This is a genomic window from Pseudomonas sp. F-14 TE3482 (assembly GCF_053629455.1).
In genome coordinates, this window is record NZ_JBRJII010000001.1 from 5,916,741 (window position 1) to 5,973,415 (window position 56,675).

At 59.9% G+C, this 56,675-nt stretch carries 60 protein-coding genes and 1 pseudogene (2 of these 61 cut by a window edge); 13 read left to right on the plus strand and 48 right to left on the minus strand.

What is annotated here, in order from left to right; genetic code table 11:
• The 9 genes and pseudogenes from gcl to AB7M26_RS26865 all read left to right on the plus strand — a co-directional run.
• Positions 1-898 carry the 3' portion of a glyoxylate carboligase gene (gene gcl / locus AB7M26_RS26825; RefSeq protein ID WP_429377459.1) on the plus strand. Its footprint begins 878 nt before the window's first position, so 898 of the gene's 1,776 nt are visible here — the last part of the coding sequence; its start codon lies beyond the left edge, outside the window; the stop codon is at positions 896-898.
• 148 nt (positions 899-1,046) lie between these two features.
• A complete protein-coding gene (hyi, locus tag AB7M26_RS26830; RefSeq protein WP_123496103.1) occupies positions 1,047-1,829 on the plus strand; it encodes a hydroxypyruvate isomerase in 783 nt (260 codons plus the stop codon).
• Positions 1,830-2,038: 209 nt separating this feature from the next.
• Positions 2,039-2,929, plus strand: a complete 891-nt coding sequence (locus AB7M26_RS26835) for a 2-hydroxy-3-oxopropionate reductase (RefSeq protein ID WP_429386934.1) — start codon at positions 2,039-2,041, stop codon at positions 2,927-2,929.
• Positions 2,930-3,103: 174 nt separating this feature from the next.
• Complete coding sequence (locus tag AB7M26_RS26840; protein WP_123496101.1) at positions 3,104-4,384, plus strand: glycerate kinase type-2 family protein; 1,281 nt, start codon at positions 3,104-3,106, stop codon at positions 4,382-4,384.
• On the plus strand, positions 4,374-5,789 hold the full coding sequence (gene pyk / locus AB7M26_RS26845) for a pyruvate kinase (protein WP_429386938.1): 1,416 nt from the start codon (positions 4,374-4,376) through the stop codon (positions 5,787-5,789). Before AB7M26_RS26840 ends, pyk begins: the two co-directional genes overlap by 11 nt.
• 196 nt (positions 5,790-5,985) lie before the next feature.
• A complete protein-coding gene (locus AB7M26_RS26850) occupies positions 5,986-6,900 on the plus strand; it encodes an urea transporter (protein WP_123496097.1) in 915 nt (304 codons plus the stop codon).
• 21 nt (positions 6,901-6,921) lie between these two features.
• Positions 6,922-7,746 (plus strand): annotated as a pseudogene (locus AB7M26_RS26855) (ion transporter).
• A 106-nt stretch (positions 7,747-7,852) separates the two neighbouring features.
• Positions 7,853-8,851 carry a sulfate ABC transporter substrate-binding protein gene (locus tag AB7M26_RS26860; protein ID WP_123496093.1) on the plus strand — a complete coding sequence of 333 codons (999 nt, stop codon included), beginning with the start codon at positions 7,853-7,855 and terminating at the stop codon, positions 8,849-8,851.
• 185 nt (positions 8,852-9,036) lie between these two features.
• Positions 9,037-10,242, plus strand: a complete 1,206-nt coding sequence (locus AB7M26_RS26865) for an MFS transporter (RefSeq protein WP_429386942.1) — start codon at positions 9,037-9,039, stop codon at positions 10,240-10,242.
• A gap of 95 nt (positions 10,243-10,337) precedes the next feature.
• Here the strand turns inward: AB7M26_RS26865 and AB7M26_RS26870 are convergent, their stop codons facing one another.
• Positions 10,338-10,742, minus strand: a complete 405-nt coding sequence (locus AB7M26_RS26870) for a type II toxin-antitoxin system HicB family antitoxin (protein WP_007894254.1) — start codon at positions 10,740-10,742, stop codon at positions 10,338-10,340.
• A complete protein-coding gene (locus AB7M26_RS26875; protein ID WP_429377468.1) occupies positions 10,742-10,954 on the minus strand; it encodes a type II toxin-antitoxin system HicA family toxin in 213 nt (70 codons plus the stop codon). Before AB7M26_RS26875 ends, AB7M26_RS26870 begins: the two co-directional genes overlap by 1 nt.
• Positions 10,955-11,212: 258 nt before the next feature.
• Between AB7M26_RS26875 and AB7M26_RS26880 the strand changes: the two genes are divergently transcribed.
• Both AB7M26_RS26880 and AB7M26_RS26885 read left to right on the plus strand, forming a co-directional pair.
• Positions 11,213-11,680, plus strand: a complete 468-nt coding sequence (locus AB7M26_RS26880; protein WP_123496085.1) for a helix-turn-helix domain-containing protein — start codon at positions 11,213-11,215, stop codon at positions 11,678-11,680.
• Positions 11,677-12,252: a PIN domain-containing protein gene (locus AB7M26_RS26885; protein ID WP_123496083.1), complete on the plus strand. Its 576-nt coding sequence runs from the start codon at positions 11,677-11,679 to the stop codon at positions 12,250-12,252. The genes AB7M26_RS26880 and AB7M26_RS26885 overlap by 4 nt, the downstream gene beginning before the upstream one ends.
• A 56-nt stretch (positions 12,253-12,308) precedes the next feature.
• Here AB7M26_RS26885 and AB7M26_RS26890 read toward each other — a convergent pair whose 3' ends face one another.
• The 10 genes from AB7M26_RS26890 to ccmA all read right to left on the minus strand — a co-directional run bounded on the left by AB7M26_RS26890 (position 12,309) and on the right by ccmA (position 19,674).
• On the minus strand, positions 12,309-12,713 hold the full coding sequence (locus AB7M26_RS26890; RefSeq protein ID WP_123496081.1) for a hypothetical protein: 405 nt from the start codon (positions 12,711-12,713) through the stop codon (positions 12,309-12,311).
• Between the two features lie 14 nt (positions 12,714-12,727).
• The gene (gene ccmI, locus AB7M26_RS26895) at positions 12,728-13,930 is read right to left on the minus strand and encodes a c-type cytochrome biogenesis protein CcmI (RefSeq protein WP_123496079.1); all 1,203 of its coding nucleotides are present in this window, start codon (positions 13,928-13,930) and stop codon (positions 12,728-12,730) included.
• Positions 13,923-14,396, minus strand: a complete 474-nt coding sequence (locus AB7M26_RS26900; protein ID WP_007894247.1) for a cytochrome c-type biogenesis protein — start codon at positions 14,394-14,396, stop codon at positions 13,923-13,925. Before AB7M26_RS26900 ends, ccmI begins: the two co-directional genes overlap by 8 nt.
• Positions 14,393-14,929 carry a DsbE family thiol:disulfide interchange protein gene (locus tag AB7M26_RS26905; RefSeq protein WP_063342928.1) on the minus strand — a complete coding sequence of 179 codons (537 nt, stop codon included), beginning with the start codon at positions 14,927-14,929 and terminating at the stop codon, positions 14,393-14,395. The genes AB7M26_RS26900 and AB7M26_RS26905 overlap by 4 nt, the downstream gene beginning before the upstream one ends.
• A complete protein-coding gene (locus AB7M26_RS26910; RefSeq protein WP_123496077.1) occupies positions 14,926-16,914 on the minus strand; it encodes a heme lyase CcmF/NrfE family subunit in 1,989 nt (662 codons plus the stop codon). Before AB7M26_RS26910 ends, AB7M26_RS26905 begins: the two co-directional genes overlap by 4 nt.
• Positions 16,915-16,917: 3 nt before the next feature.
• The gene (ccmE, locus tag AB7M26_RS26915; RefSeq protein WP_429386950.1) at positions 16,918-17,373 is read right to left on the minus strand and encodes a cytochrome c maturation protein CcmE; all 456 of its coding nucleotides are present in this window, start codon (positions 17,371-17,373) and stop codon (positions 16,918-16,920) included.
• On the minus strand, positions 17,370-17,546 hold the full coding sequence (gene ccmD, locus AB7M26_RS26920; protein WP_007894243.1) for a heme exporter protein CcmD: 177 nt from the start codon (positions 17,544-17,546) through the stop codon (positions 17,370-17,372). Before ccmD ends, ccmE begins: the two co-directional genes overlap by 4 nt.
• Entirely contained in the window at positions 17,543-18,298 is a 756-nt protein-coding gene (locus AB7M26_RS26925; RefSeq protein ID WP_123496073.1) for a heme ABC transporter permease, read from the minus strand. Before AB7M26_RS26925 ends, ccmD begins: the two co-directional genes overlap by 4 nt.
• Before the next feature lie 75 nt (positions 18,299-18,373).
• Entirely contained in the window at positions 18,374-19,042 is a 669-nt protein-coding gene (ccmB, locus tag AB7M26_RS26930) for a heme exporter protein CcmB (protein ID WP_429386955.1), read from the minus strand.
• Positions 19,039-19,674, minus strand: coding sequence for a cytochrome c biogenesis heme-transporting ATPase CcmA (gene ccmA / locus AB7M26_RS26935; protein WP_123496069.1), 636 nt, complete (start codon positions 19,672-19,674; stop codon positions 19,039-19,041). Before ccmA ends, ccmB begins: the two co-directional genes overlap by 4 nt.
• 196 nt (positions 19,675-19,870) lie before the next feature.
• On the opposite strand from ccmA, the gene fliK reads away from it, so the two are divergent.
• Entirely contained in the window at positions 19,871-21,445 is a 1,575-nt protein-coding gene (gene fliK, locus AB7M26_RS26940) for a flagellar hook-length control protein FliK (protein ID WP_429386958.1), read from the plus strand.
• Positions 21,442-21,771 carry an EscU/YscU/HrcU family type III secretion system export apparatus switch protein gene (locus AB7M26_RS26945; protein WP_429386961.1) on the plus strand — a complete coding sequence of 110 codons (330 nt, stop codon included), beginning with the start codon at positions 21,442-21,444 and terminating at the stop codon, positions 21,769-21,771. The genes fliK and AB7M26_RS26945 overlap by 4 nt, the downstream gene beginning before the upstream one ends.
• A gap of 132 nt (positions 21,772-21,903) precedes the next feature.
• Here AB7M26_RS26945 and AB7M26_RS26950 read toward each other — a convergent pair whose 3' ends face one another.
• The 36 genes from AB7M26_RS26950 to AB7M26_RS27125 form a co-directional block, all read right to left on the minus strand.
• Positions 21,904-22,296 carry a DUF2802 domain-containing protein gene (locus AB7M26_RS26950; protein WP_218394194.1) on the minus strand — a complete coding sequence of 131 codons (393 nt, stop codon included), beginning with the start codon at positions 22,294-22,296 and terminating at the stop codon, positions 21,904-21,906.
• The gene (locus tag AB7M26_RS26955) at positions 22,297-22,782 is read right to left on the minus strand and encodes a chemotaxis protein CheW (RefSeq protein WP_008072653.1); all 486 of its coding nucleotides are present in this window, start codon (positions 22,780-22,782) and stop codon (positions 22,297-22,299) included.
• 88 nt (positions 22,783-22,870) lie between these two features.
• Positions 22,871-23,746, minus strand: a complete 876-nt coding sequence (locus AB7M26_RS26960) for a CheW domain-containing protein (protein ID WP_429386964.1) — start codon at positions 23,744-23,746, stop codon at positions 22,871-22,873.
• Positions 23,747-23,863: 117 nt separating this feature from the next.
• Positions 23,864-24,652 (minus strand): ParA family protein, encoded by a 789-nt coding sequence (locus tag AB7M26_RS26965; protein ID WP_007894220.1) that lies wholly within the window; start codon positions 24,650-24,652, stop codon positions 23,864-23,866.
• Between the two features lie 43 nt (positions 24,653-24,695).
• On the minus strand, positions 24,696-25,589 hold the full coding sequence (gene motD / locus AB7M26_RS26970; protein WP_008072648.1) for a flagellar motor protein MotD: 894 nt from the start codon (positions 25,587-25,589) through the stop codon (positions 24,696-24,698).
• A 15-nt stretch (positions 25,590-25,604) separates the two neighbouring features.
• Positions 25,605-26,345 carry a flagellar motor protein gene (locus AB7M26_RS26975; RefSeq protein WP_008072647.1) on the minus strand — a complete coding sequence of 247 codons (741 nt, stop codon included), beginning with the start codon at positions 26,343-26,345 and terminating at the stop codon, positions 25,605-25,607.
• The gene (locus tag AB7M26_RS26980) at positions 26,345-27,478 is read right to left on the minus strand and encodes a protein-glutamate methylesterase/protein-glutamine glutaminase (RefSeq protein ID WP_192345723.1); all 1,134 of its coding nucleotides are present in this window, start codon (positions 27,476-27,478) and stop codon (positions 26,345-26,347) included. Before AB7M26_RS26980 ends, AB7M26_RS26975 begins: the two co-directional genes overlap by 1 nt.
• A gap of 49 nt (positions 27,479-27,527) precedes the next feature.
• Positions 27,528-29,768, minus strand: a complete 2,241-nt coding sequence (locus tag AB7M26_RS26985; protein WP_429386970.1) for a chemotaxis protein CheA — start codon at positions 29,766-29,768, stop codon at positions 27,528-27,530.
• A 55-nt stretch (positions 29,769-29,823) separates the two neighbouring features.
• Positions 29,824-30,612 carry a protein phosphatase CheZ gene (locus tag AB7M26_RS26990; protein ID WP_008072644.1) on the minus strand — a complete coding sequence of 263 codons (789 nt, stop codon included), beginning with the start codon at positions 30,610-30,612 and terminating at the stop codon, positions 29,824-29,826.
• Positions 30,613-30,642: 30 nt separating this feature from the next.
• Positions 30,643-31,014: a chemotaxis response regulator CheY gene (locus AB7M26_RS26995; protein ID WP_008072643.1), complete on the minus strand. Its 372-nt coding sequence runs from the start codon at positions 31,012-31,014 to the stop codon at positions 30,643-30,645.
• A 168-nt stretch (positions 31,015-31,182) separates the two neighbouring features.
• Positions 31,183-31,923 carry an RNA polymerase sigma factor FliA gene (gene fliA / locus AB7M26_RS27000; RefSeq protein ID WP_007894214.1) on the minus strand — a complete coding sequence of 247 codons (741 nt, stop codon included), beginning with the start codon at positions 31,921-31,923 and terminating at the stop codon, positions 31,183-31,185.
• Positions 31,920-32,750 carry a flagellar synthesis regulator FleN gene (gene fleN / locus AB7M26_RS27005; protein ID WP_003222917.1) on the minus strand — a complete coding sequence of 277 codons (831 nt, stop codon included), beginning with the start codon at positions 32,748-32,750 and terminating at the stop codon, positions 31,920-31,922. The genes fliA and fleN overlap by 4 nt, the downstream gene beginning before the upstream one ends.
• Positions 32,751-32,866: 116 nt before the next feature.
• On the minus strand, positions 32,867-34,195 hold the full coding sequence (gene flhF / locus AB7M26_RS27010) for a flagellar biosynthesis protein FlhF (RefSeq protein WP_123496053.1): 1,329 nt from the start codon (positions 34,193-34,195) through the stop codon (positions 32,867-32,869).
• 11 nt (positions 34,196-34,206) lie between these two features.
• Positions 34,207-36,336: a flagellar biosynthesis protein FlhA gene (gene flhA, locus AB7M26_RS27015; RefSeq protein WP_429386976.1), complete on the minus strand. Its 2,130-nt coding sequence runs from the start codon at positions 36,334-36,336 to the stop codon at positions 34,207-34,209.
• Between the two features lie 253 nt (positions 36,337-36,589).
• Positions 36,590-37,729, minus strand: a complete 1,140-nt coding sequence (flhB, locus tag AB7M26_RS27020; RefSeq protein WP_123496051.1) for a flagellar biosynthesis protein FlhB — start codon at positions 37,727-37,729, stop codon at positions 36,590-36,592.
• Positions 37,730-37,732: 3 nt separating this feature from the next.
• Positions 37,733-38,515 (minus strand): flagellar biosynthetic protein FliR, encoded by a 783-nt coding sequence (fliR, locus tag AB7M26_RS27025; RefSeq protein WP_123496049.1) that lies wholly within the window; start codon positions 38,513-38,515, stop codon positions 37,733-37,735.
• 3 nt (positions 38,516-38,518) lie between these two features.
• A complete protein-coding gene (gene fliQ / locus AB7M26_RS27030; protein ID WP_007938648.1) occupies positions 38,519-38,788 on the minus strand; it encodes a flagellar biosynthesis protein FliQ in 270 nt (89 codons plus the stop codon).
• Entirely contained in the window at positions 38,785-39,543 is a 759-nt protein-coding gene (gene fliP / locus AB7M26_RS27035; protein ID WP_030130550.1) for a flagellar type III secretion system pore protein FliP, read from the minus strand. The genes fliQ and fliP overlap by 4 nt, the downstream gene beginning before the upstream one ends.
• The gene (gene fliO / locus AB7M26_RS27040; protein ID WP_123496047.1) at positions 39,543-40,004 is read right to left on the minus strand and encodes a flagellar biosynthetic protein FliO; all 462 of its coding nucleotides are present in this window, start codon (positions 40,002-40,004) and stop codon (positions 39,543-39,545) included. The genes fliP and fliO overlap by 1 nt, the downstream gene beginning before the upstream one ends.
• Positions 40,005-40,463 (minus strand): flagellar motor switch protein FliN, encoded by a 459-nt coding sequence (fliN, locus tag AB7M26_RS27045; protein ID WP_095052254.1) that lies wholly within the window; start codon positions 40,461-40,463, stop codon positions 40,005-40,007.
• Positions 40,464-40,529: 66 nt separating this feature from the next.
• Positions 40,530-41,498, minus strand: a complete 969-nt coding sequence (gene fliM / locus AB7M26_RS27050; RefSeq protein WP_008072629.1) for a flagellar motor switch protein FliM — start codon at positions 41,496-41,498, stop codon at positions 40,530-40,532.
• A gap of 9 nt (positions 41,499-41,507) precedes the next feature.
• Positions 41,508-42,011 carry a flagellar basal body-associated protein FliL gene (gene fliL / locus AB7M26_RS27055; protein ID WP_429386982.1) on the minus strand — a complete coding sequence of 168 codons (504 nt, stop codon included), beginning with the start codon at positions 42,009-42,011 and terminating at the stop codon, positions 41,508-41,510.
• Positions 42,012-42,236: 225 nt separating this feature from the next.
• Entirely contained in the window at positions 42,237-43,598 is a 1,362-nt protein-coding gene (locus AB7M26_RS27060; RefSeq protein ID WP_429386985.1) for a flagellar hook-length control protein FliK, read from the minus strand.
• A gap of 83 nt (positions 43,599-43,681) precedes the next feature.
• A complete protein-coding gene (locus AB7M26_RS27065) occupies positions 43,682-44,050 on the minus strand; it encodes an Hpt domain-containing protein (RefSeq protein ID WP_007894201.1) in 369 nt (122 codons plus the stop codon).
• Positions 44,051-44,081: 31 nt separating this feature from the next.
• Positions 44,082-45,785: an ATP-binding SpoIIE family protein phosphatase gene (locus AB7M26_RS27070; protein WP_192345714.1), complete on the minus strand. Its 1,704-nt coding sequence runs from the start codon at positions 45,783-45,785 to the stop codon at positions 44,082-44,084.
• A gap of 5 nt (positions 45,786-45,790) precedes the next feature.
• Positions 45,791-46,096, minus strand: coding sequence for an STAS domain-containing protein (locus tag AB7M26_RS27075; RefSeq protein WP_123496038.1), 306 nt, complete (start codon positions 46,094-46,096; stop codon positions 45,791-45,793).
• 183 nt (positions 46,097-46,279) lie between these two features.
• A complete protein-coding gene (fliJ, locus tag AB7M26_RS27080) occupies positions 46,280-46,729 on the minus strand; it encodes a flagellar export protein FliJ (protein WP_063342911.1) in 450 nt (149 codons plus the stop codon).
• 6 nt (positions 46,730-46,735) lie between these two features.
• Positions 46,736-48,094, minus strand: a complete 1,359-nt coding sequence (gene fliI, locus AB7M26_RS27085) for a flagellar protein export ATPase FliI (RefSeq protein ID WP_123496036.1) — start codon at positions 48,092-48,094, stop codon at positions 46,736-46,738.
• A complete protein-coding gene (gene fliH / locus AB7M26_RS27090; RefSeq protein WP_123496034.1) occupies positions 48,084-48,893 on the minus strand; it encodes a flagellar assembly protein FliH in 810 nt (269 codons plus the stop codon). The genes fliI and fliH overlap by 11 nt, the downstream gene beginning before the upstream one ends.
• Before the next feature lie 7 nt (positions 48,894-48,900).
• A complete protein-coding gene (gene fliG, locus AB7M26_RS27095; RefSeq protein ID WP_007894195.1) occupies positions 48,901-49,920 on the minus strand; it encodes a flagellar motor switch protein FliG in 1,020 nt (339 codons plus the stop codon).
• Positions 49,913-51,700, minus strand: a complete 1,788-nt coding sequence (gene fliF, locus AB7M26_RS27100) for a flagellar basal-body MS-ring/collar protein FliF (protein WP_123496032.1) — start codon at positions 51,698-51,700, stop codon at positions 49,913-49,915. The genes fliG and fliF overlap by 8 nt, the downstream gene beginning before the upstream one ends.
• Positions 51,701-51,715: 15 nt before the next feature.
• On the minus strand, positions 51,716-52,045 hold the full coding sequence (fliE, locus tag AB7M26_RS27105; RefSeq protein WP_008072611.1) for a flagellar hook-basal body complex protein FliE: 330 nt from the start codon (positions 52,043-52,045) through the stop codon (positions 51,716-51,718).
• A 188-nt stretch (positions 52,046-52,233) separates the two neighbouring features.
• Complete coding sequence (gene fleR / locus AB7M26_RS27110) at positions 52,234-53,619, minus strand: sigma-54-dependent response regulator transcription factor FleR (protein WP_123496657.1); 1,386 nt, start codon at positions 53,617-53,619, stop codon at positions 52,234-52,236.
• 5 nt (positions 53,620-53,624) lie between these two features.
• Positions 53,625-54,830, minus strand: a complete 1,206-nt coding sequence (locus AB7M26_RS27115; RefSeq protein ID WP_429388958.1) for a sensor histidine kinase — start codon at positions 54,828-54,830, stop codon at positions 53,625-53,627.
• A gap of 128 nt (positions 54,831-54,958) precedes the next feature.
• Positions 54,959-56,434 (minus strand): sigma-54 dependent transcriptional regulator, encoded by a 1,476-nt coding sequence (locus AB7M26_RS27120; protein WP_007894189.1) that lies wholly within the window; start codon positions 56,432-56,434, stop codon positions 54,959-54,961.
• 172 nt (positions 56,435-56,606) lie between these two features.
• Positions 56,607-56,675, minus strand: partial view of a flagellar protein FliT gene (locus tag AB7M26_RS27125; RefSeq protein WP_123496028.1) — the final stretch only. It continues 228 nt past the right edge of the window; the window shows 69 of its 297 coding nt (coding positions 229-297); its start codon lies off the right edge, out of view; its stop codon occupies positions 56,607-56,609.

Genomic DNA, 56,675 nt, shown 5'->3' on the forward strand with positions numbered 1-56,675 from the left:
CGAAGGTCGCAAGTTCATTCATGTCGACATCGAACCGACCCAGATCGGCCGCGTGTTCACCCCGAACCTGGGCATCGTGTCCGACGCCGCTGCCGCGTTGACCGTGTTCATCGAAGTCGCTCGCGAATGGCAAGCCGCCGGCAAGCTGAAAAACCGCAGCGCCTGGCTGCAAGACTGCCAGCAACGCAAAGCCAGCCTGCAGCGCAAGACTCACTTCGACAACGTGCCGGTCAAGCCGCAACGGGTGTACGAAGAGATGAACCAGGTCTTCGGCAAGGACACCTGCTACGTCAGCACCATCGGTCTGTCGCAGATTGCCGGCGCGCAGTTCCTGCACGTCTACAAGCCGCGTCACTGGATCAACTGCGGCCAGGCCGGCCCGTTGGGCTGGACTATTCCGGCCGCACTCGGCGTGGTCAAGGCTGATCCGACCCGTAAGGTTGTGGCGCTCTCGGGCGACTATGACTTCCAGTTCATGATCGAAGAACTGGCCGTAGGCGCGCAGTTCAAGCTGCCGTACATCCACGTTGTCGTGAACAACTCGTACCTGGGTTTGATCCGTCAGGCCCAGCGCGGTTTCGACATGGACTACTGCGTGCAGTTGTCTTTCGACAACCTCAACGCTCCGGAACTCAACGGTTACGGTGTCGACCACGTCGCTGTCGCCGAAGGCCTGGGTTGCAAGGCGTTGCGGGTGTTCGAACCGGCTCAGATCCAGCCTGCCCTGCGCAAGGCTCAGGAACTGATCGAGGAGTTCAAAGTGCCGGTGATCGTCGAAATCATTCTGGAGCGCGTGACCAACATTTCCATGGGCACCGAGATCAACGCCGTCAACGAATTCGAAGACCTGGCGCTGGTCGGCAACGATGCGCCAACGGCGATTTCGCTGCTCGATTAACTGCTGATCGTTCCCACTGTGGGAGCGGGCTTGCTCGCGAAGGCGGCGGCACAGTCAACATTGATGTCGCCTGACACACCGCTTTCGCGAGCAAGCCCGCTCCCACAGGGATCTGGGAACGACGACCACACCTATACGGGAGACCACCATGCCGCGTTTCGCAGCCAACCTGTCCATGCTGTTCACCGAGCAGGATTTTCTTGCCCGTTTCGACGCTGCCGCCAAGGCCGGCTTCAGTGGTGTCGAATACCTGTTTCCCTACGATTTCAGCTCCGCCGAAATCAAGGCCAGGCTCGATGCCAATGGCTTGACCCAGGTGCTGTTCAACCTGCCGGCCGGGGACTGGGCCAAGGGCGAGCGCGGTATCGCGTGCCTGCCGGATCGGGTCGAAGAATTCCGCGCCGGTGTCGATCTGGCCATCGCTTACGCCAACGTGCTGGGCAACACCCAGATCAACTGCCTGGCCGGTATTCGTCCGCAAGGTGTCGACGATGCCACCGTGGAAAAGACCTTTGTCGCCAACCTCAAGTACGCGGCCGACAAGCTGCAAGCGGTGGGCATCAAACTGGTGATGGAAGCGATCAACACCCGTGACATCCCGGGTTTCTACCTGAACAACACGGCGCAAGCCCTGTCGATTCGCGAGCAGGTCGGCAGCGCCAACCTGTTCCTGCAATACGACATCTATCACATGCAAATCATGGAGGGCGACCTGGCCCGGACCATGGCTGCGCACCTGGGCGAGATCAACCATATCCAGTTGGCCGACAACCCAGGGCGCAACGAACCGGGCACCGGTGAAATCAATTACCGCTTCCTGTTCGAACACCTGGACCGCATCGGTTATCAGGGTTGGGTTGGCTGCGAATACAAGCCGCTGACCACCACCGAAGCGGGTCTGGGCTGGTTGAAAACCCACAACGCGATTTGAAGTTGAAACAGAACCATTGTGGCGAGGGAGCTTGCTCCCGCTCGGCTGCGAAGCAGTCGTAAACCCGCGAGCAGTTCTACCTGACACACCGCAGTGGCTGTTTTGGGGTCGCTTCGCAACCCAGCGGGAGCAAGCTCCCTCGCCACAGGATGTGTCTACCTCAGCCACGCGCACATTATTTGGCTACACAAAAACAAGAGGATTTTCTCATGGCTAAAATCGGATTTATCGGCACCGGCATCATGGGCCACCCAATGGCGTTGAACCTGCAGAAAGCCGGTCACAGCCTGTTCCTGTCGGCGCACCACGACCCTGCCCCTGCCGATCTGGTCGCTGCTGGCGCCATCGCCCTGGCGAACCCGAAAGAAGTGGCCCAGGAAGCCGAATTCATCATCGTCATGGTCCCGGATACCCCGCAGGTCGATGACGTGCTGTTCCGCGCCGATGGCGTTGCGGCAGGCGTGAGCAAGGGCAAAGTCGTGATCGACATGAGCTCGATCTCGCCGACTGCCACCAAAGTCTTCGCTGCCAAGATCAACGAGAAAGGCGCGCAGTACCTCGACGCACCCGTGTCCGGCGGTGAAGTCGGCGCCAAAGCCGCGACCCTGAGCATCATGGTCGGCGGCGATGCCGACGCCTTCGAACGCGCCCTGCCGCTGTTCCAGGCCATGGGCAAAAACATCACCCTGGTCGGTGGCAACGGCGACGGTCAAACCGCGAAAGTGGCGAACCAGATCATCGTCGCGCTGAACATCCAGGCCGTGGCCGAAGCGCTGCTGTTTGCCTCGAAAAACGGTGCCGATCCGGCCAAGGTGCGTGAAGCGCTGATGGGTGGTTTCGCATCGTCGAAGATTCTTGAAGTGCACGGCGAACGCATGATCAAGGGCACCTTCGACCCGGGCTTCCGCATCAGCCTGCACCAGAAGGACCTGAACCTGGCCCTGGCCGGCGCTCGCGAACTGGGCATCAACCTGCCGAACACCGCCAATACCCAGCAAGTGTTCAGCACCTGCGCGGCCATTGGCGGCAGCAACTGGGACCACTCGGCGCTGATCAAAGGCCTGGAACACATGGCGAATTTCTCGATTCGCGATAAATAACACCGATCTGAAACTGGCTAGGTTCCTGTGGGAGCTGGCTTGCCTGCGATGGCATCGACTCGATCTATCTTAGAGACCGCGTCGCCTGAATCGCAGGCAAGCCAGCTCCCACAGGACCGCGTCGCAACACCTGCTGTCGTCTTATCCCAATAACAAGAATTCCGGGAGCCCGCCATGTCGGTCGATCCGCAACAACTGCTGCGTGAGCTGTTTGCCACAGCCATCGACGCGGCCCATCCGCAGCACGTCCTCGAAGCCCATTTGCCCAAAGATCGCAGCGGTCGGGTGATCGTCATCGGTGCCGGTAAAGCCGCAGCGGCCATGGCTCAGGTGGTCGAGCGCTGCTGGCAGGGCGAAGTGTCCGGCCTGGTGGTGACCCGTTACGGTCACGGCGCCCCGTGCGAAAAAATCGAAGTGGTCGAAGCCGCGCACCCGGTGCCGGATGCGGCGGGTTTGGCTGTCGCAAAGCGGGTGCTGGAACTGGTCAGCGACTTGAGCGAAGAAGACCGCGTGATCTTCCTGCTGTCTGGCGGTGGATCGGCATTGTTGGCACTACCCGCCGCCGGCATCACCCTCGCCGACAAACAGTCGATCAACAAAGCCCTGCTCAGATCCGGCGCGACCATCGGCGAGATGAATTGCGTGCGCAAGCACCTCTCGGCGATCAAGGGCGGTCGTCTGGGCAAAGCCTGCTGGCCGGCCACGGTTTATACCTATGCGATTTCCGATGTACCGGGCGACCTGGCCACGGTCATCGCGTCCGGCCCCACCGTGGCCGACCCAAGCACCTCGGCCGAAGCACTGGCGATCCTCAAGCGTTATGGCATCGAAGTCCCGGCCTCGGTGCGTAACTGGCTGCAAAGCGCGGAATCGGAGACGGTCAACCCCGGCGATCCGAGCCTGGCCCGCAGTCATTTCCAGTTGATCGCCCGCCCACAGCAATCGCTCGAAGCGGCAGCGGTGAAAGCCCGTCAGGCTGGCTTCAGTCCGTTGATTCTCGGCGACCTGGAAGGTGAATCCCGGGACGTGGCGAAGGTCCATGCCGGCATTGCGCGACAGATCGTCCAGCACGGCCAGCCGCTGGCGGCGCCGTGCGTGATTCTGTCCGGCGGCGAAACCACCGTCACCGTGCGCGGCAATGGCCGTGGCGGGCGCAACGCCGAATTCCTGCTGAGCCTGACCGACAGCCTCAAAGGCCTGCCCGGCGTCTACGCGCTGGCCGGTGACACCGACGGTATCGACGGCTCCGAAGACAACGCCGGCGCCATCATGACCCCGGGCAGTTACGCCCGCGCTGCCGCCCTCGGCCTCGCTGCCTGCGATGAACTGGACAACAACAATGGCTATGGCTATTTCGCGGCGCTGGATGCGCTGATCGTCACCGAGCCGACCCGCACCAACGTCAACGACTTCCGCGCCATCCTGATTCTCGAGAGCACTAAACATGACGCCTGACAAGAAGGTCAAAATCCTCGCCACCCTTGGCCCGGCCACCAATGGGATCGACGACATTCGTGAGCTGGTGCAGGCCGGGGTCAATATCTTTCGCCTGAACTTCAGCCACGGCGATCACGCCGACCACGCCCTGCGCTATCAATGGATTCGTGAAGTCGAGCGCCAGCTGAATTACCCGCTGGGGATACTGATGGACCTGCAAGGCCCGAAACTGCGGGTCGGCAAATTCGCCCAAGGCAAAGTGCAGTTGCATCGCGGTCAGGCCTTGCGTCTGGACCTGGACCCGACGCCGGGCGATGAGCGCCGGGTCAACCTGCCCCACCCGGAAATCATCGCCGCGCTTACGCCTGGCATGGACCTGCTGCTGGACGACGGCAAGCTGCGCCTGCGGGTGGTGACCAAGTACGCCGACGCCATCGACACCACGGTGCTCAATGGCGGCGAGCTGTCGGATCGCAAAGGCGTCAACGTGCCGCAAGCGGTGCTCGACCTGAGCCCGTTGACCGCCAAGGATCGTCGCGACTTGAGCTTTGGTCTGGAGTTGGGGGTGGATTGGGTCGCGCTGTCGTTCGTGCAACGCCCGGAAGACATCCGCGAAGCCCGCGCACTGATCGGCGACAAGGCGTTTTTGATGGCGAAAATCGAGAAGCCATCGGCCGTGACTCAATTGCGGGAAATCGCCGAATTGAGCGATGCGATCATGGTCGCTCGCGGTGACCTGGACGTGGAAGTGCCGGCCGAGAGCGTGCCGCAGATTCAGAAAAACATCATCAGCACTTGCCGCCAACTCGGTAAACCAGTGGTGGTGGCGACGCAGATGCTGGAGTCGATGCGTTTCTCTCCCGCCCCGACCCGCGCCGAAGTCACTGACGTCGCCAATGCGGTGGCCGAAGGCGCGGACGCGGTGATGCTGTCGGCGGAAACCGCGTCCGGTGAATACCCGCTTGAAGCGGTGCAGATGATGAGCAAGATCATCCGTCAGGTGGAAAACGGCCCGGACTATCAGGCCCAACTGGACGTGAGCCGACCGAAAGCCGAGGCCACGGTGTCGGACGCGATCAGCTGCGCGATCCGCCGCATCAGCAACGTGCTGCCGGTGGCGGTGCTGGTGAATTACAGCGAGTCCGGCACCTCGAGCCTGCGGGCTGCGCGGGAACGGCCAACGGTGCCGATCCTCAACCTGACGCCGAATTCGCAAACCGCGCGACGGTTGACGGTGGCGTGGGGCGTGCACTCGGTGGTCAACGATCGGCTGCGCCAGGTGGACGAAGTGTGCTCGACGGCGTTGGAGATTGCTCAGGCACAGGGGATGGCTCAACGCGGCGATACGTTGTTGATCACGGCGGGAGTGCCGTTTGGGCAGCCGGGGTCGACCAATTCTTTGCGCATTGAGACGTTGATTTAAAGAACTACTCCTGTACCCCTGTGGCGAGGGAGCTTGCTCCCGCTCGGCTGCGAAGCAGTCGTCGCTTTGGCATGACGGTTTCAACAGAAAGACCGCATTGCTGATTTCAGGGCTGCTCCGCAGCCCAGCGGGAGCAAGCTCCCTCGCCACAGTTTTTGTGCAAGATCCTGGATTTTCTCTGCCCTAGACCCCACCCATGCCTGCCCACCACTTCAACACCCAATGCCCCGACTGGGCCACTGCCCTGCTCAATGGCTTCAGCCAGATCTTTCTCCAGCGCCATCCGCTGTGCGGTCTGCTGTGTCTGTTGGCGATTCTGTTCAGCGCTCCGGCCTTGCTCGGCGGTGCGTTGCTGGGAGGGGTCGCCGGTTTGCTCACCGCGCAACGTCGCGGTTACACCAAGGCTGATCGTCAGGCCGGGCTGTTCAGTTACAACGGTATTCTGCTCGGTCTGCTGCTGAGCCTTTATTTCCCGTGGTCAGCGTTATTGCCGCCGCTGATCATTGCCGCTGGCGGCCTGAGTGCGATGCTCACCCAGCAATGGCTCAAGCATTCGCGCGATCATGATTGCCTTCCCGCCTACACCGCGCCCTTTGTCGGGATAAGTTGGTTGCTACTGTCGTTTGCCGCTCCCCAGCAACCCGCGCCGCTGATCGAAATGACCACACTCAATTTGCTCGCCGCGTCATTGAAAGGGCTCGGTCAGGTGCTGTTTCTCGGTCATCCGCTGGCCGGTGCTCTGATTGCCATGGGTTTGCTGATCGCTGACCGTCGTGCCTTCCTGTGGGCGCTGCTCGGCTCCGCTGCCGGCCTCGGTTTCGCCCTTCTGCATCACGAAACATCAACCGCGCTGCTGGGTTTGAGCGGCTACAACGCCGTGCTTGCCGCCCTCGCTTTCAGCCAAAATCGTCGCCAGCCTTGGCTGCCATTGTTGGGAATCCTGCTGGCGGTGTTGCTCACGCCGGGGTTCGTCGCACTGGGGCTGGCAACGCTGACGGCACCCTTCATCCTCGCCTGCTGGCTGATTCGCGCAGGCATTCGGGTGTTGCGTCAGGCCGCCATGGACAGCGTGCCTTGCGCTACCGGGGAGAATCGACCTAGGCTTCGCTGATTCTTGGTTCAGGCGTTTTCCATGGACAGCAATAAAAACTGGCGTGAAGACCTTTACGTCATCATTTTCCAATCCGATACCCCGGCCGGTCGCCGCTTCGACAGCATTCTGCTGTTGATCATCCTGGCGAGCCTGGTGATCGTGATTCTGGACAGTATCGACAGCGTTCATCAGAACTACGCCGACATACTGGCGTACATCGAATGGGGCTTCACCATCGTTTTCGCCATCGAATACGGTCTGCGCCTGTACTGCTCGCCCAAGCCGCTGCGCTAAGCGTTCAGCTTCTATGGGCTGGTGGATTTGCTGGCGATCGTACCCGGCATTCTTGCGTTGTATTACAGCGATGCGCAGTACCTGCTGATTATCCGGATCATTCGGATGCTGCGGATTTTCCGCGTGCTCAAGCTCAGCCCGTATCTGAAGCAAGCCAACTACTTGATGACGGCGTTGCGCGGCAGCAAGCAGAAGATCGTGGTGTTTCTGCTCAGCGTCAGCACCCTGGTGACGGTGTTCGGCACGCTGATGTACGTGATCGAAGGCCCGGAACACGGCTTCACCAGCATCCCCAAAGGCATCTATTGGGCCATCGTCACACTGACTACCGTGGGATTTGGCGATATCGTGCCCAGGACGCCATTGGGTCAGGTGGTTTCGTCGCTGGTGATGATCACCGGTTACTCGATCATCGCCGTGCCCACAGGGATCTTTACCGCGGAACTGGCCAACGCGATGCGCGGCGAACAATTGCAACACGATTGCCCGACCTGCGAGAAAAACAGTCACGAACACGGCGCAGCATTTTGCTCCCGTTGTGGCAACGCGCTGTTCAAGAAACTGGAATAAGCAAAGTGCTTTTTAATCTTTAAAGGACTATGCGAGCCCGGCTATAGTCGCTGGCAAATTGCCAACACTTTCCATAGAACATGTTTGATAAAACAAGGAATGCGCAGTGAAAAAACTCTTTGGCGCCTCACTTCTGGCTGCTGGCCTGGCCTTGGGCAGCATGGCTCAGGCTGCACCGACCCTGCTTAACGTTTCCTACGACGTGATGCGTGATTTCTACAAGGACTACAACGCTGCCTTCCAGAAACACTGGCAAGCCGAGCACAACGAAAACATCACCCTGCAAATGTCCTTCGGCGGTTCCAGCAAGCAGGCACGCTCAGTGATCGATGGCCTGCCGGCGGACGTCATCACCATGAACATGGCCACCGACATCAACGCCTTGGCGGACAACGGCAAACTGGTCCCGGACAACTGGGTTACGCGCCTGCCAAACAACAGCGCGCCATTCACCTCGGCCACGGTGTTTATCGTGCGCAAAGGCAACCCGAAAGCATTGAAAGACTGGCCCGACCTGCTCAAGGACGGTGTGCAAGTGATCGTCCCCAACCCGAAAACCTCGGGCAACGGCCGCTATACCTACCTTTCGGCCTGGGGTTATGTGCTGAAAAACGGCGGCGACGAGAACAAGGCCAAAGCCTTCGTCGGCAAACTGTTCAAGCAAGCGCCAGTGCTGGATACCGGTGGCCGTGCAGCGACTACCACATTCATGACCAACCAGATCGGCGACGTGCTGGTGACCTTCGAAAACGAAGCGGAAATGATTGCGCGTGAGTTTGGCCGCGACCAGTTCGAAGTGATCTACCCAAGCGTTTCCGCCGAAGCAGAGCCGCCAGTGTCTGTGGTCGACAAAGTGGTCGAGAAAAAAGGCACTCGCGCTGCTGCCGAGGAATACCTGAAGTACCTGTGGTCGCCGGAAGGTCAAGAGATTGCGGCGGCCAACTACCTGCGTCCGCGTGATCCGGCGATACTGGCCAAGTACACCGATCGCTTCCCGAAGGTTGATTTCCTTTCGGTGGAGAAGACCTTTGGTGACTGGCGCACTGTGCAGAAGACCCACTTCAATGATGGTGGGGTTTTTGATCAGATCTACAGCGGTCAGTAATTCCTGAGGCCAATGAAAAGGCGACCTTCATAGGTCGCCTTTTTTTGTGGGAGCTTGAAGACCCAATGAAAGGCCTCTCTCAATCATTCTTCAGAGGCATGATTACTATCACCCTGTTCCCTCTTCCGCCGCTCTAGCCAGCCGATTAGCCTCTGCGCATTCCTTCTTGTTCAACGAGCCCCGTTATGAATCCAACGACTCAGGTGCCCCTCGGTACCGCGACAATGACCCGAGGCATGGTGCTGCTCTTCGCCTTCTGCTGCGGCGCCATCGTGGCCAACATCTACTACGCGCAGCCGATCATCGGCCTGATCGCGCCGGACATCGGCCTGACCGACACCATGGCCAGCCTGATCGTTTCGCTGACGCAGATTGGTTATGCACTGGGTCTGTTCTTCCTGGTGCCGTTGGGTGATCTGCTGGAAAACCGCCGCTTGATGATCATCACCACCGTGGTGGCGATTGCCAGTCTGTTGGGCGCGGCGTTCACCGATCAGCCGAACGTGTTTCTGCTGATCTCGTTGCTGGTGGGGTTCAGCTCGGTGTCGGTACAGATCCTGATTCCACTGGCTGCCCATCTGGCGCCGGAAGAATCGCGCGGCCGCGTGGTCGGCGGCATCATGGGTGGTTTGCTGCTGGGGATTCTGCTGGCTCGACCAGTGTCCAGCGTAATAGCCGACCACTTCGGCTGGCGCGCAATGTTCGTCATCGCTGCGGTATTGATGGCGGCCATCAGCATCGTGCTGGCCCTGACCATCCCCAAGCGCCAGCCTGATCACAGCGCTTCTTATGGCCAGTTGTTGGGTTCGCTCTGGACGCTGTTGCGTCAGCAGCCGGTATTGCGTCAGCGCGCGTTTTACCAAGCCTGCATGTTCGCCACCTTCAGCCTGTTCTGGACTGCGGTGCCGCTGGAACTGTCGCGTAATCATGGGCTGTCGCAAACCCAGATCGCAATCTTCGCCCTGGTCGGCGCCATCGGCGCGATTGCCGCCCCCATCGCCGGTCGACTCGCGGATGCCGGCCATACCCGTATCGCCTCGCTGCTGGCCCTGCTATTCGCCAGCCTGAGCTTCCTGCCCGCCTTCATCCACCCGGTCTACAGCGTTATCGGCCTGGCGGTGACGGGGGTGGTACTGGATTTCTGCGTGCAAATGAACATGGTCCTCGGCCAACGCGCGGTCTACACCCTCGACGCTAAAAGCCGCGGCCGTCTGAATGCGCTGTACATGACCAGCATCTTCATCGGCGGCGCGTTTGGTTCTTCGGTGGCCAGCGCGGTGTACGAGCATGGCGGCTGGTTGTGGATCGTGATTGTGGGTAGTGCGTTTCCGCTGTTGGCGTTGTTGCGGTTTTTGAGTGTTTCGCAGAGACCTGCACTGGCGACGGCTTAAATACCTAAAAGCTTCGCGGGCAAGCCTGTAGCGGTCCAGTTTTTTTAGACCCATCTGTAGGCGCTTGCCCGCGAAGGCGATTCGACTGATACCCCTCAATGCCGAACCAGTTTCTCCATCGCCGCATCCGCGAGAAAGGAGGAGCGGCTTTTGACATTGTGCTCTCGTACATAGCGGTCAATACGCTGGATCACGTAGCCAGGCAGTGTCACGTTGACCTTCTCGGTCTTGCCCAGATATTGCGAGATGTCGAGTTCCAGCATTCCCCAACCCATGTCGGCAAATTCCGGATTCTCGCGGTGTGCAGCCGCTGAGGTCGGCATCGGAATCGACTCCCCGTCTGCCATGATCTCCTGCAGCATGATGTGGGCGATTTCGACTGCCGCGTTGTAAGCATCTTCAAACGTATCCCCGGCCGTTACGGCACCAGGAATATCGGGGATCTGAATACCGATTGCGGTGTTCTCGTCGCCCCACTCGATACAGATTGGGTATTGCATTATGGATCTCCTGCCAAACTGGCTCCCGGGCAATAAAGCCCGGCTCGCCTCCTGATGCTTTTGACCGTCCCGATCGGCAAATCCTTCTTCGGATGAGGGGCGGGTATCGTGTAAGGGTTGTAACGGTGAGTGAAGATGTGATGACTGCCGGTGACCCGCTCCAGTGTCCAGCCCGCCTCTATCAGCTCTTTGATCAATAACCTGCTCTGCACCACCAGCCTCCTTGCTCCGGCCCAACAAAAAGTAACCCTAGAGTTACTTTTACTCAAGCACAAAAACCCGGATCACGACGCTTGGTTGTTTTACAGGGTGTGATTTTTATCGGCCCCCCGAAGGCTCTGTCATTTGTCGATTACGTCCAGGCCTTACTGGTAAAAGAGCCTTAAACAAGCTCTTGTTTCGTTTATTGCGATTTTCGTTTGATTCGAATAGCCTTCCAGCATCGCTACTCAGAATGTTGGAATTTCATCATGTCCTTAATCATCCACCCACCGATCAACCTGCCCATGGCGCGCGAAGTTCAGGCCGCTATCGAAGGCCAGCGCGCCCTCGCTGCCTATCTCGCCACTCAATTCGAAACCCAACGCATCCAGATTTTCGACGAGCAGAATGAAGCTCACAGCGTCGAACTGCCCACTTCAGCCCTTCGATTGCTGGTCGACGTCCTGGCTGCGTTGGCAGAAGGCAATGCGGTAAAGGTCGTCCCGGTTCATGCGGAACTGACCACCCAGGAAGCCGCGGACTTACTCAATGTCTCACGCCCGCACCTGATCAAACTGCTGGAGTCCGGCGAGTTGTCCTACCACAAAACCGGCAAGCACCGACGTGTGCGCTTTGCCGATTTGATGGACTATAAAAACCGGCGCGACACCGCCAGCGAGCAAGCAATGACGCTTCTCGCCGAGCAAGCACAAGTGTTAAGGACAGGATACGAGTGAGGCACTCCCCTTTTACCGCTGTATATGATGCATGTGTTTTGTACCCCGCCCCCTTGAGAGATTTTCTGATGTGGCTCGCGCTCTCAGGACGTTTCAGGGCGCGATGGTCACTGGAGATACACAACGAATGGAAGCGCAATCTGCTGAAAAACCGTCCGGACCTGACAACAGAGCAATTGGATCGCACGTCCGACTTGATGGATCAGGCCATACCCGATGCTTGCGTATCCGGTTACGAAAAGCTGATCGAAGGGCTCACACTGCCCGACATCGATGACCGACATGTTCTGGCTACCGCAATACGCTGCAACGCCAGTGTCATTGTGACTTTTAATCAGAAAGACTTTCCCGACGAAACACTCGGAGCTTTTGGCATCGAGGCCCAGCATCCTGACGAGTTCGTCGATAACCTCTTTGACCTGGACCCGGCAGCGGTTGTCGCGGCAGCACAACGGCAACGCAAACAGCTAAAGCTGCCGCCGATGGGTGTCGGCACCTATCTTGATCTGCTGTTGCGCCAAGGCCTCATTCGGTCGAGCAAGGCGTTGACCCACTATCGAGCCATTCTTTAATCGCCTTCCACAAACCCCAAAAAGCAAAACGGCGATCCTCAGATCGCCGTTTCCATTCACTGCCCGAATTTTCTGCCTAACCCACCCGGCACGCCATGGATGTCCGTCTCTTCCCATGGCCCGTTGGGGCTGATCGAGCGACTCCAGCCGTTGTTCCAGCGGTAGTAGGTGCGCTGGCGGTAGAAGGTGTTGGTCTGATCATCGAGAACGTAAACGCCGAGTTTCGCGTCCCAATGGCTATTACCCCCTGGTGGGGGGGCAAAGCTGGCGGAAGTGCGTGGAATCGGCTTGGACGGTTTGACCGGGATGCTCGGTTTGCTCGGTGTCGTCGTTGGAGGCGGTTTGGTGCTTGGCCCCGATGGCGGGATTGGCGGCAGCCGTGTGGGCTCGGGCTGCTGGACCGCACAGGCGCTTAACCCCAAAACCATACTGAGGAGAGTGATACGAGCGATGGCGGTCATGGTGGTGCTTCCTGTTATTTATCCGGGCTGTCGATGATCAGTTTTTGTTGCGCGGTGGTGCTGGTGGCCAAGGGTTGGCTGCGACCGATCCATTCGCCGGCAGTCGGTTGGCCAGCGCGGGAGATGCGCGCAACCAGTTGGACTTCAGGGAAGTTCGACAGTTTCAACTGCGGCATCATGGCGTCGGCATCACCCAGTTCGACGGTTGCCGGCAAGTCGGCGACGGTCAGACGCTTGGCGGCCAGCGGCGCGGGTGGGCCGGAAATGGCTCGGGCAAAGATGAACACGCTGTCACCCGGTTGGACTTTGGCTTTGAGCTCTGGCGAAAGTTCGACTTGCACTTTGAGCAGCGCTGCAGCTTTAACCGCAGGCGCTTGGGCAACCTTGCCACCGCTGGCTTCCAGCTTCTCGGCGGCCCGAGTAATGCCGCCTTGCAGAGCGACGCGGGATTTATCATCCGGTGGCAGTTGCGCCAGCAGGCGATTCCAATAGTTGATGGCGTCCTGGTAACGCTCACTTTCAAAGGCCGCGATGCCCAGCAGACCGAGGCTGGTGACTTCTTTCGGATCAGCTTTCAGCGCTTCGTCAGTCAGGGCCTGGACCTTGTCTGACCACTTCTTGCCGTCGGCGAAGTATTGGGCCTGGGCCCACTGCCCGAGCAGTTCCGGCTGACGACCAGCCAGAGTCACTGTGCGCTCAAAGATCTTCGCCGCATCGCCCGGACGGTCCTGAGCCATATAGGTGCGGCCGAGGAAGTACAAGCCCTCGGCCGAATCCGGTTGGGTGGCGACCGCACGCTCCAGGCGACGGGTCATCTCTTCCATCGACTGCGGTGCCTGGGCGAACTCTCGGGTCAGCTCGACTTTGTCGCTGGCACCGAAATGCAGGTACAACCCAAGGCCCAGCACCGGCACCAGAATCGCCGCCAGCAATGGCAACGGCTTGCCCAGACGCGACACGCGCGGCGCCTCGAGGCCTTCGGTGTCGGCGAGCAGTTCACGGGCAGCTTCGGCGCGGCCGGTGTCCATTTGTTCGGCGTTGAGCACGCCCTCTTCCTGCTGAGTCTGCAACTCAGCCACGCGCTCCTGATAAAGCGCGACGTTCAGTGCCGTGCGGTCCTCTTCCAGCTGAGCGCGGCGACCACGCAGAACGGGGATCAGCAGAAAACTCAGGGCAACCAGGAGCAGCAGGCCTGCAGCGAGCCAGAAATCAATCATTCTTGGTTTTATCCAACAGGTGGTCGAGGCGCTCGCGCTCCTCGGCAGAAAGCGTGTCCGGGCTGTCAGTGCGTTGCACGCGACGACGGCGGACGATCACGGCGATGATCACAAAACCGCCCAGCAGCAGGCCGGCGGGGCCGAACCAGAGCAGTGCGGTTTTGGCGTTGAGGGCAGGTTTGTAGCGAACGAAATCACCGTAGCGGTCGACCATGAAATCGATGATTTGCTGGTTGTCCTTGCCCTCGCCGAGCATGCGAAAAATCTCTTTGCGCAGGTCGGCGGCGATTGGTGCGTTGGAGTCGGCGATGTCCTGATTCTGGCACTTGGGGCAACGCAGCTCTTTGGTCAGCTCGCGAAAACGCTCACGATCGCCTTCTTTGGCGAACTCATAGGTGTCGATGGCCGCGTGGGCCACACCGGCCATGCTCAAGCCCAGAACAGCGGCGGCAATCCAGCGCTTCATGGCTTGGCCTCATCGACCAGCGCCTGATACTTGGCGGCCAGTTTTTCGCGCCAGACTTGTTCGTCGATCACGCCGACGAATTTGTCGCGGATGATGCCCTTGGCGTCGATGAAGAAGGTTTCCGGAGCGCCGTATACGCCGAGGTTCAGGCCCAGGGTGCCGGCATCGTCCCGGATGTCCAATTGATACGGGTTGTGGAACTCGGCCAGCCACTTCAAGGCATCGGTGTTGACGTCCTTGTAGTTGACGCCGTAGATCACCACGCCTTGCTGAGCTAATTTGTTCAGCACCGGGTGCTCGACCCGGCAGGAAATGCACCAGGTGCCCCAGACGTTGACCAGTGCCGGTTTACCCAGAAGATCCGCTTTGGTCAGGGTTTTGTCACCCTGCACCGAGGGCAGCGAAAACTCAGGGAACGGTTTGTTGATCATCGCCGAAGGCAGCTCGGCCGGGTTCAGGTACAGACCCCGATACAGAAAAACAGCAACCACCAGAAAAATCGCCAGTGGCAACAGCATCAACCAACGTCTCATGCGGTGGCTCCCGTCATGCCGAGTGCTTCACGCACGCGGCTTTTCACCTTGACCCGATAACGGCGATCCAGCGCCGCCAGCAAACCGCCGAAACCTGTAAGCAGACCGCCGAACCAGATCCAGCGCACGAACGGTTTGACATGCACACGAACCGCCCAGGCGCCCTCGCCCAACGGCTCGCCCAGTGCAACGTAAAGGTCACGGGTGAAACCGGCGTCGATCCCGGCTTCGGTCATCACCGAGTTCTGCACGGTGTAGAGGCGTTTTTCCGGGTGCAGCACACTGATTTCCTTGCCATCGCGGATCACCCGCACGGTGCCCTTGTCGGAGGTGAAGTTCGGCCCTTCGAAGTGCTTGGCGCCTTCGAACACAAACTGATAGCCGGCCAGGCTCATGGACTCACCCGGCGCCAGGCGCAGATCACGCTCGGCACTGTTCTGGCTCGACAACACAACACCCAGCGCGCAGACGGCAATGCCCAAATGCGCGATCTGCATGCCCCAATAGCTGCGGGTAAGGGTCGGCAGACCTTTGATCAAACCCTTGTGACGCGTTTTGTCGAAGATGTCCCGCACACCGGCCAGCAACACCCAGGCAGCCAGCATGAACGTCGCCAGCACCGCCCAGTTGAAATCGCCGTAAGCGACACCCGCCACGACGGCCAGCGCAGCGCTGCCGAGCAACACCGGGGTCAACATGCTCATCAGCCATTTGACCGGGGTGTCTTTCCAGCGCACCAGCATGCCGACCGCCATCACCACCATCAGCAACGCCATCAATGGAATAAACAGCGCGTTGAAGTACGGCGGGCCGACCGACAGTTTGGCGCCGGTCATCGCGTCAAGGATCAATGGATACAAGGTGCCGAGCAGGATCATCGACGCGGCCACCACCAGCACCAGGTTATTGCCCAGCAGCAGGGTTTCCCGGGACCAGAGGTTGAAGCCGACATGGCTCTTGACCACCGGAGCGCGCAGGGCAAACAGCGTCAGCGAACCGCCGACCACAAACAGCAGGAAGATCAGGATGAATACGCCGCGCTCAGGGTCGGACGCAAAGGCGTGAACCGACGTCAGAACGCCGGAACGCACGAGGAAAGTGCCGAGCAAACTCAATGAGAATGCGGCGATGGCCAGCAACACGGTCCAGCTCTTGAACACGCCACGTTTTTCCGTGACCGCCAATGAGTGAATCAACGCCGTGCCCACCAGCCAAGGCATGAAGGACGCGTTTTCCACCGGGTCCCAGAACCACCAGCCGCCCCAGCCGAGTTCGTAGTACGCCCACCATGAACCCAGGGTGATACCGATACCGAGGAAGGCCCAGGCCACGATCGTCCACGGACGGGACCAGCGCGCCCACGCCGCATCGAGGCGACCGCCCAGCAGCGCGGCGATGGCAAAGGCAAACGCCACGGAGAAACCGACGTAACCCATGTACAACATCGGTGGGTGAACGATCAGGCCGATGTCTTGCAGCAAGGGATTGAGGTCGCGCCCATCCGTCGGCATCTGCGGCAGGATGCGTTTGAACGGGTTGGAGGTCATGATCAGGAACAGCAAAAAGCCGGTGCTGATCATGCCCATCACTGCCAATACGCGAGCCAGCATCACTTGTGGCAATTGCCGGGAGAACACGGACACCGCGAAGGTCCAGCCGCCGAGGATCAGTGCCCACAGCAGCAATGAACCTTCGTGAGCGCCCCAGACGGCACTGAATTTGTAGTACCACGGCAGCGCACTGTTGGAGTTGCTGGCCACATAAGCGACGGAGAAGTCGTCCGCCATGAACGCGTAAGTCAGGCAACCGAAAGCGAACAGCAAAAACGCGAACTGCCCCCATGCTGCGGGCTGAGCCAGGCTCATCCACAGACGGTCGCCACGCCAGGCACCGAGCAACGGCACCACGGCTTGAACCAGCGCAAAACACAGCGCCAGGATCATGGCCAAGTGGCCGAGTTCGGGGATAAAGATGCCGGAAGTCATGGATCAACCCTCCTTCGCGGGTGGTGGGGCGGATTGACCACTGTCTTTCAGCGCCTTGGTCACTTCCGGCGGCATGTACTTCTCGTCGTGCTTGGCCAGCACTTCATCAGCCACCACCACGCCGTCAGCGTTGAGCTTGCCGAGGGCGACGATGCCCTGCCCTTCGCGGAACAGGTCCGGCAGGATGCCGCGGTAGCTGATGGTCACGGATTTGTTGAAGTCGGTGACGATGAATTTCACGTCCAGGGAATCGCCGGAACGTTGTAGCGAACCTTTCTCCACCATACCGCCCGCGCGGATACGCGTGTCTTGCGGGGCTTCGCCGTTGGCGATCTGGGTCGGGGTGTAAAACAGATTGATGTTCTGCTGAAGGGCGCTCAGGGCCAGGCCGACGGCAGCGCCGACACCGACCAGGATCGCGAGAATGATCATAAGACGCTTTTTACGCAGCGGATTCACTTGCCGTTCTCCCGGCGCAGACGACGCGCCTCTTGTTGCAGATACCGCTTGCGGGCCAGGATCGGCGCCGCCACGTTGAGGGCCAGCACCGCCAGGCTTATGCCATAGGCTGACCAGACATACAGGCCGTGATGGCCCATGGCGAGAAAGTCGCCGAATGAAGCGAAACTCATCGAGCGGCCTCCAGACTGTGCTGCACTTCGGTTTTCACCCAGCTCGCCCGGGCTTCGCGCTTGAGCACTTCAAGGCGCATGCGCAGCAACAGCACCGCGCCGAAGAAACAGTAGAAACCCAGCGCCGACAGCAGCAGCGGCAGCCACATCTCGGCGGGCATCGCCGGTTTTTCGGTGAGGGTGAAGGTCGCTCCCTGGTGCAGGGTGTTCCACCACTCCACCGAGTATTTAATGATCGGGATGTTGATCACGCCGACGATTGCCAGCACCGCGCAGGCCTTGGCCGCACTGTCACGATTGCTGATGGCGTTGCCCAGCGCAATAAGACCGAAGTACAGAAACAGCAGAATAAGCATGGACGTAAGTCGCGCATCCCAGACCCACCACGAACCCCAGGTCGGTTTGCCCCAAATCGCGCCGGTGACCAGCGCCACGGCGGTCATCCAGGCACCGATCGGCGCGGCGCATTGCAGGGCGACATCGGCCAGCTTCATCTTCCAGACCAGCCCGACGATGCCGCACACGGCCAGCATCACGTAGATGGACTGCGCCAGCATGGCGGCGGGAACGTGGATGTAAATGATGCGAAAGCTGTTGCCTTGCTGATAGTCCGGCGGCGCAAAGGCCAGCCCCCAAACCACGCCGATGCTGATCAGCAGCAACGCCGCGACGCTCAGCCATGGCAGCAGTTTGCCACTAATGCCGTAAAACCATTTGGGCGAGCCGAGCTTATGAAACCAGGTCCAGTTCATTGCTGTTTCCATCACGGTGCTCTTCGCTGTGAAGAGCCAAAGGGTCTTTACTGGTTAAAAAATAACCAGACCTCATTATTCGCCGACGCTGATCTTCAGGCCAGCAGCTATTGCAAAAGGTGTCAGGGTTATCGCCAGGGCGGTCAGGCTACCAAGCCACAAGAGATAACCGGTCGCCGGCATGCCCTGCAATGCCGCCTGCAAGGCGCCACTGCCGAGAATCAACACCGGGATGTACAGCGGCAGAATCAGCAGCGCCAATAACAGGCCACCGCGCTTCAATCCTACCGTCAACGCCGCGCCCACCGCACCGAGCAGGCTCAGCACCGGTGTACCGAGCAATAAAGAAAGCAGCAACACCGGCAGACAGGCGGCAGGCAAACCAAGCATCAACGCCAGCAAGGGTGCGAGCAAAACCAGCGCCAAGCCGGAAAACGCCCAGTGTGCCAGCACCTTGGCCAAAACCAGAAGAGGCAGGGGGTGCGGCGAAAGGACCCACTGCTCAAGCGATCCGTCTTCGAAATCACTGCGAAAGAGCCCGTCCAGCGAGAGCAGGACCGATAAAAGTGCTGCCACCCAGACCAGCCCCGGGGACAAGGTTTGCAACAATTGAGGCCCGGCGCCGACCGCCAACGGGAACAAAGAGACGACGATGGCGAAAAACACCAGCGGATTCGCCAATTCGGCAGGACGGCGGAACAGCAAACGTGCCTCGCGGGCGACCAACAGGCCGAAAACACTCATACGGCCCAGTTCCCCAAATCAATGTCACGATAGCCGGCAGGCACCCGGGTGAGCGTGTGGTGAGTGGTGAGGACCACCATGCCACCCCGTTCACAGTGCGCCGCCAGGTGTTCTTCGAGTTGCGCCACGCCTTGTTTGTCGAGCGCGGTAAACGGCTCATCGAGGATCCAAAGCGGCGGGCTGTCCAGATACAAGCGCGCCAACGCGACACGGCGTTGCTGGCCGGCAGACAGGGTATGGCAGGGAACATCTTCGAAGCCGCGCAGCCCCACCGCCGTCAGCGCCTGCCAGATCGCCTCATGGGAGGCCGGTTGATGCAAGGCGCAGAGCCAACTGAGGTTTTCCTCGGGGGTCAGCAAGTCCTTGATGCCGGCGGCATGGCCGATCCACAACAGGTTGCGCGCCAGTTCGCTGCGCTGTTCGTTCAGTGGCAAGCCGTTGAGCAGCACCTGCCCGGCAGTCGGATGCATCAAGCCGCAAAGCAGACGTAAAAGGCTGGTCTTGCCACTGCCGTTGGGGCCGCTGATCTGTACCATTTCGCCACTGGCCAGTCTCAATTCGAGATTTTCGAAGAGCAGCCGAAGGTCTCGCTCACAGGCAAGGGCAACGGTTTGCAGGACAGGACTGGTCAAGAGATCACGGGCCTTTTGCGGTTCAAGTCGGCGGCAGAGCGGCCGCTAAAGAGATGCAGCATAGATGCATTGGCGGCTAGTTCTAGAGAGCCAGGTCAAACAAATGCAATGTTTTCGCCACTCCCCGAAGACGGGCGGCATTATACATGCCATGCCCTACTCTAAAGAGTGCATTTTCCTCAGGTTGTGACCGCGTATGACAGGCGAAATGAACATCCTCCCGCTGCCGCCGACCACGCCCGCGACTTCGCGGCCGCTGGTGGTGAGTGGTGATCTACTCAAGCTGCTGACGCCGATGGAGGGCCTGATCTCCGTTGGGCAAACCGCCAAGGCTGAAGTGCTGTCGCTCAAGCAGACGGATCAGACCTTTCAACTGTTGCTCAAGGTCACCCTCGACAGCGGCCGCCAGACCACGGTCCAGGCCACCAGCACTCAGCCGTTGCCCCAAGGCACCAGCCTGGCAATCACCCAGCCATCGGCGGGCAACCTGGCGGTCACGGTGCAACAGGCCATCGCCTCCAGCGTCGCGACACTCACCCGCATCGACACGGCGCAACTGCCGGTCGGCACCTTGCTGCAAGGCAAAGTACTGACCTCTCAGGTCATGCCGCAGGTGCCGGGTCAGCCGACGGTGTTTCGCTCGATGGTGAGCCTGCTCAACACCGCGCTGAGTAGCAGCACGCTGAGCATCGACAGCCCGACGCCACTGCGCATCGGTACCTTGCTGAGCGCCTTGGTGCAAGACACCCAGACCCTGAAGTTCGTCCCGTTGAGCAGCCGTCAGGAACAGTTGGCGGTGACGCAGCAATTGGTCAGCCAGCAAAGTCGCCAAGGCTCTTTGGATGGCTTGCTCAAAGTCCTGCAAAACCTGCCGCCATCGGATCAGACCTCCAGCGACCTGCGCGCCGCCGTGGACAAATTGCTCGCCGGCCTGCCGGACGTTCAGCAATTGAGTACACCCAAAGGTCTGGCCCAGGCGTTGGCCAACAGCGGTCTGTTCCTTGAAGCGAAACTGCTGACGGGGCAAAACCCGACGCTGGCGCCAGACATGAAGGGCGACCTGCTCAAGCTGATCGCACAACTGACGCAGGGATTGCCGGCCAATACCAACCTCAACGCGATCATCGCCGCCAATACACTGGCGCAAGCGCTGCCCAGCTTCGTGCGCAGCGCCTTGGGAATGCTTGGGCAAGTCAGCGCCAAACCATTGCCGACCAGTTTCCCGCTCCCGGAGCGCCTGCTGCAAAGTCAGGACGGTGAAAGCGATCTGGAACATTTGCTGCGCCTGGCAGCAGCGGCTGTCTCGCGCTTGCAAAGCCATCAACTGTCGAGCCTGGAACAGACCGGCCTCACCGACGACGGTCGCCTGCTCAGCACCTGGCAACTGGAAATCCCCATGCGCAACCTGCAGGACATCGTGCCATTGCAGGTAAAATTCCAGCGCGAAGAAGCACCTGAGAAAGAACAACCGCACGAACGCCGCGACGAACACGAACCCCGGCAACAGCTGTGGCGCGTTGAGCTGGCATTCGACATGGAACCGCTGGGGCCATTGCAGATTCAGGCGCAGCTGATCAAAGGCAGCCTCTCCAGTCAGCTATGGGCCGAACGGCCGTACACCGCCAGCCTGATCGAAAGCAATCTAGCCGGGCTGCGCGAACGCCTGCTGGCGTCAGGCCTGAACGTCGGCGATCTGGATTGTCACCTCGGCACACCGCCGCAAGGCCCTCAAACCCGTCTCGAACAACGCTGGGTCGACGAAACCGCATGAACGAATCCGCCACACCGCGCCAGGCCATCGCCCTCAAATACGACGGCAGCCACGCCCCTACCCTCACGGCCAAAGGTGACGAAGAACTGGCCGAAGCCATTCTGCAGATTGCCCGGGATTATGAGGTGCCGATCTATGAAAACGCCGAGCTGGTGAAACTGCTGGCGCGGATGGAATTGGGGGAGAGTATTCCGCAGGAGTTGTACCGCACGATTGCCGAGATCATTGCGTTTGCGTGGAATTTGAAGGGCAAGTTTCCTGAGGGGCATGATCCGGAGGTGGGGATGATGGAGAAAGACATTACCGGCCGCGGGGATGATTACTGAGGTTTCGAGGACGCCTTCGCGGGCAAGCCCGCTCCCACAGGGATAGGTGGTGAACACAAAATGTGTGAACGCAGCCAATCCAATGTGGGAGCGGGCTTGCCCGCGATAGCGATCTAAACCACACCGCAAAAATCAGTTCTTATGCAACTTGCTCATCAACTCAGCCTCAGCCTGGGTCAACCCGCAGGACTGCGTCAGCTCACTGACGCTCGCGCCCATCCCCACCAGCCGTGCCGCCTGGGCGAATGAAAGGCTCGACGGATCACGCTGCTCCAGCTGCGCCAATTTGTCCGGCAACGGCCCGACGACGGCGCGCAGTTCGTGCAGGTCTTCACCCATGCGCACGTTGCCGTTCTGGTAGTCGTCGACGCGTTTGGCCAGGTCCTTGATGCGCTGATCGCGCAGCGCATCGCCCTCGGCCTGTTGCGCGGCGATCTGCCGCTGAGCGCGGATGTACGCCAGGAACATCGCCAGCGTGCCTGCCCATAAAAGGAACAGGACAATGACAGCCACCTCAAGAATCAATCAGATACTCTCCAGTTCCGACCATTCTTCTTCGCTCATCATCTTGTCCAGCTCGACCAGGATCAGCAGTTCGTTGTTCTTGTTGCACACGCCTTGAATGAACTTGGCGGACTCTTCGTTACCGACGTTCGGCGCGGTCTCGATTTCCGACTGACGCAGGTAAACCACTTCAGCCACGCTGTCGACCATGATCCCGACCACTTGCTTGTCGGCTTCGATGATGACGATACGGGTGTTGTCGCTGATCTCGGCATTCATCAGGCCGAAGCGCTGACGGGTGTCGATCACGGTGACCACGTTACCGCGCAGGTTGATGATGCCCAGCACGTAGCTCGGAGCACCCGGGACCGGGGCGATTTCGGTGTAGCGCAGGACTTCCTGAACGCGCATCACGTTGATGCCGTAGGTTTCGTTGTCCAGTTTGAAGGTTACCCATTGCAGGATCGGATCTTCAGAACCTTTTGCATTCGTCGCTTGACTACTCATACCCTGACCCCTCGAAAAACCGCTCCTGGCGGTGTGTGTTCTGTAGGCAGCATTCAACAATGCCGTCGCATACTTGTTATGTCGGCAGCTATGTCGGTTTGTGAAGTGGCTTGCTGCCGCTCATGTGCTTTGCCCCGCCGCTGGCGATCAACTCGGCCAGAGCAGAAACGTCCAGCAGCGCACACATGTGCTCAATCACCGTGCCGGCGAGCCATGGCCGCTGACCTCGGTGACTTCTCCATTTGATTTCGTTCGGGTCCAGGCGCAATGAGCGGCTGACCTGATGCACCGCCAGCCCCCACTCGTAGCCCTGAACCGAAATAACGTATTGCAGGCCCTGGCGGAAATCATCGCGATAACGATCCGGCATGACCCAGCGCGCGGTATCCAGCACTTTCAGGTTGCCGGCCTGACTCGGCAGGATCCCGAGGAACCATTCCGGCTGGCCGAACAACGGCGTCAGCTCGTGACCGGCCAAGGAATAAATCGATCCCAGACACACCAGCGGCACCGCCAGGGTCAACCCGGCGACGTCGAACAACAGGCATTCGAACGGCTCAGCAGCCCATGCCGGACGACCGTCGGTTTCCACCGGTGGCGGCGTGTTGCTGGGTGGCAGATGAACTTCAACCACCGGCGGCACCAACGCTTGCAGCAGGGGTGCAATCGTCGACACGGGCGCCAGGACCGGTGCGGGCGCTTCGATCACGGCCACCGCTGCTTTCACCACTGGCGCAACGATGGGGGCAGCGGCCAGGGCCGGTTTCTGCGCATCACGGGCCTGCTCTTCAAGCACGGCAGCCTGGAACTCATCCAGCGCGGCCTCAACCTCGATAACCTCGACAACCTCGGGCAGCGCCTCCACTTCTGGCGGCAACTCTTCGGTCGCGTCCTGCAGCAATGCGTCCAGATAGGACTGGAGGGCCAGTTGCGGACGCGAGGTGATCTTCACCGGCCGATTCATGCGCGCACCTTTGTAGGAGCGAGGCTTGCCCGCGAAGAACGATAATGCGATTTAACTGTGGAAACTGCGGCGTCTGCTTCGCGGGCAAGCCTCGCTCCTACGGGGATTGAGTTCATCTCACGCCACCTGCGGAACACGTTGCGCCGCCAGCAGATGCTTGAGCAGTGCGCGATAAGCGAGAACGCCACGGCTCTTGCCGTCGAATTGTGAGGGCGTCAGCCCTGCCCGGCTCGCGTCACGCAAGCGGGTGTCGATCGGAATGTAGCCTTGCCAGATTTCTTCCGGGTACTTGTCGCGCAGCACGCGAAGGGTGCCGAGGGACGCCTGGGTGCGGCGGTCGAACAGGGTCGGCACGATGCTGAATGGCAGCGCCTGTTTGCGCGAACGGTTGATCATCGCCAGGGTGTTGACCATGCGTTCCAGGCCTTTGACCGCCAAGTGTTCGGTCTGTACCGGAATCACCAACTGCTGGCTGGCCGCCAAGGCATTGACCATCAGCACACCGAGCAACGGCGGGCTGTCGATCACCGCATAATCGAAGTCCTGCCACAACTGCGCCAGGCTCTTGGCGATCACCAGGCCCAAACCACTCTGGCCCGGCGACTGGCGCTCAAGGGTTGCCAGCGCGGTGCTCGATGGCAACAGGGAAATGCGTTCGTCACTGGTGGGCATCAGCAACTGACCGGGCAAGCCTTGCGGCACACTGCCCTTATGCAGAAACAAGTCGTAGCTGCTGTGTTCCAGGCTGTCGGGGTCGTAACCGAAGTAGCTGGTCATGGAGCCGTGGGGGTCGAGATCGACCACAACCACGCGCTTGCCCGCCTCAGCCAGCAAACCGGCTAAAGCGATGGAGGAAGTGGTTTTACCGACACCACCCTTTTGATTGGCGACTGCCCAGACTCTCATTCGGATTGTTCCTCCCGGTCGAAAAGGTTGACCGAGAAATAGCTCAACGTATTAATGCGGGTGACGGAGAATTGACGGCGCTCTCTCGTCCCGGCGACTTGACCGGAGCCGGTGCAGTTTGTGTGCCAGCCCGCTTCAACGCGGCATCCGGTTGTGCATGAGCCGTTCCGGTACCCGTGAGGCTGCGGCGTACATCAAGATTTCGTGAAACCACCAACACCACCCGACGGTTGCGCGCCCGGCCTTCGGCGGTGGCGTTATTGGCCACCGGCTGGAACTCGCCATAACCCACCGACGCCAGACGACCGGGGTTCACACCCTGCATCGCCAGCATGCGCACGATGCTCGCAGAACGGGCCGAGGACAGCTCCCAGTTGGTCGGGTATTGCGCGGTGCGGATCGGCTGATCGTCGGTAAAGCCTTCGACGTGGATCGGGTTGTCGAACGGCCTCAGGATCGCGGCGACCTTATCGATAATGTTGAAGGCGATGTCGCTGGGCATTGCATCGCCGCTGCCGAACAACAGGCTGGAATTGAGCTCGATCTCGACCCACAACTCATTGCCGCGCACGGTCATCTGGTTGGAACTGATCAAGTCGCCGAACGCCGCGCTGATGTCATCGGCAATGCTTTTGAGCGGATCGTTGGCAGCCTGGGCGATGCCAGCGTCAATCTGTTCGCTGTCCTTGACCAGAGGCTTGGCCGGGGTCACGGTCTTCGGTCGCTCGTCACCAATCGGGATCGGCTTGAGGGCGCGATCAGAGTCGGTAAACACCCCGATCAACGCCTCGGAAATGACCTTGTACTTACCTTCGTTGATCGAAGAAATCGAGTACATCACCACGAAGAAAGCGAACAGCAATGTAATGAAGTCGGCGTAGGAAACGAGCCAGCGTTCATGGTTTACGTGTTCTTCAGGCTGCCGACGACGTGCCATGCTCCATGTCTCCCATCAATCCATGAAGCCCTGAAGCTTCAACTCAATAGAGCGAGGGTTTTCACCTTCGGCGATCGACAAAATCCCTTCCAGCAACATCTCGCGATAACGCGACTGCCGCAACGCGATGGACTTGAGCTTGGCGGCAACCGGCAGCAATATCAGGTTGGCACTGGCCACGCCATAGATGGTGGCGACGAAGGCAACAGCAATGCCGCTGCCCAGCTGCGATGGATCGGCCAGGTTGCCCATGACGTGGATCAGGCCCATCACCGCACCGATGATGCCGATGGTCGGCGCGTAGCCGCCCATGCTTTCAAAGACTTTGGCGGCTTCGATGTCGCGACTTTCCTGGGTGTAGAAATCCACTTCCAGAATGCTGCGAATCGCTTCCGGCTCGGCGCCGTCCACCAGCAGTTGCAGGCCTTTGCGTGAGTAGCTGTCGGGTTCGGCGTCGGCCACCCCTTCCAGACCGAGCAAACCTTCCTTGCGGGCAGTCAGGCTCCAGTTCACGACGCGATCGATGCCGCCAGCCAGGTCCACGCGCGGTGGAAACAGAATCCAGGCGAGAATCTGCATGGCGCGCTTGAAGGCGCTCATCGGCGATTGCAGCAGCGCTGCACCAACGGTCCCACCGAGTACGATCAACGCTGCCGGGCCGTTGGCCAACGCGCCGAGGTGACCGCCTTCAAGGTAGTTGCCGCCAATGATGGCGACGAACGCCATGATGATCCCGATAAGGCTGAGTACATCCATCAGAGACACGCCTCGACCAGGTGACGGCCGATATCGTCCAGGCTGTACACCGCGTCCGCGAGCTCGGCTTTGACGATCGCCATGGGCATGCCGTAGATCACGCAACTGGCTTCATCCTGAGCCCAGATCGCACTGCCGCCCTGCTTGAGCAGACGTGCGCCTTCGCGACCGTCGGCGCCCATGCCGGTGAGTACCACCGCCAGAACTTTGTCGCCGTAGGATTTGGCCGCGGAACCGAAGGTGATGTCCACGCACGGCTTATAGTTCAGACGTTCATCGCCCGGCAGGATTTTCACTGCGCCGCGGCCGTCGATCATCATCTGCTTGCCACCCGGCGCCAGCAGCGCCAGGCCCGGACGCAGGATGTCGCCATCCTCGGCTTCCTTGACGCTGATGCGGCACAGCTTGTCCAGACGCTCGGCGAAGGCCTTGGTGAAGGCTGCCGGCATGTGCTGGATCAACACGATCGGGGCCGGGAAGTTGGCCGGCAACTGCGTCAGTACCCGTTGCAGGGCAACCGGGCCACCGGTGGAGGTGCCGATGGCGACCAGTTTGTAGGCTTTGCGTTTCGGCGCTGGCGACGCCGGCGTCGCTGCATGGCTGCGAGCCGGAATCGGTGCCGGGGCCGGACGCGCAGGCGCACTGCTGCTGCCGTAGCTGCTGACGCTCGAAGGCGCAGGTGTCGGGGCGGGTGCGGCCACTGGAGCCGGGGCACTGTAGGCGCTGACACGACGGTTACTGCGCGAGATGCTGAGAATTTTCTCGCACAGCAGTTGCTTGACCTTCTCCGGGTTACGCGAGATGTCTTCGAAATTCTTCGGCAGGAAATCCACCGCGCCAGCGTCCAGCGCATCGAGGGTGACCCGCGCGCCTTCGTGAGTCAGCGAGGAGAACATCAACACCGGGGTCGGGCAGCGCTGCATGATGTGCCGCACTGCCGTGATGCCATCCATCATCGGCATCTCGTAGTCCATGGTGATCACGTCTGGCTTGAGCGCCAGCGCCTGATCGATCGCCTCTTTGCCGTTGGTCGCCGTACCGACGACCTGGATATTGGAATCCGCTGAAAGAATTTCCGAGACGCGGCGGCGGAAAAACCCCGAATCGTCCACCACCAGGACTTTGACTGCCATAAACACTCCGTTAGACGGGGCGAGGCTCAGTCGCCCCGCTCCCGCAGAATCAAATACGCCGTGCGGCGTAACGCTTGAGCATGCTCGGAACATCGAGAATCAGCGCAATGCGGCCGTCACCGGTAATAGTGGCGCCGGACATGCCCGGGGTTCCCTGGAGCATTTTGCCCAATGGCTTGATGACCACTTCTTCCTGGCCCACCAGTTGATCGACGACGAAGCCGATCCGCTGAGTGCCCACAGAAAGGATCACCACATGGCCTTCGCGCTGCTCTTCATGAGCAGCAGAGCTGACCAGCCAGCGCTTGAGGTAGAACAGCGGCAGCGCCTTGTCCCGCACGATCACCACTTCCTGGCCGTCCACCACGTTGGTGCGAGACAGGTCGAGGTGGAAGATCTCGTTGACGTTCACCAGCGGGAACGCGAACGCCTGGTTGCCGAGCATGACCATCAGCGTCGGCATGATCGCCAGGGTCAACGGGACCTTGATGACGATCTTCGAGCCCTTGCCCTTGGTCGAGTAGATATTGATGGTGCCGTTGAGCTGGGCGATCTTGGTTTTCACCACGTCCATGCCCACGCCGCGCCCGGAGACGTCGGAAATCTCGGTCTTGGTCGAGAACCCCGGAGCGAAGATCAGGTTGAAGCAATCGGTTTCGCTGAGACGGTCCGCCGCATCCTTGTCCATCAGGCCTTTCTTCACGGCGATACCGCGCAGAACATCGGCGTCCATGCCTTTGCCATCATCGGAGATGGACAGCAGGATGTGGTCGCCTTCCTGTTCAGCGGACAGAATCACCTTGCCGCTGCGAGGCTTGCCCATCGCTTCGCGCTCAGCCGGCTCTTCAATACCGTGGTCGACCGAGTTGCGCACCAAGTGGACCAGCGGGTCGGCCAGGGCCTCGACGAGGTTCTTGTCGAGGTCGGTTTCTTCGCCGACCAGCTCCAGGTTGATCTCTTTCTTGAGCTGGCGAGCCAGGTCGCGAACCAGACGCGGGAAGCGCCCGAAGACTTTCTTGATCGGCTGCATCCGGGTCTTCATGACCGCGGTTTGCAGGTCGGCCGTGACCACGTCAAGGTTCGACACGGCCTTGGACATGGCTTCGTCGCCGCTGTTGAGGCCCAGGCGGACCAGGCGGTTACGCACCAGTACCAGCTCGCCGACCATGTTCATGATCTCGTCGAGACGCGCGGTATCGACCCGCACGGTGGTCTCGGCTTCGCTGGCCGGTTTTTCCGGTGGTGGTGCGGCTGGGGCACGAGCAGGTGCCGGTGCAGCAGCGGCGGCCGGTTTCGGCGCTTCGGCTTTTGGCTCGGGCACTTTGGCCACAGGTTTCGCAACCGGTGCTGGCGCCTTGGCGACAGGAGCAGAAACCACTGCGCCAGTGCCAACCTCGGTGAACTTGCCTTTGCCATGCAATTCGTCGAGCAGCGATTCGAACTCGTGATCGGAGATCAGATCGTCGCCGGCCGCTTTAGCGGTTGGCGCAGCCGGGGCCGGAGCCGAAGCAATCGCCGACTCCAATGCATCGACCGCAAAGTTGCCTTTGCCGTGCAACTGATCGAGCAGTGCTTCGAACTCGTCGTCGGTGATGTCGGAGCTGTCGCCTGCCGCTTTAGGGGCCGCCGGTGCGGCGGGCGCCGCGACCACTGCATCGGGGGCGAACTGGCCTTTGCCGTGCAATTGATCGAGCAACGACTCGAACTCGGCATCGGTGATTTCGTCGCTGGCCGAGGCATCGCTGGTCGGCACTGGCGCAGCCGCTGGAGCCTCGGCTTGAGCCTTGACGGCATTCAGCGAGTCCAGCAATTGTTCGAATTCGTTATCCGTGATGTCGCCCGATTCTTCAGCGGCAGGTTCTTCCACCACCTCGGCGACCGGTGCCGACTCATCGGCGGTTTGCGGCTCGGCCAGACGGGCCAACGCTGCAAGCAATTCTGGAGTGGCAGCCGTGATCGGGCTGCGTTCGCGGACTTCGCTGAACATGCCGTTCACCGCGTCCAGTGCCTCGAGAACCACGTCCATCAGTTCCGAGTCGACGCGTCGTTCACCCTTGCGCAGGATGTCGAACACGTTCTCGGCGATGTGACAGCACTCCACCAGCTCGTTGAGCTGGAGGAAGCCGGCGCCCCCTTTTACAGTGTGAAAACCGCGAAAAATTGCATTGAGCAAATCCGCATCATCCGGTCGGCTTTCAAGCTCGACCAGCTGTTCGGACAGTTGCTCTAGAATCTCGCCGGCCTCAACCAGGAAATCCTGAAGGATCTCTTCATCGGCGCCGAAGCTCATTAAGGGGGGTGCTCCTAAAGGTCTAAAAACCTAAAAAACCTAAAATGCTAAAACTCTAGAATCCTAGGCTGGATAACAAATCGTCCACATCGTCCTGACCGGACACAACGTCTTCTCTTTTATCGGCATGAATCTGCGGACCTTCACCCTGAGAGAGATGTTTTTGCGGATCTTTTTCAGCCAGCATCGCTTCACGGTCATGTTCGATACCCGCAAAGCGGTCGACCTGACTGGCCATGAGCACGAGCTTGAGCAGGTTGCTTTCAACTTCGGTGACCAACTGGGTCACGCGCTTGATCACCTGACCGGTGAGGTCCTGGTAATCCTGGGCCAGCAGAATGTCGTTGAGGTTGCTCGACACGACGCGGTTGTCTTCACTGCTGCGGGTCAGGAAACCATCGACCCGCCGGGCCAGTTCACGGAACTCTTCAGCCCCGACTTCGCGACGCATGAACCGTCCCCAATCCGTGCTCAGCGCCTGAGCTTCGTCGCTCAGGCTGTTGATCAGCGGCGTGGCGTTTTCCACCAGGTCCATGGTGCGGTTGGCCGCGGCCTCGGTCAGCTTGACCACATACCCCAGGCGCTCGGTGGCATCCGTGATCTGAGACACTTCCTCGGCTTGCGGCATGTGCGGGTCAATCTGGAAATTGACGATCGCGCTATGCAGCTCGCGGGTGAGCTTGCCCACTTCCTGATACAGGCCGCGGTCACGGGTCTGGTTGAGCTCATGGATCAGTTGCACAGCGTCGCCGAACCTGCCTTTTTCAAGGCTTTCGACCAGTTCGACCGCGTGTTTTTTCAGGGTCGACTCAAAATCGCCCTGTGAAGATTCGTTATGCTCCATAGCTCCCCCGTGACGGACTGGCTTTGCACATCAACCGATGCGTTCGAAGATCTTTTCAATCTTGTCTTTCAACGCTTGAGCCGTGAATGGCTTGACCACATAGCCGTTCACGCCCGCCTGAGCGGCTTCGATGATTTGCTCGCGCTTGGCTTCGGCCGTGACCATCAACACCGGCAGGTGTTTGAGTTTTTCATCGGCACGCACGTGGCGCAGCAGATCAATACCGGTCATGCCGGGCATGTTCCAGTCCGTTACCAGAAAGTCGATGCTCCCGCTGTTGAGGACCGGAATCGCGGTAATACCGTCATCCGCCTCGACCGTGTTGGTGAACCCAAGGTCACGCAACAGGTTTTTTATGATCCGCCGCATCGTTGAGAAGTCATCAACGATGAGGATTTTCATATTCTTGTCCAATTCGACCTCCAAGCAGTCTTAAAACGCGCGCAGCACCTGAACGCGCCGTTCAATCAATTCGGCGTAACACTCAACAGTTGTATGGATTACAACGGGCCGTGGCCGATGCAGCAAAATGCCGTACCCACCTCGTTCGCAGTGTCCCCACACTGCCTGTCAGCGCGCTCGCCACTCCCCCAAACGCCCCCGCAAACGGGCCGCGCACTGGCTGTGTAACTGGCTGACCCGCGATTCGCTGACCCCCAGGACCTCACCGATTTCCTTGAGATTCAACTCTTCGTCGTAGTACAGCGCCAACACCAGTCGCTCACGCTCCGGCAAATTGGCAATCGCGTCCGCCAGCGCCGCCTGGAAGCGTTCATCTTCCAGATCGCGCGACGGCTCGAGATGAGCACTGGCGCCATCCTCGTGCAGCCCTTCGTGTTCGCCGTCCTGCAACAGATCGTCGAAACTGAATAACCGGCTACCGAGGGTGTCGTTCAAAATCCCGTAATAATCGTCGAGACTCAATTGGAGTTCGGCCGCAACTTCGTGATCTTTAGCGTCACGGCCGGTTTTAGCTTCAATCGAGCGAATTGCGTCGCTGACCATACGGGTATTGCGGTGAACCGAACGTGGCGCCCAGTCCCCCTTGCGCACTTCATCGAGCATCGCGCCGCGGATTCGAATGCCCGCGTACGTCTCGAAGCTCGCGCCTTTGCTGGCGTCGTATTTGGTTGATACTTCAAGCAGGCCGATCATCCCGGCCTGGATCAGGTCTTCGACCTGGACACTGGCCGGCAAACGCGCCAGCAAGTGATAGGCAATGCGTTTGACCAGTGGCGCGTAACGCTCGATCAGCTCGTACTGCGCGTCACGTGCCGACTTCTTGTAGAGGTTGTAGCCACTGGCTGTCATAGGACGGGTCCTGCGGTCTGTTGCACGAGGCGCTCGACGAAAAACTCCAGGTGCCCACGCGGGTTGGCCGGCAGTGGCCAGGTATCGACCTTCTGCGCAATGGCCTTGAACGCCAGGGCGCACTTGGAACGCGGGAAGGCTTCGTAGACAGCACGCTGCTTCTGCACGGCCTTGCGCACGCTTTCGTCGTAAGGCACGGCACCAACGTATTGTAAGGCGACGTCGAGGAAACGATCCGTGACCTTGGTCAACTTGGCGAACAGATTGCGGCCTTCCTGCGGGCTCTGCGCCATGTTGGCCAGGACGCGGAAGCGGTTCATGCCGTAGTCGCGATTCAGCAATTTGATCAGCGCGTAGGCGTCGGTAATCGAGGTCGGCTCATCGCACACCACCAGCAGCACTTCCTGGGCTGCGCGAACGAAACTGACTACCGAGTCACCAATCCCCGCAGCGGTGTCGATCACCAATACGTCGAGGTTGTCGCCGATGTCACTGAAGGCCTGGATCAGGCCGGCATGCTGGGCGGGGCTCAAATGCACCATGCTCTGGGTGCCGGACGCCGCCGGGACGATGCGGATGCCGCCGGGTCCTTGCAACAGCACGTCGCGCAGCTCACAGCGGCCTTCGATCACGTCGGCCAGCGTGCGTTTGGGTGTCAGTCCCAGCAGGACGTCGACGTTCGCCAGTCCCAGATCGGCATCCAGCAGCATGACGCGCCGGCCGAGCTCAGCTAGAGCCAGGGACAAGTTCACTGACACGTTAGTCTTCCCGACGCCACCTTTGCCGCCGGTCACCGCGATCACCTGTACGGGATGCATGCTGCCCATGTTATTTCTTTACCTTGTCTTACTTAGACGGAGGCCACATTACTGGCTGCGCGTTCATCAACGGAACAATGCATGGCAGACCATCGATGTAGGTACAAAAACTGTTCATTAGTACCTCAGCCAACCTGCTTGGTCGGGCTGTGGTAAATATCAGCGAACATGTCAGCCATGGCTTCTTCGCTGGGTTCTTCCTGCATTTGCACGCTAACGGCGCGGCTGACCAACTGATGACGACGCGGCAGATGCAAATCATCCGGAATCCGCGGGCCATCGGTCAGGTAAGCCACCGGCAGTTCATGACTGATGGCCAGGCTCAACACCTCGCCCAAGCTTGCCGTTTCATCCAGTTTAGTCAGGATGCAGCCGGCAAGGCCGCAACGTTTGTAACTGTGATAAGCGGCGGTTAGAACCTGTTTCTGGCTAGTGGTTGCCAAGACCAGATAATTTTTTGATTTGATGCCCCGTCCGGCCAGGCTTTCGAGCTGCATGCGCAGTGCTGGATCGCTGGCTTGCAGGCCGGCGGTATCGATCAGCACTACGCGTTTGCGCAGCAAAGGCTCCAGCGCCTGCACCAGCGATTGGCCCGGGTCGACGTGGGTGACCGACACGTTGAGGATGCGGCCCAGGGTCTTGAGCTGTTCCTGAGCGCCGATGCGATAGCTGTCCATGCTCACCAGCGCGATGTTTTGCGCGCCGTACTTGAGCACATAACGCGCTGCGAGCTTGGCCAGCGTGGTGGTCTTGCCCATGCCTGCCGGGCCAACCATCGCAATCACACCACCCTCTTCCAGTGGCTCGACTTCCGGAGTGGCGATCATCCGCGCCAGGTGCGCGAGCAACATGCGCCAGGCCTGACGGGGTTCATCAATATCGGTAATCAGTGCCAGCAGATCGCGCGACAACGGGCCGGACAGACCGATGCGTTGCAGGCGACGCCAGAGGTTGGCCTGGGCCGGACGGCTGCCTTGCAGCTGATTCCAGGCCAGCGAGCCAAGCTGCACCTCCATCAGTTCACGCAAGCTGTTGAGCTCGAAACGCATCGAATCGAAGGCTCGCGGGTCAACTCCACCGGAGGCTGGCGCGGGGGCTGGTGCAGCACGACGAGGTTCAGCGTAAGTCGGTTCGATCAGCGGCTCGGCGGCGGTCAGCGGCAGGCCGGCGAACAATTGGCGATTGGTGCTGTTGTCGCTCTCGCCATCGCTACGCAGGCTCAATTCGGCCTGGGCGGTTACGATCCGCGACTGAGTCTTGCGCAGCTCGTCCTCGAGCTCCATGTTCGGAACACGCGGGGCCAGCGCCGACAATTTGTAATCCAGGGCGGCCGTCAGCTCGACACCGCCGGCAATCCGGCGATTGCCAATGATGGCGGCATCAGCGCCCAGCTCATCACGAACCAGTTTCATGGCCTGACGCATATCGGCGGCGAAAAAACGCTTAACTTGCATAAACCACTACCTCAGCCGTTGGGCCCTACTGTCGCAACGATGGTCACTTGCTTGTTGTCAGGGATTTCCTGGTAAGCCAACACATGCAAACCCGGGACTGCCAGTCGGCCGAATCGCGAGAGCATCGCGCGAACCGGACCGGCCACCAGCAGAATCACCGGTTGACCTTGCATTTCCTGACGCTGCGCCGCTTCGATCAACGAACGTTGCAGTTTCTCTGCCATGCTTGGCTCCAGCAGAACGCCCTCTTCCGAGCCTTGTCCTGCCTTCTGAAGACTATTGAGCAATATTTGTTCCAACCTTGGCTCCAAGGTGATCACAGGCAGCTCCGACTCAGTGCCTACAATGCTTTGGACGATTGCACGGGATACGCCGACGCGCACCGCGGCCACCAAAGCGGCAGTATCTTGACTCTTGGCGGCGTTATTCGCGATGGCTTCGGCGATGCTGCGAATGTCCCGTACCGGCACCTGTTCGGCCAGTAATGCTTGCAAGACCTTGAGCAGCTGCGACAGCGTAACCACCCCCGGCACCAGTTCCTCAGCCAGTTTCGGTGAGCTTTTGGCCAGCAATTGCATGAGTTGCTGGACTTCTTCGTGGCCGATCAACTCGCTGGAGTGCTTGTACAAAATCTGGTTCAAGTGGGTTGCCACGACTGTACTGGCATCGACCACGGTGTAGCCAAGGGATTGCGCCTGGGCACGCTGGCTGATTTCGATCCAGACCGCCTCCAGACCAAAAGCCGGATCTTTGGCGGTAATGCCGTTGAGCGTGCCGTAGACCTGCCCCGGGTTGATCGCCAGTTCGCGGTCCGGGTAAATCTCGGCCTCGGCCAGGATCACGCCCATCAGGGTCAGGCGGTAGGCGCTTGGCGCCAGGTCGAGGTTGTCACGGATATGCACCGTCGGCATCAGAAAGCCCAGGTCCTGGGACAGCTTTTTACGCACCCCCTTGATCCGTGCCAGCAACTGACCACCCTGGTTGCGATCCACCAGCGGGATCAGGCGGTAGCCGACTTCCAGGCCGATCATGTCGATCGGGGTCACGTCATCCCAGCCAAGCTCTTTGGTTTCCTGAGCGCGGGCCGGCGACGGCAACAGTTCCTGCTGACGCTTGACCTCTTGCAGGGCCTGAACCTTGACCGTGTTCTGCTTCTTCCAGAACAGATAAGCGCCGCCGGCCGCCAAGGCGGCCATGCTGAGAAAGGAGAAGTGCGGCATGCCTGGCACCAGGCCCATCACCGCCATCAAGCCAGCGGCCACTGCCAAGGCTTTCGGCGAGGCGAACATCTGACGATTGATCTGCTTGCCCATGTCCTCCGAGCCGGAAGCCCGGGTCACCATGATCGCAGCGGCAGTCGACAACAACAGTGATGGCAATTGCGCCACCAAACCGTCACCGATGGTCAACAAGGCGTACACCCGACCGGCATCACCAAAGGTCATGCCGTGCTGGAAGATACCGACCGCCATGCCGCCGATCAGGTTGATGAACAGAATCAGCAGGCCGGCGATGGCGTCACCGCGCACGAACTTGCTGGCACCGTCCATCGAACCGTAGAACTCGGCTTCCTGGGCCACTTCCATCCGGCGCAGTTTCGCCTGGTTCTGATCGATCAGGCCGGCGTTCAAGTCGGCGTCGATGGCCATCTGTTTGCCCGGCATTGCGTCGAGGGTGAAACGCGCGCTCACCTCGGAAATCCGCCCGGCACCCTTGGTCACCACGACGAAGTTGATGATCATCAAAATCGCGAAGACCACGATACCAACCACGTAGTTGCCGCCGATCACCACCTCACCGAAGGCCTGAATCACCTTACCGGCGGCGGCATGGCCATCCTGACCGTGGAGCATTACCACCCGTGTCGAGGCCACGTTCAACGCCAGTCGCAGCAACGTCGCCACCAGCAGAATGGTCGGGAACACCGCAAAATCCAGCGGCCGCAAGGCGTACACGCAGACCAGCAACACGACGATGGACAAGGCAATGTTGAAGGTAAAAAACACGTCCAGCAGGAACGGCGGCACCGGCAACATCATCATGGCCAGCATGACCAGCAGCAACAGCGGCACGCCCAGATTGCCCCGACTGAGGTCGGCAACGTTTGTGCGTGCAGTGTTGATTAACTGAGAGCGATCCACCGGTTTTCCCCGTTTCTTTAAAGCAAACTTTTGACGCCTGAAGCAGGCGCAGGGCGGCTATTGCAAGAAGCCTTCCAACTTTTGCCGAGCAAGGGAATAGAGGGCTGTTTCAGGATTTGTATTGCTTGAACCGACGCCTTCGCGGGCAAGCCTCGCTCCTACAGGTTTTGAGTCAGTCGCGACATAGGCGAACGACACGAGACTGTAGGAGCGAGGCTTGCCCGCGAAGAGGCCAGTATTTCCAACACAACAATCAGGAATCGCGGCGCAAATCCGGTGGAATCGGCAAATCATCCTGGAGCGGATCCGGACGTTTGCCTTTGCCGGCGCGGTACTGGCGAATCTGGTAGACGTAGGCCAGTACCTGGGCGACCGCCAGATACAGCCCACCGGGGATTTCCTGCTCCAGCTCGGTGGAGTAGTAGATCGAACGCGCCAGCGCCGGCGATTCGAGTAGCAGCACATTGTTGGCCACGGCGATTTCGCGGATTTTCAAGGCAAGGAAATCGCTACCCTTGGCCAACAGCACCGGCGCATTGCCTTTGTCCGGATCGTACTTGAGCGCCACGGCATAGTGAGTCGGGTTGGTGATGACCACATCGGCCTCGGGAATGGCCGCCATCATTCGCCGCTGCGACATCTCGCGCTGCAACTGGCGAATGCGCTGCTTGACCTCTGGTTTACCTTCCTGATCCTTGTGCTCGTCGCGCACTTCCTGCTTGGTCATCAGCAGCTTCTTGTGGCTTTCCCAGAGCTGCACCGGCACGTCGACCGCAGCGATGATGATCAGCCCGCAAGCCATCCACAAGGTGCTCCAGCCGACCAATTGCAGGCTGTGAATGATTGCCATGTCCAATGGCTCGTGGGCGATGCGCAGCAGATCGTCGATGTCCGCCGACAAGACCGCCAACGCCACGAATAACACGATAAAAAATTTCGCCAGGGCCTTGAGCAACTCCACCAGAGCCTTGGCCGAGAACATCCGTTTCAGGCCTGCGCCGGGGTTCATGCGACTGAACTTGGGCGCCATGGAGCCGGCCGCAAATAGCCAGCCACCCAGGGAGATCGGACCGATCAGCGCCGCCAACAGCATGGTGATCATCACCGGCTGAATCGCAATCAGGGCAATCTGCCCCGAATGCAGCAGATAAGTGCCCATGGAGCGCTGATCCAGAATCACTTCCCGCGACAGCGTGAAGTTCATGCGCATCAGCTCCATCATGTCCTGCGCCAGGGCGCCGCCAAAAATCAGCAACCCACCGGCACCGGCGAGCATGACCGCCAGAGTATTGAGCTCCTTGGAGCGCGCAATCTCACCCTTCTCACGGGAGTCCTTTTTGCGTTTCTCCGTGGGGTCTTCTGTTTTGTCCTGACCGCTTTCGCTCTCAGCCATGACTCAGCGCGCCCGTGCCAGTTCGCGTAACAACTGCAAAGCCTCGGCGGCCAGCGGTTGATACTGATTGAGAATGTCCGCCAGGCCGACCCAGACAATGAACAGCCCGAGCACCAGCGTCAGCGGAAAGCCGATCGAGAAGATGTTCAACTGCGGCGCCGCACGGGTCATCACGCCAAACGCAATGTTGACCACCAGCAACGCCGTGATCGCCGGCAACACCAGTAACAGCGCCGCACCGAGCACCCAGCCGAGTTTGCCGGCCAGTTCCCAGAAATGATGGACCATCAAGCCGCCGCCGACCGGCAGCGTGGTGAAGCTTTCGGTGAGCACTTCGAACACCACCAGATGGCCATTCATCGACAGGAACAGCAGGGTCACCAGCATGGTGAAAAACTGCCCGATCACCGCCACCGACACACCGTTCGTAGGGTCGACCATCGAGGCGAAGCCCATGCCCATCTGGATCGCAACAATTTGCCCGGCAACCACGAAAGCCTGGAAGAACAGTTGCAAAGAGAATCCCAGTACCGCACCGATGATGATCTGTTCGGCAATCAGCAGCAGCGCACTCAAGTCCAGCGCATTGACGGCGGGCATGGGCGGCAGCCCCGGCGCAATGACCACGGTGATCGCCAGGGCGAAATACAGGCGCACGCGAATGGGCACCAGCGTCGTGCCGAAAATCGGCATGACCATCAACAACGAACCAATGCGAAACAGCGGCAACATGAACGTTGCCACCCAGGTGCTGATCTGGGTATCGGTCAACTGCAGCAGCGACATGGCTTAACCGATGACCTGAGGAATACTGTGGTACAGCTGCAGGATGTATTCCATGAAAGTCTGCACCAGCCACGGACCGGCAACGATCAGCGTCACCAGCATCACCAGCAGGCGCGGCAGGAAGCTCAGGGTCTGTTCGTTGATCTGGGTGGCGGCCTGGAACATCGCCACCAACAAACCCACCAGCAAGCTGGGAATCACCAGCACCGCGACCATCATGGTGGTCAGCCACAGCGCTTCGCGAAAGATGTCTACGGCCACTTCCGGCGTCATGGTGAAACGCCGCCAAAGCTGCTGGCCAAGGTACCGATGATCAACGCCCAGCCATCCACCAGCACAAACAACATGATTTTGAACGGCAGGGAAATGATCAGTGGCGAGAGCATCATCATACCCATCGCCATCAACACGCTAGCCACCACAAGATCGATGATCAGGAACGGGATGAAGATCATGAAGCCGATCTGGAACGCGGTTTTCAGCTCAGAGGTCACGAACGCCGGCACCAGAATCGTCAGCGGTGCCTGATCAGGCGAAGCAATGTCAGTGCGCTTGGACAAGCGCATGAACAGTTCCAGATCGCTGCTGCGAGTCTGGGCCAGCATGAAGTCCTTGATCGGCACCTGGGCCTTGGTCACGGCATCCTGAGCGGTGAGTTTCTCCGCCAGATACGGCTGCAAGGCATCCTGATTCACGCGATCGAACACCGGCGCCATGATGAACATGGTGAGGAACAACGCCATGCCGGTGAGGATCTGGTTCGACGGCGTCTGCTGCAAGCCCAGGGCCTGCCGCAGGATCGAGAACACGATGATGATCCGGGTGAAACTGGTCATCAGCATGACGAACGCCGGGATGAAACTCAGCGCAGTCATGATCAGCAGAATTTGGAGGCTGACCGAGTATTCCTGAGCGCCTTCGGCGTTAGTGCCCAAGGTGATTGCCGGGATCGACAACGGATCGGCGGCGAACGCCAGCGGCGCGGCCAGCATCAGGGCCAGCGTCAAGACGATGCGTAACGCACCCATTACTTCTTATCCTTCTGATCCTTGCCGAGCATCTTCAGCAGATGCTGGGCAAATTCCGGCGTGGCTTTCTCGGCATTTTCCGGCACTTGCACCGGTTCCTTGAGCACATGCAACGCGGTGATGTTGCCGGGGCTCAGGCCGAGCAGAATCTGTTCGTTGCCGACCTGCACCAGCATCAAACGGTCCCGGGGACCCAGCGCGCGCGAACCGATCAGCTCGATCACCTGCCCCTTGCCGGCCGGCCCAGCCTGCTGGACCCGGCGCAGCAGCCAGGCGAGGAAGAAGATCAACCCCAGCACCAGCACCAAGCCGAATACCAATTGCGTCAATTGCCCCGCCACACCGCTGCTGACGGCCGGCGTGGCGACCGCTGTCGCAGCTGTCGTTACCGGCTCGGCCGCCAACGCGCTGAACGGCAAGGCCAGCGCTAACCCCAGCACAAAACCCGGAACCTTTTTCACTCAGCGCAGCTTCTTGATGCGTTCGCTTGGGCTGATCACGTCGGTCAGGCGGATGCCGAACTTTTCGTTGACCACCACCACTTCACCGTGGGCGATGAGCGTGCCGTTGACCAGCACGTCCAGCGGCTCGCCGGCTAGACGGTCAAGCTCGATCACCGAACCCTGGTTGAGTTGCAGCAGGTTGCGGATGTTGATATCGGTGCTGCCGACTTCCATGGAAATCGACACCGGAATATCGAGGATCACGTCCAGGTTCGGACCGTCCAGCGTCACCGGATCGTTGTTCCTCGGCACGCTGCCAAACTCTTCCATCGGCAGACGGTTGGACGGCGAACCGGCGGCGTCGGCGGCCAGCAAGGCATCGATATCGTCCTGCCCGGCGTCACCAGTTTCTTGCAGGGCCGCAGCCCACTCATCAGCCAGTGCCTGGTCGTCCTGGGCGTTCATATCGTCGTTCATCATTTGTCCTCGGCGGGCACCTGCTCAATCAAGAGCAGTCAATTAAAGGGGGGGGTGGAGCGCCGGTCAGCGGCGCTCGATCGGCTCGATCACTTGCAACGCGAGGTTGCCCTTGTGCGAGCCCATCTTGACCTTGAAGGCCGGTACGCCGTTGGCGCGCATGATCATTTCTTCCGGCATCTCGACCGGAATAATGTCCCCGGGCTGCATGTGCAGGATGTCGCGAAGGCGCAGCTGACGGCGGGCCACGGTGGCACCGATCGGTACATCGACGTCCAGCACGTCCTGGCGCAAGGCGTTGATCCAGCGCTCGTCCTGATCGTCGAGGTCCGACTGGAAGCCGGCGTCGAGCATTTCGCGCACCGGCTCGATCATCGAATACGGCATGGTCACGTGCAGGTCGCCGCCACCACCATCGAGTTCGATGTGAAACGTCGACACCACGACCGCTTCGCTCGGGCCGACGATGTTGGCCATGGCCGGGTTCACTTCCGAGTTGATGTACTCGAAGTTCACTTCCATGATCGCCTGCCAGGCTTCCTTCAAATCGACGAAGGCCTGTTCCAGCACCATGCGCACCACACGCAGTTCGGTGGGGGTGAATTCACGCCCTTCGATCTTCGCGTGACGGCCATCGCCGCCGAAGAAGTTGTCCACCAGCTTGAACACCAGTTTGGCGTCGAGGATGAACAGTGCGGTGCCGCGCAGCGGTTTGATCTTGACCAGGTTGAGGCTGGTCGGCACGTACAGCGAGTGCACGTATTCGCCGAACTTCATCACCTGCACGCCCCCGACGGCAACGTCCGCCGAGCGGCGCAGCATGTTGAACATGCTGATGCGGGTGTAGCGGGCGAAACGCTCGTTGATCATTTCCAGGGTCGGCATGCGTCCACGGACGATGCGATCCTGGCTGGTCAGGTCGTAGCTTTTGACACTGCCGGGTTCGGCAGCGTTATCGGTCTGTACCAGACCATCGTCAACGCCATGCAGCAGCGCATCGATCTCATCCTGGGACAGCAGGTCCTGCACGGCCATGTCGTGTTCCTACTGCAGTACGAAATTAGTGAAAAGCAACTGTTCGATCACCACTTTGCCAAGCTCTTTCTGCGCCACTTCCTGGACGCTGGCCGTGGCCTTCTGACGCAACATTTCCTGGCCGACCGGGGTCGCCAGCGTGGCGAAATCCTGACCGGAAAACAGCATGACCAGGTTATTGCGAATCACCGGCATGTGGACTTTGAGCGCTTCCAGATCGGCCTGATTGCGGCCCTGCAGGGTAATGCTCACCTGCATGTATCGCTGGCGGCCGTTCTGGTTGTAGTTGGCCACGAACGCCGGCGCCATGGGTTCGAAGATCGCCGGCTGCTTGCCGATCACCGCCGTTTCAGCCACGGGGGCAGGCTTGCTCTGGGCGCTGTGCATGAAGAACCAGGTCGCCCCCACGGACAAGCCGATCGCCAGCAACAGGGCCACGACGATCACAATGATCAGCTTGATTTTGCCTTTGGTTGCGGGGTCTTTCACGGGTGCTGCGTCGCTCTTAGCCATGCCAATAATCCGTCACTATTCGGGTTTTCACAGTCGCACGGCAAGGCAAGAGCAAGTGTTATGCCAGAAGTGTCTGGAGGGAGTTGAGGCGCGGGGTTAAGAGGCACCACAAAACAAATGTGGGAGCGGGCTTGCCCGCGATGAGGTCGTCACATTCAACATATAAGTCGAATGTTAGATCGCCATCGCGGGCAAGCCCGCTCCCACAAGGGGTGTTGCGCTTGATCAGGCGTAGTAGTCGACGGCGCTCGAACCAATCACGCTGGTAGCCGTAGCAGCCACTTCGGCAACAGTCGGCGCAAGCTCTTCATCGGCAGAGTCGAGGCGACCGCCACTGGCGTTGGCACGCCCACCCTGCCCCTGTTGAGCCTGTTCCTGACCCTGCCCCTGCCAGCCACGGGACTGATCGGAAACGTTGACGTCGACCTGGCCCATGCCCTGCTGCGCGAACATGTCACGCAGGCGATGCATTTGCCCGTCGAGCGCTTCACGAACGCTTGGATGGGCACTCATGAAGGTCACCTGGGTCTGCTGATCCGGAACCATGTTCACCCGAATATCCAGGCGCCCCAGCTCGGCCGGCTGCAACTGAATGTCGGCCGCCTTGAGATTGGCGCTGGACAGGTACATGACCCGGTTGACCACCTCTTCGGTCCAACCGCTCTGATGCATGGCGATTGGCTGGTTTACCGGTAATGCATTGGCAGTCTTCGGCGTTGCCGCCTGGGTCAATGCCGCCAGACGGTTGGCGAAATCATCGACACGGGTATCGCTGCTGGCGGACTTGAGATCCTTGAGGCCGTCATCGATCAGGCCACTGAAAGCCTTCTCGCCGCCCTGGCGGGTGCTGTCCTGGTCGGCTTGCACATCGAGCATGCCCGCCATGCCCGTGGCAAAGTTCTGTGCCGAAGTTGGCTCGCCGTCGACTTGAACCGAGGTCGGTGCCGCCTTAGGCTGGGCCTGGCTGGCGGGCGAAACGTGCCCGCCCTGCTCCATGGCCATGCGCACGGCTGGCAGCGCATCGAGAGGATCGGCTTCGGGATCGAAATCCGGATCGATGGTTGCAACAGTCTGTGCCGCAGCCGCAGTAACGACGGCAGCGACAGGTGCCTCAACTTGTGATTGCGCAGTGACCACAACTGTTGGCGTTTCCAGCACAGGAGCTGGCAACACCGGCTGCACCACCAACGCAGGATCGAGGGCCGGATCGACAGGCGCGGTATCGGCCACCGGCGTCGACGCCTCGGCCGTATCCGACGCGTCATCGCTGGCCGTCTTGTCGTCAGCCTGCGCCGGTTTATCGGCGGGCAAGGATTTGCCGCTATCGGCAACCGTCGGTTCCGGGGCGGCAGACTTGTCGTTGCTCACGTCCTTTTTGCCGACGCTGTCCGAGACTTTGTCGCGTGCGGGTTTAGCCGAGCCGTCCGCCATGGCGGAGGGTTTATTCTGCGCCTGATTGGCATAGACCTGAGCGAAGCTGGAGGCCTTGTCCCCGGGCTCGGCCGTCAGCGCCGGTGCATTGGCGGACGCGGTTTGAGCCTTGGCCGTCGTGGCGGCCTGAAGAAGGATGTTTGGGGTAACGGGCATAAAACGGTCTCCGCTGCACTGGGATCGTAGGTACAGTTGAGTAAGTTATTAGCAAGGGTCGAGCCAGCTTTGTTCGCTGGCTGCTAAAAGCGCCGGACGGATGCTGGTTCAGCCAGGGAACGCTGGCGTTCCGCTTCGTAGAGCGGTCGGACAATAGCGAATTCGCCGTCAATGTCATCAATGAGCCGTTCAATGCCGACAAGACTCTTTTCTTTGGCACGCTGCTCCAGCTCACCGCACAGCTTGGCCAGATAACTGGCGCCCATGTTGCTGCTGCTACCTTTGAAACTATGGGCAGCATTCATAAGCTGCGCGGCGTCCTCGGCCTTTCGCAGGACGCGTAAACGCTCTTCGGAATCGGCGAGAAAGGTATCGAGCAATTCTGGATACCCGTCCTCCATCACTTCCTGCAACGCGCTCAGCACGTCACGGTCCAGATGTGTGTCGTCCACTTGTTCACTCCTTGATCAAGAATGCCTGGCATTATGCCAGAGCCTCCCAGAAAAACTCCACGCGAGCACTTCTTCCATTATCGGACCAGGTCGCATGATCGCTCAACTGGCGGATCAAATTGACCCCACGTCCTGACAGACGGACGTCATCGACGGGACGCGCCATGACCCGCGCCACATCGAAGCCTTTGCCACTGTCTTCGACCCGGACCACCAGGCAACCGCCCTCGCCTTTTGGCGTCACCTGCAAATGCACCCGCACATAGCCATCGCGCAACTCGTCCAGGCGTGCATTGCGCTGCTGATAATAACGCGCAAAACCTGCCGCATCGCGTTTCAAACTCGAATCCAGGCCCAACACGCCATGCTCCAGAGCATTGGAATAAAGCTCTGCCAGCACACTGTAGAGTGCGCCACTCTGAGCCCGCAGACCATGCACCTCAAGCAGCAACTGCAACAAGTACGGCAGCGGATTGAAGCGCTTGAGGGTGGCGGCGCGGAACTCGAAACTCACCGACCAGTCCAGCGGGCACGACTGGCCGCTGTCGGAATACACTGGCGTCGGTGGGCTCAGTTGCGCGGCCTCCAGCAGACGGACCTCGACCATGCTCACGTCATCACGAGCCTCGCCACGAAAATCCCGCAGTGCCTGCTCGATCTCTTCAAACAGTGCATCGGGCTGACGATTGGTTGCAAACACTTGCTCCAGCCGCTCTACGCCAAACAACTGCTCATTGGCATCACAGGTATCGATCACCCCATCGGACAGCAGGAACACCCGATCGCCGACGGCCATCGGGAACACCTCGGTGCGATCATCGAAGGTTTGCGAGCTCAGTACGCCCAGCGGCAAGTGCCGTGCCGTCAGCGCCGTGCGCTCGCCACTGGCGATACTGTGCAGGTAACCGTCCGGCATTCCACCGTTCCAGACCTCCACCGATCCTCGCTGAAAACTCAGGCACAGCAGCGCCGCACAGCAGAACATGTCCACCGGCAGAATACGTTTGAGCTTGGCGTTCATCTCGCGCAGGGTTTCGGACAAACCGTAACCCTTGGCCGTCATGCCATAGAAGACTTCGGCCAACGGCATGGCACCGACAGCGGCCGGCAAACCATGGCCGGTAAAATCACCGAGCAGCACATGCATGTCGCCAGCCGGAGTGAACGCGGCCAGCAACAGATCGCCATTGAACAGCGCATAGGGCGATTGCAGGTAACGGATGTTCGGGGCATTCAGGCAACCGGAGTGGGCGACCTTGTCGAACACGGCTTTGGCTACCCGTTGTTCGTTGAGCAGGTAATCGTGGTGCCTGGCGATCAGGTCGCGCTGCTCCAGCACCGTGGCTTGCAAACGTCGCAAGCGGTCCATCGCCTTGACCTTGGCCGCGAGGATCACCTGGTTGTAAGGCTTTGCCAGAAAATCGTCGCCCCCGGCCTCCAGACAACGAGCCAGGGCTTCGCTTTCGGTCAGCGACGTCAAAAAGATGATCGGCACCAGCGTTTCGCCGGCCAGCGCCTTGATCTGCTGCGCCGCCTCGAAACCGTCCATCACCGGCATCATGGCGTCCATCAGTACCAGATGCGGTCGTTGCGAGCGAAATACTTCGACCGCTTCGGCGCCATTGGCGGCCGTCAACACTTCATGGCCCTGACGCCGGACGATCGTCGACAGCAGCATGCGATCGGCCGCGCTGTCTTCGGCGATCAGAATCGTCAGCGGTTCGAGCGACTGCATGACGGTCAACTGATGTCGAACAGTTTGTCGAAATTGGAGATGGCGAGGATTTTCTTCACATCGGAACTGCTGTTGACGACGCGAATATCGGAGTTGTCGCCACCGGCGTGATCACGCAGCAAGAGCAGCATGCCCAGCGCCGAGCTATCAAGATAAGTGGCTTTCTTCAGGTCCACCACAATGGAATCGGGTTTCTTGTCGAGTCGCTCGTAGGACTCGCGAAATTCCTGATGTCGACCGAAATCGAATCGTCCCTCGATCGAAATCGTCAGTTTTTTCCCACCCTCAGATACTTCTGTAACGACTGACATTTCACGGCTTCCTTGTCATTGGCGAACGAACGTACGTGTACAAGGTTTAGCACCTGACGGTGGTAGGAGCAAGGCAGGAAATCAGAATCAAAAAATCGCAGCCTTCGGCAGCTCCTACATTGGCCGCATGTAAACCCTATCCTGTAGGCGCTGCCGAAGGCTGCGATCCTTTAAAACCGACACTCAATACGGATCCTGACGCGGCAACCGCTGGGACAGCTCATCGAGCAGCTTCTGCTCGCGCTTGTCTTCCAGTTGCCGCGCTTCATCCCTGTAGCGCTGAACCAGTTTGCGCAAGCCTTCGACCCGGGCAAACGCCTGCTGCCAGGCTTCCCGGGATTTGTTCAGGTTATTTTGGTGCCAGTTCAGGCTCTGACGCTGCTGGTCGATGGCCGTGCCCAATTGCGCGAGAAAACCCTGATAACCCAGCAACCATTGGCCCGACACGCCGCTACTGCCGCGTACGATCCATTGTTCCTGGTATTCGAGGCGGAAGTTTTCCAGGTCGGCGAGTTTGCTTTCCGCCAGGCGAACCTGGCCCTGAAAGTGCCCCAGGCGCAGGACAGCGGTCTTTTCGGCCTTTTCAGCCATTTCCACCACAGGCGCCAGACGTGCTGCGCGGCTCGAGGCCATGACGGGTTAACCGCCCGGCGCTGGCGCAAAGATCGAAGCGAGATGGTTCTCGCTGGCGCCCATGCTGATGTTGTCGTTCAAGCCCTGGCGCAGGTACATGGTCATGGCCGGTTGCAGACTGATCGCGGTATCGGTTTCCCGATCACCGCCGGACACATAGGCGCCGACACTGATCAAGTCGCGGCTCTGCTGATAGCGCGACCAGTATTGCTTGAACGTCTGCGCGTGGTTCATGTGCTTGATGCCGACCACCGACGGCATGACCCGGCTGATGGAGGCTTCGATATCGATGGCCGGGTAATGCCCTTCCTCGGCCAGACGCCGGGACAGCACGATGTGTCCGTCGAGCACACCCCGCGCCGAGTCGGCGATCGGGTCTTGCTGATCGTCGCCTTCGGACAATACCGTGTAGAACGCAGTGATCGAACCGCCGCCCTTTTCAGCGTTACCGGCACGCTCCACCAGTTTCGGCAACTTGGCGAACACTGACGGCGGATAGCCTTTGGTCGCTGGAGGCTCGCCGATGGCCAGGGCGATTTCCCGCTGGGCCTGGGCGAAACGGGTCAGGGAATCCATGAGCAACAGGACGTTCTTGCCCTTGTCGCGAAAATACTCGGCGATTCGCGTGCAGTACATGGCCGCGCGCAGACGCATCAGCGGCGCATCGTCCGCTGGCGACGCCACCACCACCGAACGCTTGAGCCCTTCTTCACCGAGGATGTGCTCGATGAACTCTTTAACTTCTCGACCCCGCTCACCGATCAGGCCGACGACGATGATGTCGGCCTCGGTGAAGCGGGTCATCATGCCCAGCAGCACACTCTTGCCCACGCCAGTACCGGCGAACAGCCCGAGCCGCTGACCGCGACCCACCGTCAACAAACCGTTGATGCAACGAATGCCCACGTCCAGCGGCTCGCTGATGGGTTCGCGCTTGAGCGGGTTGATGGTTGGGCCGTCCATCGGCACCCAGTCTTCAGCCTTCATCCCGCCCTTGCCATCCAGCGCACGCCCGGCGCCATCGAGCACCCGCCCGAGCATGCTCATGCCCATCGGCAAGCGACCGGTATCAGCCAGGGGAACCACACGGGCACCGGGGGCGATGCCGGCGACGCTGCCAACTGGCATCAGAAAGACTTTGCTGCCAGAGAAACCCATGACCTCGGCTTCAACCTGCACCGGGTGATAGCTGTCATCGTTGATGACCATGCAGCGGCTGCCCATGGCGGCGCGCAAGCCTTCGGCCTCGAGGGTCAGGCCGACCATGCGCAGCAGGCGACCTTCGAGGATCGGCGCACTGGCAAGCTCCGTGGCCTCGGCGTAGCTGCCGAGGCGCTTGGCGAAGCTGGTGCGATCAAGGCGCATCGGGATGGTCCAGTGTCGGCTCGACCGGTGTAACCGCAGGTTTTTCGTCGATTGGCAGTTCCAGGCTCAGGTCCGGCGCGGCCGGGTGCAGCGCCTGATCGTGCAATTGATCGAACAGCTTGGCCATGACTTGGGTAACACGGGTCTCGATGGTGGCGTCGATGCGGCTGTGTTCGGTCTCGACCCGGCAGCCGCCCGGCAACAAGGACTCGTCCTCGACAATGCGCCAGGTTTCTTCATGGCGCTCGCGCAGGGCTTTGACCTGTTCGAAATCCTGCGGATTGATGTATAGCCGCACATTGCCCACACCCAGCGGCAAAAGCTTGAGCGCTTCGCGCATGACGTGTTCGATCTGCGTCGAGTCGATGGCCAGTTCGCGCTGAATCACTTGTTTGGTGATGTGCTGCACGAGGTCGACCAGCGACTTTTCGATCTGCGTGTCCTGCTCGGCAATCGGCTCGAACAGGTTGGCCATCAGTTGTTCCAGACCCGCGATCTTGGCCGTCAGGGCCACTTCGGCTTCCTGACGGACCTTGAGCGTGGTGCTGTGGAAACCTTCTTTTTCGCCAACGGCGAAGCCTTCGTTGTAGGCCTCCTGGCGAATGCTCTCGAGCTCTTCGAGGGTCAGTGGCTGGACTTCTTCCAGCGGCACTTCTTCCATTTCCGGCGGTTCGGGTTCCGGTTCCGGCTCGGGTTCCGGCACAAACGGGTCGAAGCTGGGCAACGACCAGATGTCGAAACCACCGACGTCCTTGGCACGGATCAGGTCGGTATTGGACTCATCATGTTTGGACGACATAGTGACCTTAGATCATCTCTTCGCCGCCCTTCCCGCCGAGAACGATTTCTCCGGCTTCGGCCATACGGCGGGCAATGGTGAGGATTTCTTTCTGCGCGGTTTCCACGTCGCTGACGCGCACCGGGCCTTTGGCCTCGAGGTCGTCGCGCAACAGTTCGGCCGCCCGTTTGGACATGTTCTTGAAGATCTTCTCCTTGACGCCTTCGTCCGAGCCCTTGAGGGCCAGCACCAGGACGTCCGAGGACACTTCGCGCAACAGCGCCTGAATGCCACGGTCGTCGACATCGGACAGGTTGTTGAACACGAACATGAGGTCTTCGATCTGACCGGACAGGTCTTCGTCGACTTCGCGGATCGAGTCCATCAGCTGACCTTCGATCGAGCTGTCGAGGAAGTTCATGATGTCGGCCGCACGTTTGATGCCACCCAGGGTGGTGCGCGAGGCATTCGAGTTGCCGGAGAACTGCTTCTCGAGAATCTGGTTGAGTTCTTTCAGGGCTGCCGGTTGCACGGTGTTCAACGAAGACACCCGCAGGATGATGTCCAACCGGACCTTGTGGTCGAAGTTGCCCAGCACTTCACCGGCCTGATCCGGGTCGAGGTAGGCGACCACGATCGCCTGGATCTGCGGGTGTTCGTAACGGATCACGTCGGCGACGGCGCGAGGCTCCATCCACTTCAGGCTGTCGAGACCACTGGTGTTGCCGCCCAGCAGGATCCGGTCGATCAGGCCATTGGCCTTGTCTTCGCCCAAGGCCTGGGTGAGCATTTTGCGCACGTAGTCATCGGAGCCGACACCCAGGCTGGTCTGGTCGCCGACGATGTCGACGAACTCGCTCATCACCTGTTCGACCTGCTCACGGTGCACGTTGCCCATCTGGGCCATCGCCACGCCCACACGCTGGACCTCTTTGGGCCCCATGTGACGCAGCACTTGCGCAGCATCGGTGGAACCGAGGGACAGCAGCAGAATCGCGGCTTTGTCGACCTTGGTGAGTTTGGCGGCAACGGCTCGGTTATCACTCATCTGCGTTAATCCACTCTTTCACGACCTGGGCCACGCGACCCGGATCTTCTGCCACCAGACTCTTGATTGCGTTCAACTGTGCGTCATAGCCTTCGCTCGGGCTCGGCAGCAGGATGCTGGTCGGGCCACCAAGGCTGACGCGGTCGTTGGACAGTTCGCCGTCCAGGCCGCCCATGCCACCGAGCTCCACGTCGCTGCCCAGGCCTGCGAGTTGCTTGTCTTTGCCGCCACCGGTGATGTTGTTGAGCACCGGACGCAGCACACCGAACACCAGCACCAGGATGAACAACACACCCAGCACTTGCTTGACGATGTCCCAGAACCACGGCTGGGAATAGAACGGAATCTCGGCAATCACTTCACCGCGCTCGGCGGAGAACGGCATGTTGATCACACTGACGCTGTCGCCACGGCTGGCGTCGAAACCGACGGCGTCCTGTACCAGACGAGTGAAGCGCGCCAATTCATCGGCGCTCCACGGCGCGCGAGTCGTTTCGCCGTTGGCCGCGTTGACCTTGACCTGATCATCCACCACCACCGACACCGACAGGCGATTCAAACGGCCCTGCTGTTGTTTGGTGTGACTGATGGAACGGTCGAGTTCGAAGTTCTTGGTGGATTGTTGACGCTTGTCCGCCGGGTACGGCGCCAGCATCGGCTGGCCGGTGGCCGGGTCCATGATTTGCTGACCGTTGGCATCGAGCAATGGCTGGCCTGGTTGCACCATGCCGGCCGACGCGGTGGCGCCACCGGTGGTTTGCGGCGCCGAGGCTGGCGATGGAGGCTGGTTGCTCAGGGCACCCGGCACACCTTGCGGGCCATTGCTGGCGGTGCGCTGTTCGTTGACCGATTGCTCACTGCGCAACGCCGGCTGATCCGGGTTGAATTGCTCGGAAGTCGACTCGACGGCGCTGAAATCCACATCGGCCGACACTTCGGCTTTATAGCGATCATTGCCCAACACCGGTTGCAGGATGTTGTGTACACGCTGAGTCAGCATGCTTTCCATGCGACGGCTGTAATCGAATTGCTTGCCGGCCATGGTCAGTTCGGAGTTTTCCGCCTGATCCGACAGCAGGTTGCCCTTCTGATCGACCACAGTGATCTGGGACTTGCTCAGTTCAGGAACGCTGGTGGCAACCAGATTGATGATAGCGACGACCTGACCCGGCTCCAGCGAGCGACCGGAATAGAGTTCAACCAGAACCGAAGCGCTGGGCTTACGCTCGTCACGCACGAACACCGAACTTTTCGGAATCGCCAGGTGCACGCGGGCACCCTTGACGTTGTTCAGACTGGAAATGGTCCGGGCCAGTTCGCCTTCGAGGCCGCGACGATAACGGGTCGCTTCCATGAACTGGCTAGTGCCCAGCCCCTGCTCCTTGTCGAGGATCTCAAAACCGATGTTGCCGTCGCTGGGAGTGACACCAGCGCCCGCGAGCTTGAGCCGCGCACGGGACAGGTCATCGGCCTTGACCAACAAGGCACCGGAATTCGGTTCAACGGTATAGGGGATGTCGGCTGCGGCCAGGGTTTCCATGACCTGCTTGGCGTCCATACCGGCAAGGCTGCCGTACAGAGGCCGGTAGTCTGGCTGCTGGGACCACAACACCACGGCAAAACCAATCGCCACGCTCGCGGCCAGGCCGACCAACAGGCCCACCTGACGCAACATGGTCATCTCGGAGAGGTTTTCCAGGAAGGACAACCCGAACAGCGGCGGTTTGCCGTCTATTGGAGTGGCCTTGGCCGGAACATTATCGGCGATTGCTTCTGCCATGACTCAATCTCGTCCTTAAACCGGCATCTGCATGATGTCTTGGTATGCCTGAACCAGCTTGTTACGCACTTGGGTCAACGCTTGAAAAGACACGCTGGCCTTCTGCGAGGAAATCATCACGTCCGTCAGGTCGACGCCGCTTTTACCGATCTCGAAAGCACTGGCCAACTGATTGGACGCCTGCTGGGTGTCGTTCACTTTATTGACGGCCTGACCGAGCATGTCGGAAAAGCTGCTGCCACCCAATTCAGGGACTGCGGCAGTCGATTTCGGCGCAGACATGGCATCCATTTGCATGGAGCGCATATCCAGCATCAACCGATTGAATTCAATACCTTGGCTCATGGTTTCTCTCTTTGACGAAGCTACGTCTTTGGCTACCCGCAATTTTTTGACACTCACTCGGCGGGTAGTGAGGTGTTAGCAACAAGGGTGCCAGCTCGGTGGCCGCGCCAAACAAAAGCCTTCCAGGCTTTGATTAACCGTGAATCAGCGCAAGACAAATGTGGGAGCGGTGTTGCTTGCGTCAACTTTCAGGTGGCGAACAAGTACGCTTCCACATCCATACCGGCGTCACGCATTTGCGCCAGCTTGTAGCGCAAGGTGCGCGGGCTGATGCCCAGTCGCTCGGCGGCTTCTTTGCGACGGCCGCGCTCGGAACGCAAGGTGTCGATGATCATCTGAAATTCACGGCGCCGCAGGTCATCGCCGAGGGCGCCCGCCGGTTCGGCTTCGACGTCCACCGTACGTGTGGGGGTCGACGCCAATGGCGGCAACGGCGCACATGCCACAGGCCCGGTCAGGCAGAAATCCTGCGGCTGGATCAAACCGCCCTGCTGCAGAATCAAGGCTCGCTGGATCGCGTTATCCAGCTCACGCACGTTGCCCGGCCACGGATAAGCGATCAGGCAAACTTGCGCCTCGGGCGAGAGCTTCGCCGCGGCATGCTTCATTTTATTGACGTGCTTGGCCAACAGTCGCTCGGCCAGCGGCAGGATATCGGCGGTGCGCTCGCGTAGCGGACGCCAGGCCAGCGGGAACACCGACAGGCGATAGTAAAGATCTTCGCGAAAACGCCCCGCCGTCACTTCGGCGGCAAGGTCACGGTTGGTGGTAGCCACCACTCGAATGTCCAGCGTGATCGGCTTGCGTGCGCCGACTCGCTCGACTTCACGCTCTTGCAATACGCGCAGTAATTTGGCTTGAAGGCCGAGGGGCATTTCGGAGATTTCATCGAGCAGAATCGTGCCGCCATCGGCCTGCTCGAACTTGCCGGCCTGCGCCGCAATGGCGCCCGTGAACGAGCCCTTTTCGTGACCGAACAAGGTGGCTTCGAGCATATTGTCCGGGATCGCTGCGCAGTTGATCGCAATGAATGGCTGACTGGCGCGATGAGAATGCTGATGGATGTAACGCGCCAGCACTTCCTTGCCGGTCCCGGACTCACCGGAGATCAACACCGTGGAGTCACTGCGTGCCACCCGCGCAGCCAGTTCCAGCAATTGCGCACTGGCGGGCTCGAATGCCACTGGCCCTTCACTCTCGGTCATCCCCAGATTGCCCAGTGCGTGCCGCGCCACCAGATCGAGCAAGGCTTTGGGCTCGAATGGCTTGACCAGATAATCCGCCGCGCCCTGACGCATGGCGTCGACTGCGCGTTCGACCGCACCGTGAGCGGTCATCAGTAATACAGGCAGTTGCGGCTGACGAGCCCGCAGCAATCCAAGCAGTTGATGACCATCCATGCCCGGCATGTTGACGTCGCTGAGCACCAGGTTAAATGCCTCGGCGCCGACCGCAGCCAGCGCCTCTTCCGCCGAGCCGACCGCCGTATAATCGTGCCCGGCAAGCAGCAGCGTATCGGCCAATGCTTCCCGTAGCGCGCGGTCATCCTCGACCAGTAAAACCTTGATGGCCATGTCCTTCACTTCGCTCCCTGAGCGCTGGGTTGTTCACCAGAAAAAAGCGGCAAGATCACCTGCGCGCAGGTGCCGCGACCCGGCCGCGAGCGCAACTGCAATTCTCCCTGATGGGCACGGGCGACTGCCTTGACCACGGTCAGGCCCAGGCCGGTGCCGGTGGTTTTAGTGGTGAAAAACGGTTCACCCAAACGCGCCAGTACCTTCGTGTCGATACCGCTGCCGCTATCGCTGACGCACAAGCGCAGGTTGTTGCCGCGGGTATACAGGTGAACCTTTAAACGAACGTCGCCGGCGCTGGCCTGGATGGCATTCTCGATCAGGTTGAGGATCGCCCCGACCAAGGTGTCGCGATTACACAGCAACTCACCGGCATGACTGTCGCACTGCCAGCGAATCGGCAAGTCCTGAACGTGAGTCAGCGCTGCCGCTTGCAGCGACTGCATCAGCATCCTGGGGGTCACGCGATCGGTCAGCGGCAGCTCGCCGCGGGCGAATACCAGCATGTCGCGAACCTGGTGTTCGAGCTCATGCAAACGCTCTTTCAGGCGCCCGGCAAAACGTTGCTGAGTCTCGACCGACAACTCCTGCTCAGTCAAATGACTGGCGTAGAGCAACGCAGCGGACAATGGCGTGCGAATCTGATGAGCCAACGAGGCGACCATACGCCCCAGAGACGACAGGCGTTCATGGCGAGCCAGTTGATCTTGCAGATGACGGGTTTCAGTCAGGTCGTTGAGCAGCACCAACTGACCGGGCTCGGCGTCCAGCGAACGCGTGGCGATCGATAGACGTCGACCGTCCTTAAGGGATATTTCGTGACCGTCGTCCTCGCGCGGTGCAAAGCATCGAGCAATCACATGACGCCACAGCTCGCCTTCGAGGGGCAGCCCGAGCAGTTCACTCGCGGCGGGATTTGCTTCGCGCACGATGCCTTGGGCGTCGATGACGATGACGCCGCCGGGCAACAGATCGAGGAGATTTTGCAGGCGATTAGCCAGACGTTCTTTTTCCGCCAGCTCCTGCATGCGCTGAGCACTAACCACCGCCAGCTCGCCCTTGAGCTCGGTGACCCGGGCTTCGAGCATGCTGTAGGAATCGGTCAATTGGCTCGACATCTGGCTGAACAGCGCAAATGCCTGCTCAAGGCCAAGCCGGCTTGCCTGCTCTACGGACGACGGTTGCCCCGAAGCATCAAGGGCTGGAGACATCTGGGCGGCTTGGGGCATCGGGCTCTCTCGCGTGGTTGACCGTCAGTTAAACGGAACGTTGCGAGGGATGTAGCAATACCCGTGCCTAAAAAAAAACACCTATAAATGAAGGAGTTGAAAAACAGGCGTCAATCATCCGCCTGTTCATCACCGTCACGACGACTCATGCCGTACTTGCGCATCTTCTCCACCAGCGTGGTACGACGAATCCGCAGCCGTTCTGCCGCCCGCGCCACGATGCCATTGGCATCATCCAGCGCTTGCTGGATCAGCCCTTGCTCCAGACCACCGAGGTAATCCTTCAAGTCCAGGCCTTCCGGTGGCAGCAAGGCATTGGCGGTGAAGTCCGGGGTATGACCGTTAATGGCCACTCGCTCTTCAAGATCGCTGCGCAGGCTGTCGACCAGTTGCTCGTCTTCGTCATCGACGTAGCGGAATTTCTTCGGCAACTCGACCACGCCGATCACCCCGTACGGGTGCATGATCGCCATGCGCTCCACCAGGTTGGCAAGCTCGCGAACGTTGCCCGGCCAGCCATGACGGCACAGCGACATGATCGCCGCCGAATTGAAACGGATCGAACCGCGCTTCTCGTGCTCCATGCGCGAGATCAACTCGTTCATCAGCAGCGGAATGTCTTCGACGCGTTCGCGCAATGGTGCCATCTCGATCGGGAACACGTTCAAGCGATAGTAGAGGTCTTCGCGGAAAGTGCCGATCTCGATCATGCTTTCGAGATTCTTGTGGGTCGCCGCAATGATCCGCACATCGACGCTTTGGGTCTTGTTGCTGCCCACGCGCTCGAAGGTGCGTTCCTGCAAGACGCGCAACAGCTTGACCTGCATCGGCAACGGCATGTCGCCGATTTCGTCGAGGAACAGCGTACCGCCGTTGGCCAGCTCGAAACGCCCGGCGCGACTGGTGATCGCTCCGGTGAAGGCACCCTTCTCATGGCCGAACAATTCGCTTTCGAGCAACTCGGCCGGAATAGCACCGCAGTTGACCGGCACGAACGGCGCGTCACGCCGCTTGGAGTGGTAGTGCAGGTTGCGCGCGACCACTTCCTTGCCGGTCCCGGACTCGCCGAGGATCAGCACGCTGGCATCAGTATCGGCCACTTGCTGCATCATCTGACGGACGTGTTGAATCGCCCGGCTGGTGCCGACGAGGCTACGGAAAAGATTGGGTTCACGGTGACGACCGCGCTCACGCGCCTGGTCATACATCTCGCGATAGACCTGTGCACGGTGCAACGAGTCGAGCAATTTGCTGTAGCTGGGTGGCATTTCGAGCGTCGAAAGCACTCGACGACGCTGGTCTTCCGGCAAGTCAATGGAAGAATTATCGCCCATTAACAAAACTGGAAGGAACTCATCCCAGGTTGAGAGTGTCTTTAACAGGCCCAAAAGTGCACCAGGAGCATTTACCGTCCCGATGAGGACACAGATTACTTCACGACTTGATGACAAAGAGCCGACAGCCTGCTGCCAGTCATGGCTGCCACAGGGTAAATTTTCTTCGCCGAGAAAATTTAAAATCACCGCCAAATCGCGGCGGCGGACGCTATCGTCATCAATCAGCAGAATTTTGGTTTCACGCCACATGCAATAGCAACTTCCCTAGTCAACTCAATGCCCAAAATGAGGGGCAAGCTAGACGCTTGCAGACACGTTATGCCTGTAGACGCCTGAAATCTGGAACCAGCCACTAGTTAAGTCAAAAAACCGTGCACAGTCAAATTTATGGCGCACTATGTTTGGATTAACTGAGGGTTAACTACCCAAACAGATGGTAAACCTTTGCCGCGCTCTGCGCTTGGTGGATCTGCGACATCTCGTCGACTAT

Bases quoted from the DNA above. Each gene is read 5' to 3' on its own strand.
- ccmI (WP_123496079.1), bottom strand. From the start codon at position 13,930: ATGATTGATTTCTGGCTCGCTGCAGGCCTGCTGCTCCTGGTTGCCCTG.
- ccmB (WP_429386955.1), bottom strand. From the start codon at position 19,042: ATGAGTGTTTTCGGCCTGTTGGTCGCCCGCGAGGCACGTTTGCTGTTC.
- hyi (WP_123496103.1), top strand. From the start codon at position 1,047: ATGCCGCGTTTCGCAGCCAACCTGTCCATGCTGTTCACCGAGCAGGAT.
- ccmD (WP_007894243.1), bottom strand. From the start codon at position 17,546: ATGAGTTTCGCTTCATTCGGCGACTTTCTCGCCATGGGCCATCACGGC.
- AB7M26_RS26960 (WP_429386964.1), bottom strand. From the start codon at position 23,746: ATGAATCGGCCGGTGAAGATCACCTCGCGTCCGCAACTGGCCCTCCAG.
- AB7M26_RS26880 (WP_123496085.1), top strand. From the start codon at position 11,213: ATGTCCTTAATCATCCACCCACCGATCAACCTGCCCATGGCGCGCGAA.
- fliA (WP_007894214.1), bottom strand. From the start codon at position 31,923: ATGACAGCCAGTGGCTACAACCTCTACAAGAAGTCGGCACGTGACGCG.
- AB7M26_RS27060 (WP_429386985.1), bottom strand. From the start codon at position 43,598: ATGCCCGTTACCCCAAACATCCTTCTTCAGGCCGCCACGACGGCCAAG.
- fliQ (WP_007938648.1), bottom strand. From the start codon at position 38,788: ATGACGCCGGAAGTGGCCGTAGACATCTTTCGCGAAGCGCTGTGGCTG.
- fliM (WP_008072629.1), bottom strand. From the start codon at position 41,498: ATGGCCGTGCAGGACCTGCTGTCCCAGGATGAGATCGATGCGCTGCTG.
- fliE (WP_008072611.1), bottom strand. From the start codon at position 52,045: ATGAGCCAAGGTATTGAATTCAATCGGTTGATGCTGGATATGCGCTCC.
- fliG (WP_007894195.1), bottom strand. From the start codon at position 49,920: ATGAGTGATAACCGAGCCGTTGCCGCCAAACTCACCAAGGTCGACAAA.
- AB7M26_RS26835 (WP_429386934.1), top strand. From the start codon at position 2,039: ATGGCTAAAATCGGATTTATCGGCACCGGCATCATGGGCCACCCAATG.
- AB7M26_RS26925 (WP_123496073.1), bottom strand. From the start codon at position 18,298: ATGAACTGGACCTGGTTTCATAAGCTCGGCTCGCCCAAATGGTTTTAC.
- fliN (WP_095052254.1), bottom strand. From the start codon at position 40,463: ATGAACGACGATATGAACGCCCAGGACGACCAGGCACTGGCTGATGAG.
- AB7M26_RS26910 (WP_123496077.1), bottom strand. From the start codon at position 16,914: ATGACTTCCGGCATCTTTATCCCCGAACTCGGCCACTTGGCCATGATC.
- fleN (WP_003222917.1), bottom strand. From the start codon at position 32,750: ATGGGCAGCATGCATCCCGTACAGGTGATCGCGGTGACCGGCGGCAAA.
- fliP (WP_030130550.1), bottom strand. From the start codon at position 39,543: ATGGGTGCGTTACGCATCGTCTTGACGCTGGCCCTGATGCTGGCCGCG.
- AB7M26_RS26890 (WP_123496081.1), bottom strand. From the start codon at position 12,713: ATGACCGCCATCGCTCGTATCACTCTCCTCAGTATGGTTTTGGGGTTA.
- AB7M26_RS26975 (WP_008072647.1), bottom strand. From the start codon at position 26,345: ATGGATGTACTCAGCCTTATCGGGATCATCATGGCGTTCGTCGCCATC.
- flhF (WP_123496053.1), bottom strand. From the start codon at position 34,195: ATGCAAGTTAAGCGTTTTTTCGCCGCCGATATGCGTCAGGCCATGAAA.
- AB7M26_RS26865 (WP_429386942.1), top strand. From the start codon at position 9,037: ATGAATCCAACGACTCAGGTGCCCCTCGGTACCGCGACAATGACCCGA.
- AB7M26_RS27115 (WP_429388958.1), bottom strand. From the start codon at position 54,830: ATGTCTCCAGCCCTTGATGCTTCGGGGCAACCGTCGTCCGTAGAGCAG.
- AB7M26_RS26945 (WP_429386961.1), top strand. From the start codon at position 21,442: ATGAACGAATCCGCCACACCGCGCCAGGCCATCGCCCTCAAATACGAC.
- motD (WP_008072648.1), bottom strand. From the start codon at position 25,589: ATGGCACGTCGTCGGCAGCCTGAAGAACACGTAAACCATGAACGCTGG.
- fliL (WP_429386982.1), bottom strand. From the start codon at position 42,011: ATGGCTAAGAGCGACGCAGCACCCGTGAAAGACCCCGCAACCAAAGGC.
- fliR (WP_123496049.1), bottom strand. From the start codon at position 38,515: ATGTCGCTGCTGCAGTTGACCGATACCCAGATCAGCACCTGGGTGGCA.
- AB7M26_RS26870 (WP_007894254.1), bottom strand. From the start codon at position 10,742: ATGCAATACCCAATCTGTATCGAGTGGGGCGACGAGAACACCGCAATC.
- fliI (WP_123496036.1), bottom strand. From the start codon at position 48,094: ATGCGCCTTGATCGCACCAGCTTCGCCAAGCGCCTCGGCAGCTACGCC.
- pyk (WP_429386938.1), top strand. From the start codon at position 4,374: ATGACGCCTGACAAGAAGGTCAAAATCCTCGCCACCCTTGGCCCGGCC.
- fliF (WP_123496032.1), bottom strand. From the start codon at position 51,700: ATGGCAGAAGCAATCGCCGATAATGTTCCGGCCAAGGCCACTCCAATA.
- fleR (WP_123496657.1), bottom strand. From the start codon at position 53,619: ATGGCCATCAAGGTTTTACTGGTCGAGGATGACCGCGCGCTACGGGAA.
- AB7M26_RS26850 (WP_123496097.1), top strand. From the start codon at position 5,986: ATGCCTGCCCACCACTTCAACACCCAATGCCCCGACTGGGCCACTGCC.
- flhB (WP_123496051.1), bottom strand. From the start codon at position 37,729: ATGGCTGAGAGCGAAAGCGGTCAGGACAAAACAGAAGACCCCACGGAG.
- fliJ (WP_063342911.1), bottom strand. From the start codon at position 46,729: ATGGCCTCGAGCCGCGCAGCACGTCTGGCGCCTGTGGTGGAAATGGCT.
- AB7M26_RS26965 (WP_007894220.1), bottom strand. From the start codon at position 24,652: ATGAGAGTCTGGGCAGTCGCCAATCAAAAGGGTGGTGTCGGTAAAACC.
- AB7M26_RS26985 (WP_429386970.1), bottom strand. From the start codon at position 29,768: ATGAGCTTCGGCGCCGATGAAGAGATCCTTCAGGATTTCCTGGTTGAG.
- fliH (WP_123496034.1), bottom strand. From the start codon at position 48,893: ATGTCGTCCAAACATGATGAGTCCAATACCGACCTGATCCGTGCCAAG.
- fliK (WP_429386958.1), top strand. From the start codon at position 19,871: ATGACAGGCGAAATGAACATCCTCCCGCTGCCGCCGACCACGCCCGCG.
- AB7M26_RS27070 (WP_192345714.1), bottom strand. From the start codon at position 45,785: ATGCAGTCGCTCGAACCGCTGACGATTCTGATCGCCGAAGACAGCGCG.
- AB7M26_RS26980 (WP_192345723.1), bottom strand. From the start codon at position 27,478: ATGGCAGTCAAAGTCCTGGTGGTGGACGATTCGGGGTTTTTCCGCCGC.
- AB7M26_RS26995 (WP_008072643.1), bottom strand. From the start codon at position 31,014: ATGAAAATCCTCATCGTTGATGACTTCTCAACGATGCGGCGGATCATA.
- AB7M26_RS26990 (WP_008072644.1), bottom strand. From the start codon at position 30,612: ATGGAGCATAACGAATCTTCACAGGGCGATTTTGAGTCGACCCTGAAA.
- AB7M26_RS26900 (WP_007894247.1), bottom strand. From the start codon at position 14,396: ATGAAGCGCTGGATTGCCGCCGCTGTTCTGGGCTTGAGCATGGCCGGT.
- AB7M26_RS27120 (WP_007894189.1), bottom strand. From the start codon at position 56,434: ATGTGGCGTGAAACCAAAATTCTGCTGATTGATGACGATAGCGTCCGC.
- AB7M26_RS27075 (WP_123496038.1), bottom strand. From the start codon at position 46,096: ATGTCAGTCGTTACAGAAGTATCTGAGGGTGGGAAAAAACTGACGATT.
- AB7M26_RS26840 (WP_123496101.1), top strand. From the start codon at position 3,104: ATGTCGGTCGATCCGCAACAACTGCTGCGTGAGCTGTTTGCCACAGCC.
- AB7M26_RS26955 (WP_008072653.1), bottom strand. From the start codon at position 22,782: ATGAGTAGTCAAGCGACGAATGCAAAAGGTTCTGAAGATCCGATCCTG.
- AB7M26_RS26905 (WP_063342928.1), bottom strand. From the start codon at position 14,929: ATGAGACGTTGGTTGATGCTGTTGCCACTGGCGATTTTTCTGGTGGTT.